Raw genomic sequence first — 47,074 nt, 5'->3', positions numbered from 1 at the left:
CCAGTGACGAATTCGGCTTCGATCCGGCGTCCATCCGTCAGCGTCAGGCATCCGAGTTCGATGCTTTCGACACCGGTATTCTCGATCACGTCGATACCCAGGTCCGCCATCGCCCGCCTGATCCGCGCGGCAGCTTTAGAGCGCGTGGCGGTCAGGGCCGTTGCCGCGTCGATCAGCGTCACCCGCGCCGCGCGGCTGCGACTGCGCAGGGCATGCGCCATCGCCATCACCAGTTCGACCCCGGCCACGCCGCCGCCGATCACCGCGACCGAAGCAGGGCCCGCCCCATTCAGATATCCGGCCCAACGCGCGGCGAACGGACCAAGCGGCTTGGCCGGTATCGCGTGCTCGGCGAAACCGGGCAGCGCCGGCATGTCCGAGGTGATGCCGACATTCACCGATGCCACGTCGAACCCGATGGGCGGCCGGCCGGGTACAAGCACCTCGCGCCGGGAAAGATCGATGCCCTCGACCATGCCCAGAACCACGCGCGCCCTGGCGAACCGGGCAAGTCGAACCAGATCGATATCCAGTTCCCACCGGTCATAGTGCCCCGCCACGAAACCGGGCAGCATGCCGGAATAAGGTGCGGTCGGACCGGGGTTGATGACGGTAAGCCGCGCACCTGGCAAAGGGTTCATGCCCCATTTGCGTAGAACGAGGGCATGGGTATGTCCGCCGCCAATCAGTACCAGATCGCGGGTCAGGGGCAGGTGCGGTGTTTGCATGGGCGTCAGTTGGTCGTCGGGTCCTGTGCGTCTTCGTCCTGCGGGGTGGCATGGGTGGCCCAGACGCCATCCTCGCCAACACTTGGCAGGTCTTCGGGGCGTACATGACGGTGAATGTGCCATTTGGCAATGAACAGGGCCGTGATCGGGGCAGTCAGAAACAGAAACAGGGTGATCAACAGCTCATGCAGCGACAAGTGATGCTCGATAAGGACGGAATGGCCTATCGAGGCAAGCAGAACGCCGCCAACCCCAAGCGTTGTTGCCTTGGTTGGGGCGTGCAGGCGCGACATCGGGTCCTTCAGCTTGATCATCCCGAACGAGCCGACAAAACCGAAAATACCCGAGACGATCAGAAAAAAGCTGATCAGGAGTTCGAACAGAATTTCCATGTCGCCCTCACTCGATGATGTTGCCGCGCAGCATGAAGCGCGCATAGGCCACGGTCGATACAAAGCCCAGCATGGCGATGATCATCGCGGCTTCGAAAAATATTTCGGTGCCGATGAACAGCCCGTAGAGTACCAGCAAGGCGATGGTGTTGATGACCATTGTGTCCAGCGCCAGAACCCGAGTTCCGACGCCGTCGGCGGTGATGATGCGCCATAGACACATGATGATGGCCGCTCCGAAACAGGCAAAGGTGAAATAGATCGCGTAGGTGATCATTCGAAAATCTCCTTCAGGCGGCGTTCGTACCGGTGCTTGATCTCGTCGCGCACAGCGTCCGGATCGGGCGCGTCAAGGCAGTGCACCAGCAAATAATGCCCCTGTGCCGACAGATCTGCGCTGACGGTGCCAGGGGTCATGGTAATGGTGCCGGCCAGAACAGTAATAGCTTCGGGCGTGCGCAGTTCCAGCGGAATGCTGATCCAGGCGGGCTGCCGGTCGGCATCGCGTTTGAACAGAACGATCCGGGCCACGGCGATATTGGCGACGATGATGTCGTATAGCGCGACCAGGATGTATTCCGCCACCATCGGCCAGTTCCGCAGCTTGGGACGGTCGGGCCAGTAGGGTTGGGTGACAAACGGGATGACAATCCCCAGGAACAAACCGAATACCAAAGAGTTCAGTGAAGGTGCGTTGGCCAGCAACAACCAGACGACAGTCAAAAGCACTGACATGTGAGGGTGCGGGAAAACCCGGCGTATCAGTTTCATCCCTGTCCTCCGCTCAGAACAGCATCAATATAGGTTTGCGGCGCAAAGAGTTGTGCCGCTGTGGCCGAAGCATACTCCAATGCCGGTCCCGAGAAGAGGGTCAGCAGGACCAGACCGGCCACAACCCCGAAGACGGCGGTGAAGGCCAGCCCGGATGGTGACGCGACCGGTGCAGGATCTTCCGGCTCAGCATCCGATGCAGGTTCCAAGGGGCTTTGCGCCTCGTAGCTTTTCCAGAAGATCAGCGACCCTGCCCGCGCCAGTCCCACGATGGTGACGAAAGAGCTGATCAGGATAACCGCCCAGATCAGCGCATAATCGGTGGCGTCGCGCACCGCATCCAGCACCAGAAGCTTACCCACGAAACCCGACAGCGGCGGCATCCCGGCAGCAGCAATTGCGCCGATAAAGAACAACGTGGCGATCAGGCCGTTTTGTGCCATCGGTGGTTTGCTCTCGATAGCGCCGCCGCGGCGCTCCATAACCAGATCGGCGATGAGGAAAAGCAGGGCGGTCGCAAAGGTCGAGTGCACGATATAATAAAGCGCCGAGGCCGCCGCCTCGACGTTGAACAGCGAAATCGCGATCAGCAACGTTCCCATGGACGCGATGGCCGCAAAAGCGACCAGACGGGCAATGTGCTGTGCGCCGAGAATGCCGATGGTGCCGACCGCCAGCGTCAGAACCGCCGCAGGCAACAGCCAATCCCCGACCAGCCCGTGCGATATCGCGACATCGGGACCAAAGACCAGCGTATACATCCGCAGGATCGAGTAGGCGCCCACCTTGGTCATGATCGCAAAAAGTGCTGCAACCGGCAACGGCGCGTTGGCATAACTGGCGGGCAGCCAGAAATGCAGCGGCAGGACTGCGGCCTTGATGCAGAAAACCAGCAGCAGCAACACCGCGCCGACGCGCAACAAAGCGGTGTCCTCGGTAGGCAGTTCCGCAACTTTCACCGCCAGATCAGCCATGTTGAGCGTTCCGGTGATGGAATACAGCGTGCCCAGAGCAAAAAGGAATAGGGTGGATCCCAGCAGGTTATAGGTGACGTACTGCACGCCCGCCTTCAGCCGCACCGACCCACCACCGTGGATCATCAAACCGTAGGAGGCGATCAGCAGAACCTCGAAAAACACAAACAGGTTGAAGGCATCCCCTGTCAGGAATGCGCCGCAGACCCCCATCAACTGGAATTGAAGCAATGGGTGGAAATGCCTGCCACGTTTGTCCCAGCCGGATCCGATGGCGTAAAGCAGGACCGGCAGCGCCAGAATCGCCGTCAGCAGCACCATCATGGCCGACATACGGTCGAGCACAAGAACAATGCCAAACGGTGCCGGCCAGTTTCCAAGTTCGTATATCTGTATGTCCCCGGTCGCGGCTTGCGCCGTCAGCGTCAGGGCGACGCCCAGCAAGCCGACCGCGCCTGCGACGGAAAAGATGCGCTGCAGGTCCAGATGATGGCGCAGGACCATGACGATGAACGGGGCCAGGATCGCGGGCAGAACGATCGGGGCGACGATCCAGTGGTTCATGCCTCTTCTCCTGCCTCATCCACGCTGTCGTGGGCGGTCATGTCTATGTGATCGTCCTTGGATGACAAATAGGCGCCGAGCGAGATGATCACGATCACCGCCGTCATCCCGAACGAGATCACGATAGCCGTCAACACCAGCGCCTGTGGTAGCGGATCGGTATAAGCGACCTCCTTGTACTTGTTCAGAACCGGAGGCGCGTTCGTGGCCAACCGCCCGGTGGCGAACAGAAACACGTTCACCGCATAACTCAGGAACGACAGCCCGAGGATCATGGGAAAGGTGCGGCGACGCAGGATCAGGAAAATCCCGGCGGCGGTCATGATGCCAACGGCGGATGCAACCAAAGCTTCCATATCAGGCCTCCTCCCTTTCGCCGGTTCCTTCGGCTTCATCCAGATTATCGCGCATCGGGTTGATATCCATCGGGTATTTCTGGGCAATGCCCGGCTGCCAGGCAAATCTCGACAGGCTTTCAAGCGCCAGCATGACCGCACCCAGAACGGCGAGGAACACACCGGTGTCGAACAGCATCGCGGTGGCCCACTCGAACTCTTCCAGAGGCGGCCAATGGAGGTAGCCGAAGTCGCTGGTCAGGAACGGCATGTCGTTGAACCAGGCGCCAAGGCCGGTGGCCGCCGCGATCAGCACGCCCCAGCCGATGGTGGCGTGGTAATAGAACCGCTGCCGCTCGGCGGCCCAGGTGAAACCGCTGGCCATGTATTGCATCAGGAAGGCTATGGCCACGATCAGGCCCGCGATGAACCCGCCGCCCGGCTGGTTGTGTCCGCGCACAAAGATATAGGCGCCGACCATAAGGGCAATGGGCATCATCACGCGGGTGACGACAACCATCATCAGCGGGTGCGAATCTCCCGACTGCGGCCAGTGCGGTTTGCGGTTCAGCAGATAGGCGCGAACCTTGGTCGCGAGAACAGCCTCGGTCAGGGCAAAGATCACCAGGGCCGCGATGCCAAGAACGATGATTTCGCCAAAGGTATCAAAGCCGCGGAAGTCCACGAGGATGACGTTTACCACGTTGGTGCCGCCACCGCCCTTGTAGGAGTTGGCGAGGTGGAAATCCGAGATGGTCGGAAAGGCGAAATCCCGCATCATCATCGCATAGATCAGGCCGCCGGTTCCCAATCCGGCCACGACAGAAATAGCTGCATCCCGCCATCGCCGCTGCGGAGAGCTGTCCCACGGTGTCACGGTCGGCATGAAGTTCAGTGACAGCAACAGCAGGATCATGGTCACCACTTCGACCGAGATCTGGGTCAGCGCCAGATCGGGGGCGGAAAGATAGTTGAAGGCCATCGACACGATCAGCCCGACAACGCCAATCAGGACCAGTGCCAGCAGGCGGTTTCGGTGGAAATACATGATCGCCATCGTCGCGCCGACCAGACAGATCCAGCCGATGATCGGGATGATCGGGGCGGGCAGGGGAACGCGCGTGGGGGCGCCGATGCTGCCGCTGGAATAGGCGTAATACCCAAGACCCACGGTGAACGCGACGAAAATGACGGCATAGCGGCTGAGTACACCGTTATGCAGGCTGTCGGTGATCCAGCGGCTCAGGGCAGTAAAGGCGCCGATAATCGCGTCGAAGATGGTCTTTGCTTCGGGGCGCGGCAGGCTGTTCCAGATCCGCTCCAGCGTTCCGTGCTGCCAAAGCAGGACAAGTCCGCCGACGGTTGCCACTGCCGACATGTACAGCGCAGGGGTGAAGCCGTGCCAGATCTTCAGCGAGTAATAGGGCAGGTGGTCGTCGCCAATGACGGCAGTCGAGGCAATTGCAACCAGCGGACCAACAATCGCTTTGGAAAAGAGACCGATGGCGAGCACCAGCATCACCAGAAACGCCGGCGACAACCACATGCCGACGCCGGGATCATGCGGTGTGGCCGGGTAATCGTCGCGTTTGGGACCCAGGAATACATGCGCGATGAAGCGGAACGAATAGGCCGCCGAAAACAGTGAACCCAGCAGTGCGAGGCCCGGAACCAGATAGTGTGAGTGGTTCCAGACGGTGTGCACAGTCTCTTCCAGCATCATCTCCTTGCTGAGAAAGCCGTTCAGCGGCGGCAGGCCCGCCATCGACAACGCGGCGATGGTGGCGATGGTAAACGTGATCGGCATCAGGTGCCGCAACCCGCCCAATCGTTTGATGTCGCGTGTATGCGCCTCGTGATCGACGATACCTGCGGTCATGAAGAGCGCGGCCTTGAACGTGGCGTGGTTGATGATGTGAAACACTGCCGCCACGGCGGCAATCTGGGTTCCAAAGCCCAAAAGCATGGTGATCAGGCCCAGATGGGAGACGGTGGAGAAAGCCAGAAGCGCCTTGAGGTCGTCCTTGAACAGCGCGATGACCGCGCCGATCACCATCGTCACCAACCCGGTGGTGGCGACGATGTAGAACCATTCGGAAGTGCCCGCCAGCGCAGGCCACATCCGCGCCATCAGAAACAGCCCCGCCTTGACCATCGTGGCCGAGTGCAGATAGGCGGAAACCGGTGTGGGTGCCGCCATCGCGTGCGGCAGCCAGAAATGAAACGGGAACTGCGCCGATTTGGTAAAGCAACCGAGCAGAATCAGAATCAGCGCAGGTAGGTATAGCGGCGAGGACTGGATGATGTCCTTGTTCTGCAGGATCGTACTCAGGTCATAGGACCCCACGATATTGCCCAGAATCAGCATGCCCGCGATCATCGCCAATCCACCCGACCCGGTCACCGCCAGGGCCATGCGCGCGCCTTGACGGCCTTCGGGCAGGTGCTTCCAGTACCCGATCAACAGGAAGGAGCTCAGCGAGGTAAGCTCCCAAAATACTATAAGTAACAATATGTTGTCGCTCAGAACGATGCCCACCATGGCGCCCTGAAACAGCAGAAGGTAGGAATAGAACTGGCCCATCGGGTCTTCGCGTGACAGGTAAAAACGTGCGTATAGGATGATCAGAAGCCCGATTCCGAGAATGAGCGAGGCAAACAGCAATCCCAGCCCGTCCAGCATGAAATTCGCGTTCAGACCCAAACCCGGTATCCAGTCGAACCGGGCTGTCACCAACTCGCCTCTCATCACCGAAGGCACGTGAATCAACAACCCTGCGAGGGCCAGAAAACTGGTCAGTCCGGCGCTCGATGCAGCGGCGTTTCGGCCGGCGCGGATCAGCAGGGCGGGAAAGACAGCTCCGATAAAGGGAAGGGCCGCGATGAGGAAGAGTGACAACGGTAGCCTCCGGGTGTTGCGCGCAAATTAAAGGAAATCAGTAAGGATTTTTGCCCGAGTGTCCAGTTTCGAAGGGAATTTCCGGTTTTTCTAGGGCCAAGGAGGCAGGAAAATGAGTCCAAGCGCGTCTTGACGCATTCTTGATCGTGGCCCGGCAAAGTACGGGCGCGGGCGGCGTCAGGTTGTGGTAAAAGTGTTTTTGGAAAAGTCGAGTTTCATATATGGGTTTTGAGTTGAGCAGATCCCCAAAGTTGTCACGCCGCCTTGTATTGATGGCGGCCGCTGCACTGGCAGTCGGCTGGGGCGTCCGTGAATACAGGCTGATTCCCGAAGACTATGGCGGTGGGCGTCTCAGCGTATCCGAAGCTCACCAAAAAGCGACGGACAACGAGATATTGCTGATCGATATCCGAACACCGCAGGAGTGGCGCGCATCCGGCGTCGGGGAAGGTGCCAAACCACTCGACATGCGGCGCGAGGATTTCATCGACGCTCTGACAAGTATTGTCGGGGGCGACACCAGCCGCCCCATCGCGTTGATTTGCGCGCGCGGTGTGCGCTCGGCCCGGCTGAGCAACAAGCTGACCCAGGCCGGGTTTTCCGCTATTATCGACGTACCCGAGGGCATGCTTGGCTCTCGTGCCGGACCCGGTTGGGTCAGAACCGGATTGCCGGTGTTCAAGTATGACGGAGAGACGGGATGATCCGAGCCCTTGGTCTGGCCATGTGCCTTGCGACATCAGCCTCAGCGGTATCCGCCATGTGCGGCCCTGATGCGGGTGTATGTGAAACCGCCATGGGCGAATATCACATCGAACTGCCCGAGCAGACCAATCCGCCCTTGGTGATCTTCCTGCACGGCTATGGCGGCAGCGGCGAAAGCACAATGAAGAACCGGACCATGGTCGAGCCGCTGTTGGCACGAGGATATGCGGTGATGGCGCCCATGGGCGAGGTGCGGCCCAACCGGCGGCGCAGCTGGAACTTTTATCCCGGCCGCGACCGCGAAGGGCGCGACGAGACCGCCTTTCTGACCTCGGTTGTCGAGGATGCCGCACAACGGTTCGGTGTCGATGGGGAACGTGTGGTGCTGGCCGGGTTTTCCGCAGGCGGCTTTTTGGTCAACTACCTGGCCTGCGACGCGCCAGACGCGTTTTCGGCCTATGCACCGGTGTCCGGCGGATTCTGGCGTCCGCACCCGCAAAGCTGCAAAGGGCCGGTAAAGCTGTTTCACACCCACGGTTGGGCGGATAACGTGGTCCCGCTTGAGGGCAGGTTTCTGGGCGGCGGACGCTTTCAGCAGGGGGATATCTTTGCCGGGCTGGAGATCTGGCGTGCGGCAAACGGATGTGTCGACAACATCCCCGACAGCATCGGCAACAACGATCAGTTCATGCGCCGGAAATGGACCCGCTGTTCAGATGGCAGCGCGTTGGAATTTGCGCTGCATTCCGGTGGGCACAATGTTCCCAGTGGGTGGGCCGACATGATGGTCGATTGGTACGAAGGGCTGCCCGGCGGCTGATCATTCCGCCGGGGTCATGTTACCCTTGCCCTCCAGCAGCGCCTTGAGTTCGCCACGGTGGCGGCGAGCGGTGCGGGTGATTGCGGGTTCGCGGAACTCTTCACGCATACCAAGCAAACGTCGCGCCGCGCCCGCCGAGACTCCGCTGAGCGCCGAAAGAGGCACGGCAAGCGCCAGGCTGATGGCGATGGGCGCCAGCCAAACCGAGACCAGACCAAAGAAAATTCCCGCGCCCAGTGCCAGACCACTGACGGTTTCCAGCGCATGGCAGACGACCAATGTCGTCAGGCTGTAACGTCCTCCGTCGCGAGCCTGGGGCGACCAGCCCTTTTGCAGGCCAAGCGCGGTACGAAACACGGCGATCATCTGTTGTACCATCAGGATCGGAGCATAGAGGATCGACAGGATCAATTCCGACACGAACGAAACGCCAAAACGCCAGCCGCCGCCAAAATCGGCATAGCGCGCTCCGCTCAGCGGCAGGGCGGCGATACCCAGCAGCTTGGGGGCAAGCAACATCGCATACATAACCAGAATGATCAGCACATGACGCGTCTCGGACATCTCGGGCCATTGCGGGAAAAGCGGATTGTCGGGACTGAAGTAGTGCAGGACAGACGCGTCCTTGCCCTCACCGATCAGCGCCCACATCAACAGCAGGGCAAACCACAGCGGCGACATCAGGTATCCGACCGCGCCGTGGAACATGTGAAAGCGTGAAATCGGGCGGAATCCGCGCGAGTTCAGCAGTTTCAGGTGTTGCAGGTTGCCCTGACACCAGCGGCGGTCACGCAGAATATGGTCGATCAGGGTCGGGGGCGTTTCTTCGTACGAGCCACGGATGCGCGGCAGAAAGCGTACGGTCCACCCGGCGCGGCGCAACAGGCCAGCCTCGACGAAATCGTGGCTCATGATCAGCTTTTCACCGCCGGTCAGCGAGCGCAGCTTTGGCAATCCGGCACTGCTGGCGAAGGCTTCGGTCCGGATAATCGCGTTGTGGCCCCAATAGTTGCCCTCTTGTCCGCACCAGCGCGACAGCCCCTCGGCAAAGGCCACGCCATAGACACCGTTGGCGAACTGCTGCATCCGGGCAAACATCGACTGTGCGCCGATCAGTTGCGGAAAGCTCTGGATGAGGCCTGCACCCGGATCGCGGGACAATGCATCGGTCAGCCGGGTGATTGCGCGGCCCGTCATCAGGCTGTCGGCATCCAGCACCAGCATCGCATCCCAGTCGCCACCCCAACGGCTGACCCAGTCGGCAATGTTGCCGACCTTGCGGTCGGTATTCTGTTCACGGCGGCGATAATAAAGCTCAAGATCGGGGGCGAGCGTAGTGCGCAGCGCTTCTACACTGGCCTGCTCTTCGGCGGCAATGGCGGGGTCGCGCGTGTCGGACAGGATGAACATCGCATAGCGATGTGCCCCGCCGCGTGCGTGCAATTCTTCCAGCATCGAGCGGGCATTGCCCAGCACATACCACGGAACCTCGTTGTAGACCGGCATCAGCAGCGCCACGCGAAGGGGCTGAGATTTGGCCTGACGCTCCGGTTTCCCCTGGCGCGACAGCGAAACCATGCCCAGGACGACGGTGCTGACGGTAAAGGCGATCCAGAAGAAATTGAACGAGATCAGGGCCAGCAGAACAGCCTCGATCACACTGAAACCGTCGCCTGAAAACCAGTCCTGCATCACCCACAACAACAACAGGGTTGCTGCCATCGCGGGCGAAAAAGCAAGCGCTCGCCAAAGGGTAATAGACTGCGCGGGCTGCGTGCCGGGTGCCTTGGCATCCCGGAACTCACACCCGAAATCCTGCGCCGGCATCGCCAGCGGTGCTTCGGGCGGCATGATGTGCAGATCGCGGTTCATGCAGTCCACCTGTACAGCCAGACTTCGGAAGCAGGCTCGCCATCGCTGCGCAATTGCGCGCGCAGCTCTACATGGTCGCGTTCGCCCGGTTCAAAGGAAAACGCCAGTCGTGCGCCGCCGGTATCTGGGTTGCGTTGCAGAACCGGGGGTGTGGTTTCGACATGGGGCGACTGAACGATGACGGTCAGCGCGTCCAGATCGTCGAACACTTCGTTGGCCTCGAAATCGATCACAACCAGCCGACCAGACCCGAATGTCTTGTCACCCATCGCGGTGTTGATGACGCGCGGCATCGGTGTGCGCTTGGGTTCCTCTCCCCAAAACAGACGATAGGCCAGGTCGATCTGGCTGCCCGGTGCATAGGCTTCCGCAGGGCGCCAATAGGCGACGATATTGTCATAGATTTCCTGATCCGCCGGAATTTCGACCAGCGTCACGGTTCCCTTGCCCCAATCCCCCTTGGGTTCGACCCAGACACCGGGGCGTCTGTGATAATGCGCCTCAAGATCTGCGAAATCCGAGAACTCCCGCGCTCGCTGCATCAGGCCGAATCCACGCGGGTTTTGGTCGACAAAGGACGAAACCTGCAGGGTTTTCGGGTTGGCGAGCGGGCGCCAGATCACCTCTCCGGCACCGTTGCGGATCATCAGCCCGTCGCTGTCGTGAACGGCGGGGCGGAAATCGTCGAACCGCGTGCGGTTGGTCTGATCATATAGGAACATCGAGGTCAGAGGACCGATGCCCACGTGGGGCAGTTCCTCGCGCGGGAACAACGTCGCCTGCATGTCCATTTCACAATCCTGCCCGGGCGTGATGTCGAACCTGTATGCCCCGGTCACGCTGGGGCTGTCCATCAGCGCATGCACGATCATGTTGCGCTGTCCCACGGCGGGGCGCTCCAGCCAGAACTGGATGAATTCAGGGAATTCCTCGCCATCCGGGTCACCAGTTTTCAGCGCAAGACCACGTGCGGACAGGCCGTACGCCTCGTGCAGGCCGATTGCGCGGAAATAGCTGGCGCCCTGAAACACGCAGAACTCATCGGTCTTGCCGGGCCGGTGCATTTCAGTGCGCAGGCGCAGGCCGGAAAAGCCGAGCGTATCGCCGACAGGCAGTTCAGGGACTTCGTCGGACTTGTCGAACATCGACAGATCGAACCCCACCGGCGTTGCCATTCCGCCTTGGACCGAAAACACCTGGACCGAGCGCGGGAAATAGAGCCCCGGCGCAAAGAAATCGATGGAATAGGGGGTTTCCGTGCCGTACCACAGGCCCTTTTCGATCCGGAACCGGATCGAGCGATATTGCTCATAGGTCAGGTTGCGCCACGCTTCGGGCACCGACTCGCGTTCGGCATAGGGGCGGCTCGCCAGGTCACGGGCCTCGGCGATGACCATGTCATGGCTGAACGGAACTGCCGACCCGGTCGCAAATGCGGCGGGCGTCAATGCCAGGGCCGAAGTTGATGCAAGAAATGCGCGACGTGTGAATTTCATTTCTGAGACTTCCAGGGATGCGACTTGAACCAGCCCGCCACATAGGCAACGCCGATCAGCATGGCAAAGCCGATCATGTTAATGACAAAGACGGTGACGACATCGCGTTCGACATGTTCCAAAACCACCCCGATCAGGCGTGCGGCGGCCATGGAAAACACGAACACTGCAAGGGATTGCTGTCCAACCTTGGTGATGACGGTCAGCAAAAAGCGCCAGACCTGGGCTCCAAACCCTTCGCCCTCGGCAACGAGGCGCGAGCCATGCTCGCCCGCGACTACCCAGCCGATGTAGGCCAGCGAAAGGAAATGCAGATAGCGCAACAAGCCGAATTCGGTCTTGCTACGCAGCTCCTCGGTCAGCGGCCAGGTCTTGCGGATCTGGTCTGCGACATCGCTGTTCCAGGCATCGACCCAAAGGAACACTTTCCACGACCCGAACGGAGCGGACAAGACCACAAACAGAACGCAGATCCACATGAGGGTTTTCGATACCGGGGGGGCTGGAATCCAGCCGCGCATGAAGGCAAAGCCGGTAAAGAACAGCAACTGCCAGGCGAAGGGATTGAAGAACCACTGACGGTCCGACCATGGCTCGGCTGGAAGCGCCAAGGCGCCGGTCTGAGCGATCATCCAGATGCCGACGGACGCGGTTGCGACTGCCCAGAACCCGATCTGTTTCAGTCCCATCATCAGCGGCATCATCGCCAGAACCACCAGATACATCGGCAGGATGTCAAAATAGTTTGGCACATAAGTCAGGGTGAACATCCCGACAATCTGGGGCATCGGATCGTTGAAGAAATGCTGCAGATTCAAAGATGCAACATAACTTTTGTCAAAATATCCGGACATGTCCAGCGCGGCCATGGACATGGCGACAAAGAAGAACAGACCGATATGCGCCCAGTAGACCTGCCAGGTGCGGAACGCGACGCGCGCGGTTCCCATCCACCAACCCTTGCGTACGAACGCGCCACCAAAGGCGATGGCCGAGGCCATGCCTGAACAGAACACAAAGATCTCGGTGGCGTCCGAGAACCCGAACCGCGCCGGAATCCATTTTGCCCAAGGATCATTCGGCGTATGGGCAATCAGGATAATAAACATCGCGATGCCGCGATAGAAATCCAGTCGCGGATCGCGTGTTCCCACGGCGGGCTTGGATCTGGCCACCGCCGGTGCAAAATCAGTTGCGGGCGAAATTGTCGCCATGCGTTTTCTGTCCTTCCAGGTTCTTTGGTTTATTCGGCGGGAACGCTTTGCGCGCCTTCTCCGCCACGTGCCGCGTCGATCAAGGCGCGGCGGGCAAGGGCGTAATTGTCCTCACCCCCTGATCTTTTGGCGCGGCGGTCGTCAAGAATACGCTCGACCGCATCCAGTCTGCCTGCTCGAATTCCAGCGTCGATGGTGATCCGTTCGAACACATCCCGCTGAGCATGCGACCCGCCCGCAAGTATCATCGAACCACGGGCGGCCGCCAGATGATCGAAGGCAACCCCGTATTGGGCGTTACCAAAAGCTTCCAACCCATGCGCTGCCGCGACTCCCGGGTCTGCCATACGGCGTGTTGTATCATCATTGGCCAGCTTTGCATCTCGGTGGATTCGCTGAAGCATTTTCGAGATTGCGCTATCACGATTATCACCTGTTAAAGCAAGCAAATAATGCAGGTCTGCGAAGATCAGGCAGCCATCTTCCGTTCTGGCGGCACTCAGGTCGGCCAATTCTTGCCAACGGTCGCCTACGTCGATGCCTTCCAGCTCCAGTCGGCTCAACAGCGAGGTCGCATTCGAGATATCGCGATAGTCGTCGGTCCGGTCCTTGCGAACCTCCTGATCATAAAGATCCAGGGCCTGGTCGATCTGGCCGAGATCCAGATGCATCAGCGCCTTGTGCCACCAGACGTGATAGCGGAAGTTGTTACAGTGCTTCCAGGCATCCTCGCGTCCGGATAACCATTCCAGACCCTGCGCTGCATTTCCTGTCATATCGTGGACATGGGCGACCGCATGCAGACCCCACGCATCGTCCGACACCATCCACAGCGCCTGACGGCCCGCGATTTCCGCCTTTTCGTAAGCGCCGGTTTCTTCCAGCGCAAAGGAGTGGCACCCCAGCAGATACCCTCGGCCCCGATGATCCGGTTCATAGGCGGGCATCACACGCTCGATCGACCGCCGCATGCCTTCGGGGTCGCCCAGAACGAACCTCACCGCGTGGCTGAGCTTCATCGCCAGCGTATCCTGCGGGTGATCGCGCAGGATGGCTTCGAACTCCTGAATCGATCGCGTCGGGCTGCCGGCCAGCCACAGACGCAGCGCCTCGACAAAATGGCGCTCGCGCTTCGAGATCGGTTGTTCTGCCATTGCCGCTTCGGCCGACGCCAGCGCATCGGAGGCGATGGAGAACAATTCGCGCCGCCCCAGGAGCAGCATGAACAGCCCTTTGACAGCATGCCCAAGGGCAAATCCGGGTTCCAGTTCCAGTACTTTGCCCAAATGTTGCGGCGTGACTGCGGAATGCGCCATGAACCCCAGCAGAACGCCATCCCACGCCTCGACACTGTCCGCGTGGTACAGGCTGTTCATTTGTCCGAATACGTCTTGTTTCATGCGTGGGTCCAATCCATTGGGTGTTAGGTCTGCGCTTGACTTAACAAACTCTATTGGACCCCCGTACCAGTATCGACGGTGCTCGCGAATTGGTGAAGGGAAGTGTGTCGATTTCGCGAAATAATCCGCCGATTCAACGGCATGTTTCAGCAAACCCCTGCTTATCGGGCGTGATGTGTTTCAGTTTTTGAATGGGTCATCGGCACTCAGAACGCGATCTGTGTCAGCTCCGAAAACCGGCGGGGCGTGGCGATAGCTCACCGGTGTACGCGAAAACTTCAGAGGATTGCCAATCAGATGCACCTCGCCGGGCACCGCCTGCATGTCGATCTGCATGTCCCGGGCCGCAACCTGATCCGAGCTGAAAACCTGATCCAGCGACCGGACCGGACCAACCGGAACCTTCAATCCCTCAAGGCCGGTGATGACATCCGCGGTCTGCCGTTGCACCAAGGCAGGTCGCAGAAACGCGTTTAGCGCATCGCGGTTTTCCAGCCGCGCCGGATTGGTGGCAAAACGTGGGTCGTCGGGCAGGGCGTCCAGCCCGACATAACCGCAGAACCGTCTGAACTGACTGTCGTTCCCCACGGCAAGGATTACATGCCCGTCCGAAGTTTCGTACACGTCATAGGGTACGATGTTCGGATGCCCGTTTCCGCGCCGTTGCGGAACCTGGCCCGATGTCAGATAGTTCACGCCCTCGTTGATCAGCCAAGCAACCTGCGCGTCGACCAGCGCCAGATCGATCTGTTGTCCTTCACCGGTGCGTTCCTTGTGCCGCAGAGCTGCCAGAATGCCGACGGTGGCGTACATCCCGCACATCACGTCGGCGATTCCGACGCCCACTTTCATCGGTGCGCCGTCCGGTTCGCCGGTTAATGACATGATCCCGCCATAGCCTTGCGCCATCAGATCATATCCCGGCTTGGCCGAGTTCGGCCCGGTTTGCCCATAGCCGGAAATGGAACAGTAAACGAGACCGGGCAGATCTTTGGACAGCGTGTCATAGTCCAGACCGTATTTCGCCAGCCCGCCGGGTTTGAAATTCTCGATCAGGATATCGGCATGCGCTGCCAGCCGCCGGATTTCCACCTGCCCCTCGGGCGTTGCTATGTCGATGGCCACGGATTTCTTGTTTCGGTTGGCGGACATGAAATAGGCGCTGAGGTCGCTGCGGTTTCCCTCGCCATCCTCGACATAGGGAGGCCCCCATTGACGGGTATCGTCGCCCCCGGTCGCGGGGTTTTCGATCTTGATGACGTTTGCGCCCAGATCCCCCAGCAACTGGGTGCAGGTAGGGCCGGCCAGAATGCGGCTGAGGTCCAGCACCTTGACGCCTGTCAGCGGTCCTTCAGATACGGTCATCGTAGCCCCCCCGTTCGATTTCCGCCGCAATGACCGTAAACCGGTCCGCTTGCACGGCTTCCTCAAGCGCGATCCGCAACTCGGCCCGGTTATGCACGGTGTGGCCGTACCCACCAAAGGCATGCGCCATCGCGGCATAGTCGTGGTGTTCGAAATCCACGCCCCGGTTCGCCATCTGACGGCCGCGCTGTTTCAACTCGATCAGTGCCAGCGACGCATCGACGAAGACCAGAAAGATCGGATTTCCACCCATTTCGCGGGCGGTCGCCAACTCTCCGGCCACCATCAGGAAACCGGCATCGCCGGAAAAGCTGATCACCGGTCGATCCGGTTCGGCCAGTTTCAGCCCGATCGCCATCGGCACGGCGCAGCCCATGGTGCACAGCGCCGAAGACTGGATCAGCCCGCGCGGCTCGAAGCATTCCCACATTTGGCTCAGCAGGATGCGATGCGCGCCGCTGTCGGCCGTGGCCAGCGTATTGCCGGGCATGACAGCGCGCGTCTCGGCGATGACGGCTGCAGGCCCCCATTCGTCGTCGGACGGGAAAGCCAGCGCAAGTGCCTTGCGCACCTGCTCCGGGTTGCCGTCCGGCCAAGTCTCTCGTGCCGGGACGCCCTTGGCCATTGCTTCCAGCGTCGCTGCGGTGTCGGCGACAAAACTCAGGCTCGCCTGATGCATATAGTGATCGTTCTGTACCGCCGAGATGTCGATGACGCGCTGTTCATTCGGGTCCCAAACTTCGCGCCAGCCGGGGCGCATTTCGATCGGGTCATAACCGATACAGAAAATCAGGTCGGATTTTTCCACCAGTGGCAGCAGGTGTTTGTCCGCTAGCGGCGACAACCCGGCACCGCCCAGACACAACGGGTGATCCTCGGGCAGAATGCCCTTGGCTTTATAGGTGGTGACAAAAGGAATTCCGAAATGCTCAAGAAATGCCCTGAGTACCCGGTGCGACCCGTCATAAAGCGTATCGAGGCCGATGATCGCAACGGGGCGCTCGGCCTCGGCCATCCAGTGGCGGGCCTTTTCCAGGCAGGTTCCCTGCGGCGTCACCGGCGCGGCAGCGGCCAGCCGCCGCAATCTCGGAACCGAAACGCGCGCATCGGCCACCGAGATCGGCACGTCGATATGCACCGGGCCGGGGCGGGCCTGGGTTGCCAAGGAAACCGCCTTGTCGGCAACGATGTCGGCCCCGTTGGGCGTTAGCATGAAGGTTCCCTTGGTGATCGAGCGATAGACCTGCGCGTGATCCATCACCTGATGCGTATAGGTCAGCGCCTCATCCGCATCGACGCAGCCAGTCAACACGATCATCGGCACCCGGTCCTGAAACGCATTTGCGACCACGTTGATGCCATTCATCGCGCCCGGACCCAATGTAGCAACCAGAATGGCGGGCGCGCCGTCGCGGTGGTGGACCCCCTCGGCCATGAACCCGGCAGCATTTTCATGCTTGGCCAGATGAAACTGAATCCCAGCCTGTTCCAGCGCGTCGACCAGGGTCAGAACCTCACCGCCCGGCATGCCAAAGGCGTGGCGGCAGCCGGCCTCGTATAGCCGTCTTGCCAAAAGATCCGCTGCGCGGGGCACGATTTCCTGCATCTCAAACGCTCCGTTCGTTTTCGACAGGCAGATTGCGGAGTGAGCAGGAAGGTGCAAGCGCCTTCACGCCGGTGTGACTATTTTACTGCCGATTCCGCCACGGATTGGAACTTTCCGTCCAATTCCTGTGCAATGGCGGCCAGTTCATCGCCGCCCTCGTCCAGATAGGGCGCAAAGACGAAACTTGGCGTCTTGTAGGACAGCGTTGCGGTACCGTCCGCGTTTTCTGTGACGTAGAAACGGATCGGCGCCTCGATCATGGCTGCCGTCGATGTCTCCAGCACGCGCACGGCATAGTCGTTATTGAACGCCCCCATGACACGGTTGCCGGGGATGGTGATGCCGCGCGCCGCCGCAGCCTTGGTCGGCCCCGCCTGCGTCACTACGATCAGGCCGTTGCCCTTGATCGCCGCCGCGGTGTCGGAGACAAGATCTTCATAGGTCTTGGTAGATTGATGAACTTCCCATCCTTCGCGGGGTTCCAGATCACCGGCCCAAGCGGGCAGGGCGGCAAGGCAAAGGATTGTCCACAGACGTTTCATCGTTCCAGCTCCGGTTGGTTTGACAAGACTGTGATGCCAGATTTTGCATATGTCCGGTGTCACAATCCCGTGTCCATCCGATCAAACCCGGCTTGCGCATGCAGGTCGAAACCCGCAATAACGGCCCGACGCAAGCATGGGCCATACATGACCACCCAACGTATTCGATTGCTGATCTGTTCCAGCTGCCTTGGAGCGCGGGATCGCGAGGCCGAGCGTGATGCCGTGACAGATGCGCTTGCAAAGGCCGGGCTTTCCGATCGGGTCGAACTTACGCAACACGCCTGTTTCAGCGCATGCGAGCAACCGGTTGCCCTGGGGTTGCAGGGGCAGGGACTGGCCTCGTATGTCTTTTCCGACCTTGATCCGGTCAAGGATGCTGACGACATCGCCGCCACTTGCCAGACTTATCTGGACAGCGCCTCGGGCTGGATCGAAGACGCCCGACCATGCGGGCGGCTTCGCCTGTGCCTGCGCGCGCGGATACCGGCGATTCAGTCGACCTGAACCGCGACCGAGGCGGCGACGGGCACGTCATCCACGGTCAGCTGGCTGTGATCGTTGGCGTTCAGAGAGACTTCGATCTCGACCTCGCCTTTGGGCAATTCGTCGATATGCATCCACTCGCCATAAAGGCGCGCCAGCTTGGCACCATTGACATAGACATGCGCATGGCCTTCGCCCGGCCTGTCCGCCAGCGAGGCATTTTCCGGGGAAAAGCGGAAATTCCGCGGAATGACATGCAGATTCCAACCGGCCATCGGATCCTTGGCAAGCATGACCTCAAGTCCCGGTGCGTCCGCGCCCGATGAAAAATTTATGGTTGTGGCATGATCATGTGAACCGGCTTCGCCGTGTTGGGCCGGGTCGCCGTGATCGTGGCCTTCAAATGTCACGCCATAACCCGCCGCCGTCACGAAACCTGCGCCAGCGCCAAAGATCAGGCCGATGCCGAAAAGTGCGAGAGATCGGAACATCTCGAATCCTTTTGATATAAATAATCCCGCCGGGCGTCTGGCCCGGCGGGATGCATCAGCAAACGATTACGCGTTGGCTTCGGCGCGTTTTCCTTCGGCCTGCCAGAAATATCCGGCAAACGTGCCCACCAGAACCCAGGCGGCCATACCGACACCAAAGGCGCGCGCCGCGAACAGGGCGCCCAGTTCGGTCGGAACCGGGCCGGTAAAGCTGTCGGGTTCGGGGGCTCCGATCAGGTGCGGCGCCAAAAGCAGCACGGTCGCGATCAGGTAGCTGATCAGATTGCCACCGAACGCGATCAGCCACATGGCGACACCTGCCGCTGCCACGGTTCCGGTCCACCAGATCTGGCGCGCGGTGATGTCGGAATAGGCCACACCGGGCACCTCAGGCGCCAAGGACAGTCCGGGCGCGAAGTGGAAAGTGATGAAGCCCGCCAACCCCCACAGGATGCCGGTGCGGGCATTGACCTCATGGCCCATCCGTTCTGCCATCGACATCAGGGCCACCAGCACCAGCGCATAGCCGGTATAGGTCAGCATGGTGAACACGATGCTCAGCCCATCGCGCATCAGGTCGAACCCCGGCAGATCCGGATGTGCCGAAACGGCGGCTGCTCCGAAATGCACCAATTCGCCGGACTCGTAGAGTTCAGCGTGAAGCAGGACGGGCTGCACAAATACGAGCTGCAGCAGGGCGGTGATCAGCCCTGCTGCAGCGCCAGCGAACAACGCGCTGGTCAGAATGCGACTGAACATGGGTCAGTGGCAGGGGAAGCCGGTTGAGTGGCGCACATCATGAGCGGCGTCGTGCAGGGCGGATGCCTGAACATGGCCGGTCAGGGTGATGATCCCCAGACCCAGAACAACAGCAAACAGAGCCGGAAGGATGGCCGAACCGGCAGCAGATGCCTTGAGCGTTTTGGTCGTCATTTTAGTCCTCCTGAGCCGCCGCACCCGACGGCCGGTGTTTCGTTTCTTGCCTGGCAGGTCTCCTGGCTTGCGGGTCGGTGCCTCTGTTCGCCTTCCCCCCGGGACAGTTCCGGGAGTGGCTGGTTGAACAGAAGCTCACCGCTTACAGTCGCGGGGGCGGCTTTGGATTTGACCACCGGGATGGCCGCACCAAATTCCCTCTTAGCACCGGAATTCTCCGGCAGGACCAGACCCTTTCATTTAGCCGCGATGCAGTCGTTCGCGCAATTCCCATTTGCGACCCATTCGGTCATTTTTCGCGCCTGCGCAGCAAATAGATGTCCATGATCCAGCCATGATCGGCGCGTGCCCGGGCACGGGTTTCAAGAATCTTGTCCGCAACGTCCGCCAGAGGGCCTTTGACCAGGATTTCTTCCTTCATGCCCACATACGCGCCCCACCAAATGTCGAACGCCATCATATCAAGGCTTTGAAACGAGCATTCGCCGTCCAGCATGACCGCAACCTTGTCGGCACCGTCAGGCCAGCCCTCGTCCCGGATGCGGCGGCCGGTCGTGACGACATAGGGCGCGCCGATGTCGTTGATCGGAATCGCATGGGCGGCCGTCAGTGCCTGCAGCGCCGTGATGCCGGGAATCACCCGTGTGACCGGCTGCGGGTCCAGCCGCGACGCAATTCGCAGCGAACTGTCATAAAGCGACGGATCACCCCAGATCAGCAGCGCCACCTGCCGGGCCTGCGGAAACCCGGCGATCGTCTCCTGCCAGCGCAGTGCGATGGCGTCGTGCCATTCGTCCACGCCGCGCAAATAGCCATTATCGGCGCGGCGCCTGGGGATATCGAAATAGGCGATCTGAGGTGCCGCGTCCGCCACCTGCGCGATGATCTCCTCCCGCAGTCCAGCCAGATCGGCCTTGTTCTCGCCCTTGCGGGGGATCAGGATCAGGTCCGCCGCCCGTATCGCGTTTGCCCCCTGGAACGTGACGTGATCGGGATTGCCGGTGCCGATGCCAATCAGGTTCAGCTCATACATCCCCGAACTCCGCCAACGGGCCGTAAAGGATCAGGGCGGGGGCGGTGCCGACCTCTGATTTCAGTTGCTCCGCCAATGCTCCGATCGTTGCGCGTTGCAGTTTCTGGTCCGGCGTCGACACGGATTCGGCCATCAGCGCCGGGGTGTCGAGCGGCAGCCCGTGGACATTCAGCGCCTCGACCAGCAATGGAAACGTGCGCTTGCCCATGAAAACGACGGTGGTCGCGCCAGCATCGGCCAAGGCAGGTAAATTCAGATCCTGAGGCAGCTTGCCGCTGACATCATGGCCGGTGACGAACTGCACCCGCCGCGCCGTCAGCCTGCGGGTCAGCGGAATGCCCGCCGCCGCCGCCGCCGCGATGGCCGACGGGATGCCGGGAATGATCTCATAGTCGATACCGGCCTCGCGCAGGGCGACGATTTCCTCCTCCAACCGACCGAACAGACCACCATCACCGGATTTCAGCCGTACGACACGCTGTCCGGTCTGGGCATAATCGACCAGCAGACGGCTGACATGGTCCTGCTTGGGCGAGGGGCGACCGGCGCGTTTGCCGACACCGACCAGATCGGCATCCTCGCGCGCGTGTGTCAGGATCGGACCGCTGCTCAGATCATCGAACAGCACCGCGTCGGCCTTGCCGAGCCGGTCCACCGCCTTGAGCGTCAAAAGTTCCGGATCGCCGGGACCGGAGCCGATGAAAGAGACAAAGCCGCTCATGTCGAAGCCTCCGCAATCAGGTGGAAAAAGGTGCCGGTAACGTTGCCGCGTACCGAGCCGGTTTGAGGGCCTTCGACCCCTTCAGCGTCAAAGACCTGCGCCAGCGGCGCGTCCGGTTGGTCGACAATCGACGAATAGTGAAACTCGTGCCCGCGCAACATTGCGCCCGCGCCATGTCCGGGTATCGGCGCAATCAGACGCGCCTTGCGGTATCCCAGATTGAACTTGCGTTTTTCATAAGACGTGACCAGACCCAACAGCCCGGCCATCTTGTGGCCTACCCCATCCTTGTCGATCAGTGCTTCGCCCAGGGCCATGTAACCGCCGCATTCACCGTGTACAGGCTTTGTCTCGGCATGTTTGCGCAGACCGGTCAGGAACGTGTCGGCTGTTGCCAGCTTGCCAGCATGCAATTCGGGATAACCACCCGGCAGCCAGACCAGATCGGCATCCGCCGCCGGCGCCTCATCCGCCAGCGGAGAAAACGGCAGGATTTCGGCCCCCGCCGCGCGCCAGCCTTCCAACAAATGCGGATAGGTAAAGGAAAAGGCCTCGTCCCGCGCCAATGCGATGCGCTGCGCCGGGGGAAATGGCAGCGCCGACGCCGAGGACCCTTGCGGACTTGATGAAGCCGCCGCCTTGATTGCCTCCAGATCCACATGTTCGCGCAAAAACGCCGCGTAACCGGCAATCGCGCTTTCCAGATCGGGGTGTTCAACCGCCTGTATCAGGCCCAGATGCCGTTCAGGCAAGGTCAGATCGCCCCGGCGCGGCAGTACGCCCAGCACCGGCAGACCCGCACGCTCCATCCCCAACCGGGTCAGGCGTTCATGTCGGGGGCTGGCGCAGCGGTTCAATATCACCCCGGCAAAGGGCAGGTCAGGGTTGTACATCCGGAACCCCAGCGCCGTGGCCGCCGCCGATTGCGCCTGACCGCCCACATCCAGAACCAGTACCACCGGCCAACCCATCCGCAGTGCGGTTTCGGCGCTCGACCCATGGCCCAGCTCGCCCGGTTTGGCAACGCCGTCGAACAGGCCCATCGACCCTTCGGCCACCACGATGTCCGCACCCTCGGCCTGGGCCGAGATCGCGCCCAGCAGCGGTTCGCCCATCGCCCAGCTGTCCAGGTTGAACGAGGAACGCCCCGCCGCCGCGCGGTGAAAGGCCGGGTCGATGTAATCCGGCCCGCTCTTGAACGGTTGAACGGTCAGCCCGTCCTCGGCCAGCGCTCTGAGCAGGCCCAGCATCACCGTCGTCTTGCCGGTACCCGACGAGGGCGCCGAAATCAGAACTCCCGGCGGGTTAGTCATCGCCATGACTCCAGCTCGACCACGGGCTGTCCGCGCTCTGCGGGCGATAGCGCCGGTCGTATTCCTTGGAATAGAGGCAGCTTTCGTCAAACCCTTCGCCGGCCAGCGCTGGCCCCACCAAGATCAGCGCGGTCCGCGAGATGCTCGCGTCCAGCGCTTCTTTCAGGGTGTCGAGCGTTGCGCGGATGATTCGCTGGTCCGGCCAGCTGGCGCGATAGACCACGGCCACCGGGCAATCCGCTCCGTAATGCGGGGCCAGATCGGCGATGACCTTGTCCAGATTGCCGATCGACAGGTGAATGGCCAGCGTCGCGCCGGTGCGGGCAAAGTTTTCCAGCGTCTCGCCAGCGGGCATCGACGAGGCGCGGCCCGGCGTGCGGGTCAGCACCACCGATTGCGCCAGACCGGGCAGGGTCAGCTCGGTGCCCAAGGCCGCCGCCGCGGCTGCAAACGAAGGAACGCCGGGCGTCACGCTGACCGGAATGCCCAACTGTTTCAGGCGGCGGATCTGTTCGCCCATCGCGGACCAGACCGACAGATCGCCAGAATGCAGCCGCGCCACATCGTGGCCCGCCTGATGGGCGATTTCGATCTCGGCCATGATCTGATTCAGATCCATCGGCGCGGTGTTGACGATTTTTGCACCTTCGGGGCAGTGGCCCAGGATTTCTTCGGGCACCAGCGACCCGGCATAAAGGCAGACCGGGCACGAGGCGATGATATCGCGCCCGCGCAGGGTCAGCAGATCGGCGGCGCCCGGTCCGGCGCCAATGAAGTGAACGGTCATTTAGGCTCTCCAGTTGCAACCGCACAGGTGGCCAGGCGGTCGGTCGAGATCTGTCGGGGTGAAACCAGTCGGGCACCTGTTCCGGCGGCGACGAGGGCAGAAGCTTCGGCCACGCTTCCGGTGCCATAAGTGGCGCGGCTGCGGGACGAGCAGGTCAACGTGCGCTGGCCGCTCAGATCGGCAGGCGCAACGAAATAGAGGGGCAGGGCAGAGGTTGCGGCAAATTCGATCAGGGCAGGATGGCCCTCCTTGTCCGCCACCGTTGCCAAGGCTGCGACGGTTTGCCCTTTGGTGGCCCGGTCATAGGCGTCGCGCAGGCTTTGAGCCGTTGCCGTCGATGAAAATCCAAGCCCCGCAACGATCATAGCGTCACGCTCCATTGAACTACCGGATAGGCCGATTTCCAGCCCCGTCGCGGCCCGAGCGGGGCGGATTGCGCCAGTTCGATCCGCAGCAGATCGCCGCCCAGCTTGTCATGCCACTGCGCCAGCAGCGCCTCGCTTTCCAGCGTCACCGCATTGGCGACCAGCCGAGTGCCCCTGGACAGGTTCGCGGCAAGCCAATCCAAAAGCGCGGTGCTCAGCCCTCCGCCGATGAAAACCACATCCGGTCTGGGCAATCCGCTCAACGCATCCGGCGCGGTGCCATGCACCACGTTCAGGCGGTCCTGTCCTAGCGCGTCGGCGTTACGGCGAATGCGGTCGGCCCGGTCGGCGCGCGGTTCGATCGTGGTGGCGGTCAGCGTCTGATCGCACATCAGCCATTCGATGCTGATCGAGCCTGTGCCACCGCCAATATCCCACAGGTGTTCGCCCCGCTGTGGCGCCAGCGCCGACAGCGTCAGCGCCCGAACGGGGCGTTTGGTGATCTGCCCGTCGGTCTCGAAAATATCGTCTGGTTTTCCGGATGCCATGGGCACGCCCAAACCCGCGCCCGCCACCTCCAGCGCGACACATATCGGATGTGCGAATGTGCCAAGCAAGGCTTCGGTCAGCGTGGCTTTCTGCATGCGCTCGCGCGGGCCACCCAACGCTTCGAGGATGTGCAGCGTGGTGTCGGCAAAGCCGGTTTCGGTCAGGTAAGTCGCCAGTTCCGCCACCGCAGCGCCGTTGCGCAACAGGACAATCGCCCGCAACCCCCGCGCCAGATGCGGGCGCAGACGTGTCAGGGGCGCGGCATGCAGCCCGAATGTCAGGGTGTCTTCCAGGGGCCAGGCCAGACGCGCCGCTGCCAGGGAAAAGGTCGACTGGCCTGGAATGGCGGTCCATTCACCGGCATCGAAATGTCGGGCGATCACCGAACCGGCTCCAAACCAGAACGGATCGCCCGAGGCAAGCACCACGACGCGGCGCCCGCGCAAGCCTTGCAGCAGCGGCAGGCCGGCGGAAAACGGCACCGGCCATTCAATTCGGTCGGCCCCGGATTCCGGGATCAGCGACAAATGGCGGGGCGGCCCCATGACGACCTGCGCCGCATCCAGCACTTGACGGGTTGCCGGTGTCAGTCCATCCAGTCCATCTTCGCCCAAACCCAGAACGGTCAGCCACGGAGCGTCACTCATGTCCCATCTCCTGATCCTTGGCGGCACGACCGAGGCCAATGCGCTGGCCAAAGCCGTCGCAGAACTCGGGTTGACCGCAACGTATTCTTACGCGGGCCGCGTGGAGACCCCCCGTCCGCAACCCCTGCCAACACGCGTCGGCGGTTTTGGCGGCTCTCAGGGGCTGGTTCGTTTTATCCACGATCATGGCATCACGCACGTGATCGACGCCACCCACCCATTTGCTGCGCAAATGAGCCGCAACGCAATTGCTGCCTGTGCCGAAACCGGTGCCGCCCTGGCGGCGTTGACCCGCCCTGAATGGCAATCTCAAGACGGCGATCATTGGCGCCACGTTCCCGATATCGCGGCGGCGGTTGGCGCTCTTTCGGGCGCCTCTCGACGGGTTTTTCTTGCCGTGGGCCGCATGCATCTGGAAGATTTCGCCGCCCAGCCCCAGCATCGCTATCTGCTGCGGCTGGTGGACCAACCCGGCGCTTTGCCATTGCCCGATTGCGACGTGGTGGTCTCGCGCGGCCCGTTCACGTTTGCGGATGACCTGGCCCTGATGCGGCGCCACGGCACCGAACTTGTTGTGTCCAAGAACGCCGGCGGCTCTGGCGCACGCGCCAAGCTCGACGCCGCGCGCGAACTGGGCCTGCCGGTGCTGATGATCGATCGTCCCGCTCTGCCGCAGCGGACCGAGTTTTCGAATGTGGCGCAGGTTGTGGACTGGTTGGCTCATTCCGGGGTGAACCTCGGCGTGTAAACGATTGGCGTGCCTTGCCTTTCGATGATCCGCGTGCGCGAAGATCCCACTATGACAACTGTCTGCATATCCGCCATCTCCGGTGTCGCCTCGGCCAAGGTCGAGATGCGCAGAGCTTCGTCTTTGCGTGATACGGCGCGGGCAAACAGGATCAGGCGTTTTGGCTCGCATTCCTTGCGCAGGATTTCCAGCGTTTTTGCAAAACCTTCAGGCCGGGACTTCGAGCGTGGATTGTAGAATGCCATGGCAAAATCGGCCTGCGCCGCAAGACGCAGGCGCTTTTCGATCAATTCCCACGGCTTGAGGTTGTCACTGAGGTTGATGGCGCAGAAATCGTGGCCCAAGGGCGCACCGGCGCGGGCCGAGGCCGCTAGCATCGCGGTGATGCCGGGCATTACCGAGACATCGAGATCGCGCCATTCCACAGGGCCATTTTCCATCGCCTCGAATACGGCCGCGGCCATTGCGAACACGCCGGGATCGCCCGAGGACACCACCACCACCCGCTTGCCTTCCGCCGCCATCTGCAACGCATGTTGCGAACGGTCGATTTCGACCCGGTTGTCGCTGGCGTGTAACGTCAGCCCTGCGCGCTCGGCCAGCCGTGCGACATAAGGGATATAGCCCACCACATCGGTCGCTTCGGCCAGCGCCTCGGTCACTTCGGGCGTGATCAGCGCCTCGTTGCCCGGCCCAAGGCCTGCGATCTTGACCCAGCCGCTCATGGCCGCCGCCCGTGACCGTGGACGATGATGATCGAGAAATATGGCGTGATCCTGTCGCAGGCCTCGCTCAGCTTGGTCACCGTCTGGTTCGGCATCTGCGCGTATTCCACGATCCAGGCCCGGTCATAGAGCCCGGAGGTCTTGAGCGCCCGTGTCACCTTGTCGATATTGCGCCCGATCTTCATCACCACCAGCGCATCGGTCTGTGCCATGCGCTCGGCCAGCATCTCTTCGGGCAGGGTGCCGACCAGAACCGTCAGCACATCATCGCCCCAGGTGATCGGATCGCCCGTTGCGGTCCAGGCCCCTGACATGCCGGTGATCGCGGGCACAACCTCGACCGGGGCCTGATCACGCAAGCGATTGTAAAGATGCATGAAAGAGCCATAGAAGAACGGATCGCCCTCGCACAGAACAACCACATCCTCGCCCTGAGCAGACAGCTCCTTCAGCCGCTTGGTGCAATCCTCGTAGAACGCCGCCAAAAGCTCGTTGTAACGTGGATCGGTCACCGGGATTTCGGTGGTCACCGGGTATTCCATCGGAAATTCCACCGCATCGCCCGAAATCATGCCGTTGACGATCTTGCGCGCCTGCCCGGTACGGCCCGGCTTGCGGAAATAGGCGACGTGCCGTGCCCCGCGCAACAGGCGGTCGGCCTTGACGCTCATCAGGTCCGGGTCGCCGGGGCCCAGACCCACGCCATATATGGTTCCCATTTTCATTCTGCCCTGCTTGCGATGGCGTTTATGGCCGCAACCGTGATGGCGCTGCCGCCCAGACGGCCCTTGACGATACAGGACGGCACCGGCTGCGCCTCCCAAAGGGCATCTTTGGATTCGACCGCACCGACAAAACCCACTGGACAGCCGATGATGGCGGCAGGGCGGGGGCAGTCGGGATCTTCGAGCATGTTGAGCAGGTGGAAAAGCGCCGTGGGCGCGTTCCCGATTGCGACCAGCGCGCCTTCCAGCACGGGCCGCCACAGCTCCAGCGCCGCCGCCGAGCGGGTGTTCTGCATTTCCTCTGCCAGCGGGCGGACGCGCTCGTCGTGCAGCGTGCAGATCACCTCGTTTTCGGCGGGCAGGCGAAAGCGGGTGACACCTTCCGACACCATGCGCGCGTCGCACAGGATCGGCGCACCGTTTTCCAGTGCGGCGCGCGCAGCCTGCACGAAGCCGGGCGAGAAATGTACAAATTCCTCAAGCCCGACCATACCGGCGGCGTGGATCATCCGCACCGCGACCTGTTCCTCGTCGGCGTCAAACCGGGCCAGGTCGGCCTCGGACCGGATCGTGGCGAAGGATTGCTTATAGATCGCCGCACCGTTGGTTTCGTATTCATAGGGCATCAGGTCAGGTCCATGCTCTTCAGTGTTTCGGGGCTGAGGCCACGCTGACAGGGCTCATCTCCCGCGCGGCCATGTTTTACGATATCGAATGTTCCGTCATTTCCGACCAGTGTCACATCCGCCGCGCTCATCCGGGCACAGCCCTTTGCGCAGCCCGAAACGTGCAGGCTGCCAGTGACGCGCGGGGCCAGCGTGCGGGCTATGGCGCGGGTCTCAGCCTGCGCTTGCGGGCAGAACGGCGCGCCGGGGCAGGCATCGGTTGTCAGTAACGGGTCATCGGCCCGGGTGACAAAGTCCGGAGCGCGGATCGCCTCCCCGCCTTCCAGCAGGATCAGTCGCCAAGGGGTGACGCGCAGGGCCGGGGCTTTGCTGTCCACGATCAGGCGGGCCAGTTCGGCTGCAGGCAGCTGACCAAAGACCGCGCCGCAAACCGGGCCAAGCGGGGTATTCCCCGGTTGCATCCGTTTGCCAACCGGACCCGGCCGCGCACCCTGCCATTTCTGTGGCAAAGGGATAGCTGCGACCAGCCGCGCCATGCGGCGGGTCTCCTGGCCGTGGTTGTCCGCGAACCAGCGGGCCAGTTCGATCAGCCTGTCGATGGCCTCACTTTCCGGCACCACACGCCCCGTATCGGCACCATCAGCGCGCAGGATCAGGCCATCTGGTCCGGTCTCCAACCGAATATCCGCCGAGTCACCAGAAAGCAGGCGGTCCGGGCCGGTGTCCACGGCAAACCCGAACTTCGCAGGCAATCTGGGCAGGTCCGCCAACCGGTCGATCAATTTTCGGGTCAACCGTGCCGTCAGGTCTCTCTCACGGTAGAGCGGGGTGACAAGGATATTGCGCCGAACCTCAATGCCCGGTTCCGCATCCAGCAGGCCCAACGCCGCCAAGTCATCCAGCAAGGCCGAATGATCGGCCTCGGCCACGCCGCGCAGTTGCAGGTTGGCACGATTGGTCAGGTCGATCGTGCCGTTGCCATATCGGTCCGCCGCCTTGCACAGGCCCAGAACCTGCCCGGCCTCAAGACGCGCAAGTCGGGGCCGCACGCGCACCACCAACCCGTCCCCGGACATCATCGGCCGGTGCGCGCCGGGGCACCATCCCTGGACGATGGGCGCGCTCATCTCAGCCCCTCCAGATCCGCACGGATCGAGTTGCGCCGGGTGTTCCACAACCCGGCGTCGAAAAGCGCCCGGAACCGGTCATGCATCGCCTTGTGGGCCTGCGGATTGGCATCCTGCAGAAAGGCATCGACTTCGGGGTCGCCCAGTGTCGCGTCGTGATACAGGTCGAACAGATGCGGCGCGACGGTGCCCGACAGATGCGCGAACGAGGCCATGTGATCCAATGTCGCCGCAATCTCGGCCGCGCCTCGGAACCCGTGTCGCTGCATCCCTGCGATCCAGCCGGGATTGGCGGCGCGGGCATGAACAACGCGGCTGATTTCCTCGGGCAGGGTTCGAGCCCGCGGGGTTTCGGGGTTGGTGTTGTCCAGATGATACAGCCGGGCGCTGCCACCGGTGACCTTCTTGGCCGCCGCGAACCCGGCCTCGTGCGTGGCATAGTCGTTGGCCAGCAGCAGATCGGTTTCGGTCAGGTCCTGCAAGTGAACGAAACTGTCGGCCTTTGCGACGCGATCCGTGATGCCATCCCGATCGTGCGCGATATGCTCGCCCTCCAGCGCGAAGGAGCTTGCGTCAAGCCAGGCCTGCCCGGCCTCTGCGCGGGCCTCGTCCGTATAGGTCTCGGACAGATGCGTCATGTTCAGCCCGTAGCTGCCCGGCGCGGGGCCAAAGACACGGGCCGCAGGTTCCTGACCGGCATAGGGGTTCCAGTCCGGCGCCTCGTCCCTTGCGCACAGCGCACGCACCGCCTGACCGAACAGCGCCGAGAGCGTCGGGAAAACGTCGCGAAACAGCCCCGAAACACGCAGGGTCACATCCAGTCGCGGGCGGTCCAGATCGGTGATCGGCAGCACCTCGATGCCTGATACCCGTTCGGATCCCTGATCCCAGACCGGTTTGACGCCCAACAGGTGCAAGGCCATGGCAAACTCTTCGCCGGCGGTGCGCATGGTGGCCGACCCCCACAGATCGACGATCAACCCTTTGGGGTAATCGCCTTCTTCCTGCAGATGCCGCCGCACCAGTTCTTCGGCCAGTTTCACCCCCTGCGCATAGGCCGCCCGCGTGGGCACCGAGCGTGGATCGGTAGTGTAGAGGTTGCGCCCGGTAGGCAGCACGTCCGAACGCCCGCGATAGGGTGATCCCGACGGGCCGGCCTCGATGCGTTTGCCCGCCAGCGCGGCCAGCAAGGCGGCGCGCTCGGCATGGGCAGACGCTGTGATATCGAAATTGCCTGCCACCTCGGGCACCCGGCCAAAGACGTGCAGCCCGTCACCGAACTGGCTTTCCTTGATGTCACAGACAAAGCGGTCGATCCGGGTGATTGCTTCGGCGGTACTGGTGGCGCGATCAAGGCCCAGATCGTTCTCAAGCCCGATGACCCGTGCCTCGTCGCGGATGTCCGATTGCAGACGGTCGCGGCGCTTTGGATCCAGCCCGTCGGCGTTGGAAAACTCGTCCAACAGCGACTCCAGCCGCACCATCCTATCCGGCGTGCCGCTTTCGCGCAGCGGCGGGGGTACGTGGCCCAGCGTGACGGCGCCGATGCGTCGCTTGGCCTGTGCCGCTTCGCCGGGGTCATTGACAATGAAGGGATAGATCACAGGCAAACCGCCGATCAGCGCCTCGGGCCAGCAGGCCTTGCACAGCGCGACCGACTTTCCTGGCAACCATTCCAGCGTTCCATGCGCGCCGATATGGATGAGCGCATCGGCCCCCGCCGCATGGCGCAGCCAAAGGTAGAAGGCAACATAGGAATGGCGCGGCGTCCGGCTGAGATCGTGATATTCATCGTCGCGCGTCTCGGGCGTGCCGCGCTCGGGTTGCAGGGCGACAATCGCCTTGCCGCGCCGCAGGGCAGTAAAATGAAAGGCGCCGTTGGCAAAAGCCGGGTCGTCTTCGGCCTTGCCCCACACGGTCTCCAGATCTTGCCGCAGCGAAGCGGGCAAGGTGGACAGGGCCGCGCGGTAATCTGTCAAAGACCAGCTTGTCCGCGCGTCAAGCAGGGTATCGGCGATGGGCTCTGCCGGCGCGGTGTCATACCCCTCGCCGCGCAGGTCCTCCAGCATCGCCTCGGCCGAAGCCAGAGCATCCAGTCCCACCGCGTGGGCCATCTGCCAGTCCTTGCCGGGATAGGTCGATAGCACCAGCACCGGCACTTGTTTTGCCTTGGGTTTCGACGTCAGGCAAAGCCAACCCGACACCCGATCCACCAGCGCCCCGATCCGGTCGGGTTCGGGTGCGTGCATTGCACGTGCGAATTGCAGATGCGCGTCGCGCTGCCCCGGCTCCTTGAACGAGATCACGCTGCCGGTGATGCGGCCATCCACTTCGGGCAGCACCACGTGCATGGCCAGGTCCGCAGGCGACAGACCCCGTTCCGCCTCGTCCCACGCCTTGCGGTTCGAGGTGGCGAGCATGGCCTGAAAAACCGGTACCCCCGCGGCATCCAGAGGCGATGTGCCTCCGCCGCCCTTGCCGGAAAAGGCGGTGGCGTTGACGAGGGCCGCAGGTGTCAGCGAAGCAACCTGCTCTGCCAGCCATTTGGCCGATGCGGGCGCTTTCAGCGACGGTGCAAACAGACCGACGGCATCATATCCGCGGGCTCGGAACGCGCGGATCACGGCGGCGATCGGCGCCGTGTCAGCCGCGCTGAGATAGGCGCGGTAAAACGTGACAAGGATGCGGGGCTTGCCATCTTCGAAGGCGGTCTCTGCCGCGATTACCCCCTGGTCCGGGCACCACGCGCCGCATTCGGGCAGCGCTTTGGACCCCATCACCGGTCCGGCATACAATCCCGTCGCCAGCGCCATCTGTGCCAGCGCGGCCTGGGCCGCCACCTCGCCGCCGGTATCGCACAGATGCGCAAGGCGGCGCAGGGTCGAGACCGGCAGGGTGGAATAGTCGTCCAGCCGGGTATCCTCACGCCCGTCCGCTGGCAGAACAGCCAGCGCCAGCCCTTTCGATTGCGCCAGCGCATGAACCTGCTGCAGCCCGTAAGACCAGTACGGCACGCCGCCTATAAGCCGGATCAGGATGCCCTTGGCCCCCTCCAGCGTCTGTTCGACATAGGTATCGACCGACAGCGGATGCTTAAGCGCCGACAGATTTGCCAGCCGCAATGACGGCATCCGCCCCTCGGCTCCGCCGCCGCGATGCCAGCCCGCCGCGAACGCGCCAAGGTCGCTGTCGGAAAAGGACAGCACCACCAGATCGCCCGGGCTCTGGCCCAGATCGGTCGGTGTTTCGGTCTCTTCCAGACCGTGGCTTTCGCGAAAGACGACATGCATTGGCGTCTCGGTCCCTTATTCGGCGGCCTCGGCCACACCTTCGAGAATACCGCGAATTGCGGCTTCGTTGATGTCGTCATGCTCGGCAATCACTACCAGGCGCGAGCGGCGCTCTTCGCCCGGTTTCCAAGCCCGGTCGTATTGGTGGCGAACACGCGCGCCCACAGCCTGCACCAGCAGACGCATCGGTTTGTCGGATACGGCGGCGTACCCTTTGACGCGCAGGATGTTCAATTCGTTTGCCAGACGTTCGATCCGGGCCATCAGGTCGGCGGGATCGGATTGCTCGGGCAACTCGATCACGACGCTTTCGAAATCATCGTGTTCATGATCGTCCGCCCCGTCGTGGTGCGATGGGCGGGCATCCATGTCATCCTCGGCAGCGGCCTCCAGCCCCAGGATAACGCGCACGTCCACGGCCCCTTCGGCGACCTCGACCACCGGCAGCGGGCGCGGGGCCTCGGCAGCGATGATTTCCCTGGCCTTCGCAACGCCGTCGGGTCCGGCCAGGTCGGGCTTGGTCAGCAGGATGATATCGGCGCAGGAAATCTGGTCTTCGAACACCTCTGACAGCGGCGTTTCGTGGTCGATGGACTCGTCCGCCATGCGCTGGGCGTCCACCGCTTCGACGTTCGGCGCGAAGCGACCAGCGGCCACCGCCTCGGCATCGGCCAGCGCAATCACACCGTCCACGGTGATCTTCGACCGGATGTCGGGCCAGTCGAACGCCTTGAGCAACGGTTTCGGCAGCGCCAGACCCGAGGTTTCGATCAGGATGTGATCGGGGCGCGGCTCCAGCGCCATCAGCGCCTCGATGGTGGGGATGAAATCGTCGGCCACGGTGCAGCAGATACAGCCATTGGCAAGCTCCATGATGTTTTCCGCCGGGCAATCCGGAATGGCGCAACTTTTCAGGATCTCACCATCGACGCCCACATCGCCGAATTCGTTGACCACCACGGCCAACCGCTTGCCCTGTGGGTTCTGCATCAGGTGGCGGATCAGCGTGGTCTTGCCCGAGCCCAGAAAGCCGGTAATCACGGTGACGGGAAGTTTTTCAAGGGTGCTCATGGCTCAGGCTCCAATCGGGGGAATGCGGGCGGCGCAGTTCTTGCGGAAATGTTCGGGGCGGTCGCGCCACTTTACCAGCCCGTCCTCGGTGGCCAGGTATTTGGTCGCGCCTTCGACGATGATCGCGACATCGTCTGTTTCGCTCAGGTTCTCATAGACGAAGGTCCAGCGCGACGGCCCGCCACGCAGCACGATCGAACAGCCCTGATCGCAGTTCGACAGACACTCGACCGGTTTCAGCAGAACGCCATCGGGCAGTTCGACCTCGGTCAGCGCCTTGTGCAACAGCGCGCCCGGGCGCTGGGCGTCATCCTCGATGGGCAGACCCCGGCGGCAGGTGGTGCAGACCAGCAGTTCGACTGGTGCAGGCTCGGTCACGTCTCTCATCCCCCCATTCAGGTTTCGGGGAACGGGGTTTCATGCGGGCCACGGCCCGACACCGGAACACCCCGTCCGGTCTGGTCTTCGGGCGCTGGCAGGTCTCCCGGCTTACGGATGTCAGGGCTTGTCCCTGTCGGGTGTCCCGCCTTCCCGGCCTGTCGGCCAGTGGCATTTGGGCACCCTCTCCGGTCACGGTCGCGGGGGCGGCTGCGTTTGACGGTGAACCGCTGACGCATTCCCTTTTCATCTGCTCGCGCAGACACCAACAGCGCGGACATGCGGCAAGGGCAGGGGACTTGTCAAGCGCGGCGTCAGGCTTGTGAACCGTCAGGGTGAAAAAGCGACCCGCCATCGTTAACCAGCGGCATCGCCAGCCAACCTGTCCCGCAGCCATGCCTCGAAAAGGCGTGCTGAACCGGAAACCGATGTCGCCGCGTCGGATCGGATCAGGTAATGCGACTGCCCAAAGGGAATCGGTGGCCCGGCAATTTGCAGCGGTGCGCCCTGGGATATGGCATTGCGCGCAAAACGGCCGAGGATGGTGGCGTAACCCGCCCCTCCCATCACCAGTTGCAACGCCGCGACCGTGGTATCGACGGCGTGCCGGGTTGCCGATGGGTCGTGGTCAAGCCCGTGCGCCTCAAGGTAGCGCGCCCAGTTGTCCTCGTAGCCGAGAATGTGGATCAACGGCCCGCTGTGCATCTGCCGGATGGTGGGAACGGGGTCACCGGCACGGCAGACCGGAACGATGGTTTCCTCGCTCAACTTCTCGGCCATGACGCCCGGCCAATCGCCATATCCCAACCGGATCTCGATATCGACATCTGCAGGGGCGGCGCTGTCATTCCAGATATGCGACACCAGCCGCACAGGGATTTCCGGATATTGCGCGCTGAAATCAGGCAATTCCGCCGCGATCCAATAGGTGGCGGTCGAAATTGCTGCCCGTATTGTCAGGCTTTGGCGGGTGGCCGGACCAAACAGGCTGTTGGTGCTGAGCGCGATATCCGACAGCGCCCGCCGCACGGTCAGCGCATAGGATTGGCCAAGTTCGGTCAATTCGATCCGACGCGCGGCGCGCAGAAACAGTTTTTCGCCCAAATCCTCTTCCAGCGAGCGGATATGCAGCGACACTGCCGTCTGGGTCAGCCCAAGTTCTTTCGCCGCCGTGGTAAAGTTCAGATGGCGTGCCGCCGCCTCAAACGTTCGCAACCAGGCCGGATTTGGAAGGCGGTCCATTTATCACCAAAATTTTTTGACCATTGCGATCATTATTATTCGTTTCTCTTGCCGATTTCAAAGCTTCATAGTCACCGCATGAATCGTATACGCGGGCATACGCCCGCCGGGGAGGACAAATCCATGAAAGTTGGTTTCATCGGTCTGGGTAATGTGGGCCACAAACTGTCAGGCTCGCTCTTGCGGAACGGAATTGATCTGGCGGTGCATGACCTGAATGAAAATCTGGTCGACATGTTCGTCGAGCGTGGCGCCAAACGCGCGGACGGTCCGGCACAGCTGATGCGCGAATGTGACGCCGTCATCACCTGCCTGCCATCGCCTGCGGCCTCGGACGCGGTGATGCAACAGATGCTGCCCGAAGTGAAGCCGGGCAAGATCTGGATGGAGATGTCGACCACCGACGAGGCCGAGGTCAAAAGGCTCGGCGCCATGGTGATCGAGCGCGGCGGCGCCGCGGTGGACTGCCCGGTTTCGGGCGGCTGCCATCGGGCGGATACCGGCAACATCTCGATTTTCGCGGGCTGCGACCGCGCGACGTTCGAACGTATCCTGCCCTTCCTCACCACGATGGGCCGCCGCATCCTGCACACTGGCGACCTCGGGTCGGCTTCGGTTCTGAAGGTTCTCACCAATTATCTGGCGACAGCAAACCTTGTGACCTGTTGCGAAGCATTGGTTGTTGCCAAGGCTGCGGGCATGGATCTGAACACCGCCTATGAGGCGATGAAAATCTCGTCCGGCACCTCGTTCGTGCATGAAACCGAAAGCCAGGTGATCCTGAACGGTTCGCGCGATATTTCCTTCACAATGGATCTGGTGAAAAAGGACATCGGCCTGTTCCAGGAAGTTGCGGATCGCGCCAACGTGCCGTTGGAGATCAACCCGGTTCTGATCGACATCTTCAACGACGGGATCGCGCGTTTTGGCCCCCGCGAGTTGTCTCCCAACATCATCAAGCGCCTCGAAGAAGCAACGGGCCTCGATATCCGCGCCCCGGGCTTCCCGCCCGAGATGGTCGATGATGAACCCGAAGAGCCCGGTTACGAGGTCATTCCGCAAGGCAAGGAACTGAAGGCCGCCGAATAATTTCAGTCACTCCGAAACAAAACGCCCCCGGAACCGCGTTTCGGGGGCGTTTCCTTTGGATGACGGTCAGGTCAGCCTATAGGTGAGTTGTCGTCGCGCTTGATCGCGACCACCGACGAACGCGGCGTGCCGCCATCGGGCCAGTTGCCGCCGGGATGCTGGATGCCCACGAACATCGTTCGCCGGTCGCTTGACCAGGCAAGGCCCGTGACCTCGCATCCATTCGGACCGGTCATGAACCGCGCGATCTCTCCGGTTACCGGATCACCCACCAGCATCTGGTTGTTGCCCATTCCGGCAAAATCGCCCTCGTTTTTGTCGTCGCCATCGGTTTGAATCCACACCAGCCCGGTCGTATCAAAGGCCATGCCGTCGGGCGAGTTGAACAGGTTGCCGGCGTTCACGTTGGGCGACCCGGCATAGGCATCACTGTGCACCGTCGGGTTGCCCGCCATCACATACAGATCCCATTCGAACGTATCGGCCGCGTGGTCGTCCTGTGCGGGCCGCCAGCGCACGATCTGTCCATAGAGGTTGGTGTCGCGCGGATTGGGGCCATTGGCCGAAGTATCATCGCCACCGGCATTTGGTTTGACGCCCCGATTCTTGTTGTTGGTCAGACAGCAATAGGCCTCGACCGCCACGGGGTTCGCCGCCACCCACTCAGGACGGTCCATCGTGGTGCCGCCCACGATGGACGCGGCCATTCGGGTAAAGACCGCGATCTCGGCGGCATTCATCCCGGTTGTATCCGGCGTCAGGGCCAGCCATTCGCCGGTCTGGTCGTCGTTGAACCTGGCAACAAAAAGCGTTCCGTCATCCAGCAGCCCTTCGGTGGTTCCGCCAGGCCGGTAGGTGCCGTTGGAGACAAAACGATACAGGTACTCGCCCCGCTCGTCATCGCCCATATAGACGACGACGCGACCGTCCGGCGCCACCACGACCTCGGCGTTTTCGTGCTTGAACCGGCCAAGGCCGGTATGCTTGACCGGCGTGCTTTGGGGATTGGCAGGGTCAATCTCGACAATCCATCCCGCGCGGTGCGGCTCGTTGGGGGTTTTCGACGTGTCAAACCGCGGATCGAAAAGCTCGTAGCCGTTCCGGCTTTCCGCCTTGATGCCATAGCGTTCATAGCCGCTTGCGACCTGCGGAGCATACCCGGCCTGCTCGTCAGACGATCCGAAGTATCCGTTGAAGTTTTCTTCACAGGTCAGGTACGTGCCCCACGGCGTCTTGCCTGCGCCACAGTTGTTCATCGTTCCCAGAGACCTGGTTCCGGTCGGGTCGGCCTTGGTCTTCAACAGGTCATGCCCGGCAGCGGGGCCAACGATCTTCATCGGCGTGTTGTGATGGATACGGCGGTTGAACGGGCTGTCCCTGACCACGATCCAACCGTCAGGGCCTTCGGCAATCTCCATCACGGTCACGCCCTGAATGTTCTGCAGCTTCAGAACATCCTGTGCACTGATCGGCTTGCCATCCTGCGCCGCGGGCAGATTGATATCCTCATTCGGGTATTCGTGATTGATGGCGATCAGGTCCCGCCCCTGAAACGAAAAGGTTTCCATCCCGTCGGTGTTCTCACCGAAAATCTTGTCCGAGTTCTCAAGCGGGCCGCCGTCGGTGATGTCATACCCGTCCGCTTCGGAAAACAGCGGGTCGCCCCAGCGCATCAGAACCTTCCAGGAATATCCCTCGGGCACGTGAACGGTTCCGTCGGTCTGTGCCGCAATCGGAGCAAAGGCAAAACGCGACCCTTGAACCGCATGGGCTGCCGTTGGCTTCAACAGCCCGGCGCCCATGGCCGCGGCACCAGACCCAAAGGCCAGTACGCCGCCCAGAAAGCCCCGGCGCGAAATCGCGCTTTCGACGACGCGGTCAAAGTCGTTCTTTTCGGGGCGAGAAAAATTTATCTCGTCCCAGTCGTCAGCAGACAGGTTTTTTGAAACGACTTCTTTCATGGATGCCTCCCAATTAGCGTAATATGTCGGTGAGCCAAGGATGTAGAGAGCGAATATGACAACTCGTTGAACGGGTGTAACAGGCAAGTGACAATTGCTTTGCCGGGCTCCACAGTTTTTTCAGTCGCCCGAAAAAGATACCGCCCCGAACACGGGGCGGCATTTCGGTCATTTCATATCGGAAGGCAGGAAGGCTCCTAGGCCGCTTTGGCTCGACTGCGGCAATAACACGAGGCATGCACCGGCACGGTCGCCCGTGCCGCGGCCTGATCAAGCTGCAGTTTGATATGCTTGGCCTCGGTCAGTTCGCCGCGCCGCACAAGGCATTCGTGCAAGCCGTGCAGGCTCCAGATGTTGCGCGGATGCTGGCAGGCGCGCGCAAGCGTGTCGTCCAGCCCCAGATCGGCACGGTAAACCGCCTCGGCTTCTTCGAACTTCTGGTCTTCCATCAACAGCGCGCCCAACGCATGCCGGGTCGGCTGCATCCAGCCCCACGGCTCGTCATAGACCAGGCTGTCGTCCAGCTTGACCGAGCGGCGCAGGTGCGCCAGCCCGCCTTCGCGGTCCCCGGCCTTGAACGCGATTTCGCCATCCATCATCGCTTCGCCGATCATCAGCACGTCCTCGGCGGTGTTGTTGAACACCAGACGTCCCTCGGGCACCGCCTTGCGTGCCTCTACCGCGCGTTCGCGCTCTGCCTTGGCTTCGTCCGCGCGGCCAAGATTGGCCAGCGCAATGGCCCGCGCCTGATGCATGGCGGCGGTGGTGTAACTGTAAAGCTCACGATCCTCGGGGAAGGGTTCGTCAAGGATGTCCTGCCATTGCCCGAACCGCACCATCACGTGAATCTTCTTGCCATAAAACGATTCGAACAGGTCCGGGAAAAACCGCACCACATTGTCCGGCAACATTCGCATCAACTCTTCGGACGCGGCCAACGCCTTATCCGGCTGTCCAAGAAACATCGCGCCATAAGCTTCGAAATGGACATTGTGGATGCGGTAGACGGTATAGAAATTCTCACCCCCCGCCATCGCTTCGTATTTTCGATCCACTTGTGCCGCGCGGTGATTGCGCCAGACCACGTTCTGATAGTCACCGCACAGCACGTCGATATGGGTCGCCATATGCACCAGATGCCCGCTGTCGGGCACCAGATCGACCAGCCGGTCGCCATGACGCAGCGCCTTTTCGGGCGTGGGCGACATTTCCATCAGGTGAATGTACATGTGCAGCAGACCGGGATGGTCCCAGGCACCGGGCAGGGTGTCAAACGCGGTTTCCAGCGCCGCCAGCGCCTCGACGGTCGAGGCGCCTTCGGCGGGTTCGCCCTTGGCCAGATCCCAAAGCTGCCAGGGGGTCCGGTTCATCAGCGCCTCGGCAAAGATGCAGGCCACGTCGAGATCCTTGTTGTGCGCCGCGTAAACCTTACGCATCGAATCCGAAAAGGCGTCGTTCCACGGGCCGTAATCCTCGATCTCCGGATCGGTCGGAAACCGGTCTGCCAGCGCTTCGATCAAGGCCGTCTCGACCGGGGAAACCTTGTCACGCGCCGCCATCGCGGCGGCAATCGCCTCATGTGCCCGCTTCAGCGTTGCAACACGCTCGTCCGGCTCGAAGAACTCCCACGGCTTGTTGTAGTTCGGGCCAATCGCATGAGCGACGCCCCAAAAGGCGATGCCGCAGCCGGGGTCAATATCGGCGGCCTTCTGAAAACACTCCGCCGCCGCTTCGTGATTGTACCCATACAGCCAGATCAGCCCCTGATCGAACAATCGCTGTGCTTCGGGTGATGAGGTGGTGATCTTGCGTGAATAGGTTCCCAAGTCAAAATCTGTCATGATATGCGCCCCCACAAAAGGCCAGTCTGCAAACGCGGCCTGTTGGCTGCGCGACCGGCGGATGGGCAAGGATACCACAAAACCGTGATCATTGCCGAAACGCCTGACCAGCCGTCAGAGGAACCCCTCACCGCCGCAGGTCACGCAACGTGTCATTTTCAGTCCAAAACATCCGGTGCAGCGGTCGTAGTGGGATTTGCCCTGAATATCCTTTCTTTTGAAAACCTGACCGGAACCGCTGCAGATCTGACAGGGTGACCGGCCCGAGCCGTGACATCGGTGGCACCGCCGTTTTGCCGGTTTCGGTTCAGGGGTCTTGCGCGGTAACGGCTTGCTCATGGAATTGCCCGCAGATCGACTTGGTGAGAAATCGTAGCTCCTTGGAAACCCATCTGAACACACGAGACCCGTTCTGTCATCTTAAGAGTGCCGCGCAAACCGGATCGAAAGAAGGCACGCGCGCGATGGATTTCCCGCTTGACGATCCCATGGCGGTGACATAATCAGCCAAGACGCTGAGCGGGTATAGCTTAATGGTAAAGCCCCTGCCTTCCAAGCAGGCTATGTCGGTTCGATTCCGTCTACCCGCTCCAACTCAGCCCATCTTTCCAGTTCGCTGCGGCAAAAACGGTCTTTGCATCGAGGATTCGCCCCCTTTGCCTTGACCCCATGCGGCGCTGCGGCCATGAAGCATGCGATTATGACGGACAAGACGACAAGGGCCTGACATGGCAAGGAACCGCGCGGCAAAATCGGCAGCAACCCCGGCACCCGGCGCCAGCGAAGAGCGGGCCGTCTCGAAAAAACTGGGCGTTCTGGCATCGCTCTGGCCGTTCATGAAGCCCTACAAGTTGCTGATGTTCGGTGCGACCGTGGCGCTTGTCGTCACCGCAAGCATGACATTGACGCTGCCATTGGCCGTACGGCGGGTCGTCGATCATTTCCGGATCGAAGACGGCGAATTGCTGGACCAGTATTTTCTGGCCGCGCTGGGAATCGCCGCGATTCTCGCGGTGGGCACCGGGGTCAGATACATGCTTGTCACCCGGCTGGGTGAGCGCGTCGTCGCCGACATCCGCAAGGCCGTTTTCGACCGGGTGATCGGGATGAGCCCCGAATTCTTCGAACGGATCATGACGGGCGAGGTGCTCAGCCGGATCACCACCGACACGACATTGATCCAGTCGGTTCTGGGGTCTTCCGTCTCCATCGCCCTGCGCAACATGCTGATGTTCCTGGGCGGTCTGGTGCTGATGCTGCTGACCTCGGCCAAGCTGACGGCGATGGTTCTGCTGCTGATCCCGGTCGTGGTGGTGCCGATCCTCGTTCTGGGCCGCCGCCTGCGCGGCATAAGCCGCGAAAACCAGGACTGGATCGCCGCCTCGTCGGGCAATGCCGGCGAGGCGCTGGGCGCAGTCCAGACGGTACAGGCCTTCACGCATGAAACCGCCAGCCGCAAACAGTTCTCGGACCTGACCGAAACCTCTTACTCGGTGTCGCTGCGCCGAATTCATACCCGAGCCGTGTTGACGGTCATCGTGATCTTTCTGGTCTTCACCGGCATCGTCGGCGTCCTTTGGATGGGTGCGAACGACGTGCGCGCCGGGATCATGACCGAAGGCACGCTGATCCAGTTCGTGATCTATTCGGTGATCATGGCCGGATCGGTCGGCGCGCTGTCCGAAATCTGGAGCGAGCTGCAACGCGCCGCCGGCGCGACGGAACGCCTTGTCGAACTGTTGAACGCGCAGGATGCCGTCACCGACCCTGCAAACCCGGTTTCGCTGACGCAACCTGTCAAAGGCGCCATCGGTTTTGACAATGTCAGCTTCCGCTATCCGTCACGACCCGAGGTGGCGGCGCTCGACGAGATGACCCTTGCCGTCAATCCCGGGGAAACCGTGGCCTTCGTCGGCCCATCCGGGGCTGGCAAGACCACCGTGATCCAGTTGATCCAGCGCTTCTATGATCCCGATCAGGGGGCGGTGACGCTGGATGGGGTTGACCTGCGCACGCTTGCACGATCGGATTTCCGCCGTCACATCGCCCTGGTGCCGCAAGACCCCGTCATATTTGCAACGTCGGCGCGCGAAAACATCCGCTTTGGCCGCCCCGAGGCAACCGATACCGAGGTCGAAGATGCCGCACGCGCAGCAGCAGTGCATGATTTCATCGCCGCCCTGCCGGAAGGTTATGACAGTTTCGTCGGCGAACGCGGGGTGATGCTGTCGGGCGGGCAAAAACAGCGCATCGCCATCGCGCGCGCCATCCTGCGCGACGCCCCGGTGCTGCTGCTGGACGAGGCGACCTCAGCCCTTGATGCCGAAAGCGAACGCGCGGTTCAGGGTGCGGTCGATGAACTCAGCGCGGGCCGGACCACGCTGATCGTCGCGCACCGTCTGGCCACCGTGAAAAAGGCGGACCGCATCGTTGTGATGGAGGAAGGCCGCATCGTGGCGCAGGGCACCCATGCCGATCTGGTGGCGCAGGACGGCCTCTATGCGCGGCTGGCGCGGCTGCAATTCACCGATGGTGTCGCGGCTGAATAAGGTGACGCCCCGGCACTTTGCCAATCGCCGCAGCGTCATTCTATCCATCCCGAATCCCTCCCGTTAACCCTCGCTTGCACTGGCGGGAATTTGCTCTCATCTTGGGGTGGAAAACCCGCGCCAGGCTGGGACAATAAGGGGAGGAGCCGCATGGCATTCGTTGGGAAGGAAGACAAGGCACGTATTGAAAACGAGATGCCGTGGCAGGACCGTGATCTGCCGGTGACATTTCACCAGTTGCTGTCGCGGACAGCGGCCAAATTTCCCAATCACAAGGCGATCAGTTTCCAGATTCTGTCCGGCGCAAAGGACAAGGCCGAAACGCTGACCTGGTTCGATCTGCTGGGTAAGGTCAATCAGGCCGCCAACCTGTTCCGCACGCTCGGAGTGGGCGAAAAGGACGTGGTCGCCTATGTCCTGCCAAATTGCAACGAAACGCTGATCACCATGATGGGCGGCGCAGTGGCCGGGATCGTGAACCCGATCAATCCGCTGCTGGAACCCGAACAGATCGCCGCCATCCTGCGCGAAACCAATGCCAAGGTCGTGGTCACGCTGAAACCCTTTCCGAAAACGGATGTGGCGCAAAAAGTGGCCGAGGCGGTGCGCCACGCCCCGCACGTCAATACGGTGCTGGAGATCGACCTGAACCGGTACCTGACGCCGCCGAAATCCTGGATCGTGCCTTTCATCCGCCCGAAACTGGAAGACAAGGAACATCTGGCCCACGCCGACTATCTGGATTTCAACAAGGAACTGGCGAAACAACCCACGACGCTCGGTTTTGCGGACAGCGCCCAGGATCGGGTGGCCTGCTATTTCCATACCGGCGGCACAACCGGCATGCCGAAAGTGGCGCAGCACACTTATTCGGGCATGATCTACAACGGCTGGCTTGGTCATACGCTTTTGTTCTCCGAAGAGGACATCATCATGTGCCCGCTGCCGATGTTCCACGTTTTTGCCTGCCACGTCATCGTCATGGCCGCCGTCGCCTCGGGTGCACATGTGGTATTCCCGACGCCCGCCGGGTATCGCGGCGATGGTGTGTTCGACAATTTCTGGAAGCTGATCGAACGCTGGAAGGTCAGTTTCATCATCACCGTCCCGACGGCGATCTCGGCCAAGATGCAACGCCCGGTCGATGCCGATATCTCCAGCGTGAAAACCGCTTTCTCCGGCTCGGCGCCGCTGCCGGTGGAACTTTTCCGCCGATTCGAACAGGCCACCGGCGTGACCATCGTCGAAGGCTATGGCCTGACCGAGGCAACATGCCTGGTCTCGTGCAACCCGGTGGATGGTGAAAAGAAAATCGGCTCGATCGGTATCCCGTTCCCCTACACGGATGTGAAGATCCTCAGGGACGGACCGGACGGGCCGGGCGAATGCGCTACGGACGAGGTGGGCGAGATCTGTGTGTCAAACCCCGGTGTCTATGCCGGAAATACCTATACCGAGGTCGACAAGAACAAGAACCTTTATCACTTCGACAAATACCTGCGCACCGGCGATCTGGGCCGGTTCGACGGGGACGGCTACCTGTGGATCACCGGCCGCGCCAAGGATCTGATCATTCGCGGCGGCCACAACATCGATCCCGCCGATATCGAAGAGGCGCTGCTGGGTCACGAAGCGGTGGCCTTTGCCGGCGCCATCGGACAGCCCGATGCGCATTCCGGCGAAGTGCCCTGCGCCTTTGTCGAGCTTGTCGAGGGCAAGACCGTGACCGAAGCGGAATTGCTGGAATACTGCAAGATCCACGTCCACGAACGCGCGGCGCATCCCAAGCACATGACCATCCTGCCTGAATTGCCCAAGACCGCCGTGGGCAAGGTGTTCAAGCCGGAACTGCGCAAACAGGCGATCACCCGCGTCTACAACGGTGCTCTCGAAAAGGCCGGTGTAGCCGCACGCGTCGTCTCCGTCGATGACGACAAGAAACGCGGCCTTGTCGCGCTGCTTGACGCGAACGGCTCCTCCGAGGACGATGTCAACAGGGTTCTGGGTACCTTTACCCGGCCTTGGGAATGGGCAGCCTGAGCGGAGGGGCAATGGACTATGAGCGTCTGATCGACGAAGAAACCTGGGCCTTCATCGCTCGAACGGCCGAGAGTTACCCGGAAGACGCGGCAACTCTGTCGATTGCCGAACAGCGGCGCGTCTATGACGAGATGTGCCGCCAGTTCCGGCAGGAACGCCCCTATGGCGTCGAATCCGAGGACCGGGAGGCAAATGGCGTTCCGGTTCGCGTCTATTCGGCAGGCGATCCGACGAGGACAGTTGTCTATTTCCATGGCGGCGGGTTCGTTTTGGGCGGGCTGGACAGCCACGACGATACCTGCGCCGATATCTGCGCCCAGACCGGTTACCGGGTGGTCGCCGTGGACTATCGCCTGTGCCCGGAACACCGCCACCCGGCCCAGTTTCAGGACAGCTGGACCGCGGTGAAATGGGCCGCCTCCGAATTCGCAGAGCCGCTGATATTGGCCGGTGACAGCGCCGGGGGCACTCTGGCGGCTTGTGTCGCCCACTATGCGCGCGGGCGTCTGGACAGCATCCTGGGGCAGGTCCTGATCTATCCGCTTTTGGGCGGAGATGTTGAAAGCGGCTCCTACATCGAACATGCGCAAGCACCGATGCTGACGCGCGACGACGTGCTTTTCTACAAAAGAATCCGCCACGAAGACGCGGAACCGTCCGGTGATCCGACCTATGAACCGTTGCAGGATCAGGACTATTCCGGCCTGCCGTCCACGGTGATCTTCACCGCCGATTGCGACCCGCTCCGCGACGATGGAAAAGCCTATCGGGACCGGATCGAGGAAACGGACGGTTTGGTTCAGTGGATCAACGAAGCCGGGCTGGTTCACGGATATCTGCGGGCGCGAACCTCCGTCGGGCGCGCCCGTGACAGTTTCGAACGGATCACTGTCGCCATCGAAGCGCTGGGGCAGGGGATCTGGTCCTACGATTGATCCCGTAAGGCAGGAGAAAGCCAGATGACTTTGACCTTCAGGTCATCTGACAAAAAAGAGCTGCGCATGAAAAAAACGTCTGGAAAATGAAGGATTTTCGACGCGGGCCCTTGCGTGCGGGATTGGCTGGAACTGACCGCGGCTCGCGTTGACAAACCTCTCAGGGAGGAAGCCGCAGTGTCTTGGTTCTGCCAATGGGGAAAGAGTGCTGTCGGCTGGGGCTGTGAATGCGAAGGCGGCGATGGTGTTGGATCTTGAGGCAGCCGACTGCGAGTTCCGCCTGTGGGTCTGGTCTGAATTTATGCGCGATAGAGGCGGGATGGCGCCTTCTGCGCGGCATTCCTCATCACCGCGGACAAGGGGGGTCGGCCGAGTTGACCGAAGCAACCGGTGAGCGGTGGATGGGATCGCCGGGCGTTTCATCATGCGGCCTGTTTCCTGCGCGGTCGCTTCCTCGCCCAGCAACGTGCGGATCTTCGCGATGTTGGCCTTGCGGGCGGCGCTTGCCAGCAGGCCGTAGCGGCGGATGCGGTGGTACCGATCGGGCAGGGCTGCATGTGGAACCGGTGGATGAACTCGCCCGTGTCGAGCCGCATGACCTTCATGCAATCACCCGATTTGATCCGGTAGCCTTTCCAGCGGAAGGCCACGGTATCATCGCCGGCGCAGACCAAGCGCTGAATTGAGATCGCCACCCGATGGGTGTATCGGCACAGACAGGCCAGCACCGCCTCGGGACCGGCGAAGAGCGGCTTGGCGCAAGGGGTAGACGGAGACGTGCACCCCGTTGCCCTAGAACCTGCGCCACACCTCATTGTAGATACATTGGAACTTTCGCTCTATGAGCGTCACGCATTTTCTAAGTTATTGTTTTCAGGGAATAACTGGTGCCGCTGAAGGGACTCGAACCCCCGACCCCATCATTACGAATGACGTGCTCTACCAGCTGAGCTACAGCGGCAACCTTTTGTACGGCCTTCCCATCTTCACTGGCTGCTGAGCAGTGGCCCTGTCTCTCGGACAAAATCTGTCCTTGGCGAGTCGGGCGTTGATCATGTGCAGTTTCTTGTTCCAAGTCGGATGCGATCGCGCCGGGCCTCTCTATAGTACTGGCCCGTAACAGAGACAAGCGGTTTCATGTTGGTCTCCCGCATATTCGCGACGCTAGCTGATATTTGGGTCGTGTGGCGCTGCATGCCCTTGAGGCTGCAAGCGTGGGCGCGGGTGAATTTGAGCCAGGCCCGATTAACGAAAGAACGAATGGGTCGGGCGCCAGAGAGAATATCCTCGATGTTGTTGAACGGCTTTGATCTGCGGATTCATGCCTTTTGAATTGCCATGCTCGCTACAGGTATATTGACAATCAGCACCGGTGAGCGTGCTGCGGCAACGCAAAAAGCCGATATGCGCGAGGCACCGTATTCCGCCTTTGCGTGGCCGAGTCGGCGCTGGCTTTCCTTTTTTCATCAAGTTTCGCGCTTTATTGCCGGCGTCAGGTTTCTGAAGTTCTTTTACCTGATTGAAAAATAATGATTTTAACTGAGGTTGCGATGTTTTGTGTTTTTTTTGAAAAGAGGGGTTGCAAGGTTCGATGGGAGTACGTAAATAGCCCCTCACCGGCGGCGCTGAGGTGCTGTTGGGGGGCTGGATGGAGCGGCTGGGACGGATTGAGTTCTGGATTGGCTGCGAAGCGAGGCGACAAACTGAGGCGATGATGGG

The 47,074-nt window shown here is 61.6% G+C and carries 42 protein-coding genes, 2 tRNA genes, 1 pseudogene and 2 riboswitches; of the genes and pseudogenes, 9 read left to right on the top strand and 36 right to left on the bottom strand.

What is annotated here, in order from left to right; translation table 11 throughout:
- The 7 genes from AC2FNB_RS08640 to AC2FNB_RS08610 all read right to left on the bottom strand — a co-directional run.
- Positions 1–728 (bottom strand): FAD-dependent oxidoreductase (locus AC2FNB_RS08640; RefSeq protein WP_496745704.1); only part of this gene is annotated, 728 nt, incomplete at its 3' end.
- A 5-nt stretch (positions 729–733) separates the two neighbouring features.
- Positions 734–1,120 carry a Na+/H+ antiporter subunit G gene (locus AC2FNB_RS08635; protein WP_480751259.1) on the bottom strand — a complete coding sequence of 129 codons (387 nt, stop codon included), beginning with the start codon at positions 1,118–1,120 and terminating at the stop codon, positions 734–736.
- Between the two features lie 7 nt (positions 1,121–1,127).
- Complete coding sequence (locus AC2FNB_RS08630) at positions 1,128–1,397, bottom strand: K+/H+ antiporter subunit F (protein WP_480751261.1); 270 nt, start codon at positions 1,395–1,397, stop codon at positions 1,128–1,130.
- Positions 1,394–1,891 carry a Na+/H+ antiporter subunit E gene (locus AC2FNB_RS08625; RefSeq protein WP_480751263.1) on the bottom strand — a complete coding sequence of 166 codons (498 nt, stop codon included), beginning with the start codon at positions 1,889–1,891 and terminating at the stop codon, positions 1,394–1,396. The genes AC2FNB_RS08630 and AC2FNB_RS08625 overlap by 4 nt, the downstream gene beginning before the upstream one ends.
- Positions 1,888–3,429 carry a monovalent cation/H+ antiporter subunit D gene (locus AC2FNB_RS08620; RefSeq protein WP_496745701.1) on the bottom strand — a complete coding sequence of 514 codons (1,542 nt, stop codon included), beginning with the start codon at positions 3,427–3,429 and terminating at the stop codon, positions 1,888–1,890. Before AC2FNB_RS08620 ends, AC2FNB_RS08625 begins: the two co-directional genes overlap by 4 nt.
- Positions 3,426–3,785 (bottom strand): Na+/H+ antiporter subunit C, encoded by a 360-nt coding sequence (locus AC2FNB_RS08615; protein WP_480751267.1) that lies wholly within the window; start codon positions 3,783–3,785, stop codon positions 3,426–3,428. Before AC2FNB_RS08615 ends, AC2FNB_RS08620 begins: the two co-directional genes overlap by 4 nt.
- 1 nt (position 3,786) lies before the next feature.
- On the bottom strand, positions 3,787–6,663 hold the full coding sequence (locus AC2FNB_RS08610) for a monovalent cation/H+ antiporter subunit A (RefSeq protein ID WP_496745699.1): 2,877 nt from the start codon (positions 6,661–6,663) through the stop codon (positions 3,787–3,789).
- A gap of 251 nt (positions 6,664–6,914) precedes the next feature.
- Here AC2FNB_RS08610 and AC2FNB_RS08605 point away from each other — a divergent pair, with 251 nt between their 5' ends.
- Both AC2FNB_RS08605 and AC2FNB_RS08600 read left to right on the top strand, forming a co-directional pair.
- Positions 6,915–7,367: a rhodanese-like domain-containing protein gene (locus AC2FNB_RS08605; RefSeq protein WP_480751270.1), complete on the top strand. Its 453-nt coding sequence runs from the start codon at positions 6,915–6,917 to the stop codon at positions 7,365–7,367.
- Entirely contained in the window at positions 7,364–8,188 is an 825-nt protein-coding gene (locus tag AC2FNB_RS08600) for a CE1 family esterase (RefSeq protein WP_480751271.1), read from the top strand. Before AC2FNB_RS08605 ends, AC2FNB_RS08600 begins: the two co-directional genes overlap by 4 nt.
- Here AC2FNB_RS08600 and mdoH read toward each other — a convergent pair whose 3' ends face one another.
- From mdoH to AC2FNB_RS08565, 7 genes are all read right to left on the bottom strand, one after another.
- Positions 8,189–10,060, bottom strand: a complete 1,872-nt coding sequence (gene mdoH / locus AC2FNB_RS08595) for a glucans biosynthesis glucosyltransferase MdoH (protein WP_496745697.1) — start codon at positions 10,058–10,060, stop codon at positions 8,189–8,191.
- Positions 10,057–11,556, bottom strand: coding sequence for an OpgD/OpgG family glucan biosynthesis protein (locus tag AC2FNB_RS08590; protein ID WP_496745695.1), 1,500 nt, complete (start codon positions 11,554–11,556; stop codon positions 10,057–10,059). Before AC2FNB_RS08590 ends, mdoH begins: the two co-directional genes overlap by 4 nt.
- Entirely contained in the window at positions 11,553–12,770 is a 1,218-nt protein-coding gene (locus AC2FNB_RS08585) for an OpgC family protein (RefSeq protein ID WP_496745693.1), read from the bottom strand. The genes AC2FNB_RS08590 and AC2FNB_RS08585 overlap by 4 nt, the downstream gene beginning before the upstream one ends.
- A 29-nt stretch (positions 12,771–12,799) precedes the next feature.
- The gene (locus AC2FNB_RS08580) at positions 12,800–14,170 is read right to left on the bottom strand and encodes a tetratricopeptide repeat protein (RefSeq protein WP_480751278.1); all 1,371 of its coding nucleotides are present in this window, start codon (positions 14,168–14,170) and stop codon (positions 12,800–12,802) included.
- 180 nt (positions 14,171–14,350) lie between these two features.
- The gene (locus AC2FNB_RS08575) at positions 14,351–15,535 is read right to left on the bottom strand and encodes a CaiB/BaiF CoA transferase family protein (protein ID WP_496745691.1); all 1,185 of its coding nucleotides are present in this window, start codon (positions 15,533–15,535) and stop codon (positions 14,351–14,353) included.
- Positions 15,522–17,141, bottom strand: a complete 1,620-nt coding sequence (locus AC2FNB_RS08570; protein WP_496745689.1) for a thiamine pyrophosphate-binding protein — start codon at positions 17,139–17,141, stop codon at positions 15,522–15,524. The genes AC2FNB_RS08575 and AC2FNB_RS08570 overlap by 14 nt, the downstream gene beginning before the upstream one ends.
- Positions 17,142–17,218: 77 nt before the next feature.
- Entirely contained in the window at positions 17,219–17,683 is a 465-nt protein-coding gene (locus AC2FNB_RS08565) for a DUF302 domain-containing protein (protein ID WP_480751282.1), read from the bottom strand.
- A 147-nt stretch (positions 17,684–17,830) separates the two neighbouring features.
- On the opposite strand from AC2FNB_RS08565, the gene AC2FNB_RS08560 reads away from it, so the two are divergent.
- The gene (locus AC2FNB_RS08560; RefSeq protein ID WP_496745687.1) at positions 17,831–18,190 is read left to right on the top strand and encodes a DUF1636 family protein; all 360 of its coding nucleotides are present in this window, start codon (positions 17,831–17,833) and stop codon (positions 18,188–18,190) included.
- Here the strand turns inward: AC2FNB_RS08560 and AC2FNB_RS08555 are convergent.
- From AC2FNB_RS08555 to cbiE, 9 genes are all read right to left on the bottom strand, one after another.
- Positions 18,178–18,660: a hypothetical protein gene (locus AC2FNB_RS08555; RefSeq protein ID WP_496745685.1), complete on the bottom strand. Its 483-nt coding sequence runs from the start codon at positions 18,658–18,660 to the stop codon at positions 18,178–18,180. The two genes, AC2FNB_RS08560 and AC2FNB_RS08555, sit on opposite strands and share 13 nt — an antisense overlap.
- Positions 18,661–18,726: 66 nt before the next feature.
- Positions 18,727–19,419 (bottom strand): CbtA family protein, encoded by a 693-nt coding sequence (locus tag AC2FNB_RS08550; RefSeq protein ID WP_496745683.1) that lies wholly within the window; start codon positions 19,417–19,419, stop codon positions 18,727–18,729.
- Positions 19,420–19,422: 3 nt separating this feature from the next.
- Positions 19,423–19,593 (bottom strand): CbtB domain-containing protein, encoded by a 171-nt coding sequence (locus AC2FNB_RS08545; RefSeq protein WP_480751289.1) that lies wholly within the window; start codon positions 19,591–19,593, stop codon positions 19,423–19,425.
- A 35-nt stretch (positions 19,594–19,628) separates the two neighbouring features.
- Positions 19,629–19,839, bottom strand: a riboswitch (cobalamin riboswitch).
- A 43-nt stretch (positions 19,840–19,882) separates the two neighbouring features.
- Positions 19,883–20,626: a precorrin-6A synthase (deacetylating) gene (gene cobF, locus AC2FNB_RS08540; RefSeq protein WP_480751290.1), complete on the bottom strand. Its 744-nt coding sequence runs from the start codon at positions 20,624–20,626 to the stop codon at positions 19,883–19,885.
- Positions 20,619–21,347, bottom strand: coding sequence for a uroporphyrinogen-III C-methyltransferase (cobA, locus tag AC2FNB_RS08535; RefSeq protein WP_496745681.1), 729 nt, complete (start codon positions 21,345–21,347; stop codon positions 20,619–20,621). Before cobA ends, cobF begins: the two co-directional genes overlap by 8 nt.
- Positions 21,344–22,666, bottom strand: coding sequence for a cobyrinic acid a,c-diamide synthase CobB (locus AC2FNB_RS08530; RefSeq protein WP_496745679.1), 1,323 nt, complete (start codon positions 22,664–22,666; stop codon positions 21,344–21,346). The genes cobA and AC2FNB_RS08530 overlap by 4 nt, the downstream gene beginning before the upstream one ends.
- Positions 22,653–23,447: a precorrin-4 C(11)-methyltransferase gene (cobM, locus tag AC2FNB_RS08525; RefSeq protein ID WP_496745677.1), complete on the bottom strand. Its 795-nt coding sequence runs from the start codon at positions 23,445–23,447 to the stop codon at positions 22,653–22,655. Before cobM ends, AC2FNB_RS08530 begins: the two co-directional genes overlap by 14 nt.
- Positions 23,444–23,827, bottom strand: a complete 384-nt coding sequence (locus tag AC2FNB_RS08520) for a cobalamin biosynthesis protein (protein ID WP_496745675.1) — start codon at positions 23,825–23,827, stop codon at positions 23,444–23,446. Before AC2FNB_RS08520 ends, cobM begins: the two co-directional genes overlap by 4 nt.
- Positions 23,809–25,008 carry a precorrin-6y C5,15-methyltransferase (decarboxylating) subunit CbiE gene (gene cbiE / locus AC2FNB_RS08515; protein ID WP_480751298.1) on the bottom strand — a complete coding sequence of 400 codons (1,200 nt, stop codon included), beginning with the start codon at positions 25,006–25,008 and terminating at the stop codon, positions 23,809–23,811. The genes AC2FNB_RS08520 and cbiE overlap by 19 nt, the downstream gene beginning before the upstream one ends.
- Here cbiE and AC2FNB_RS08510 point away from each other — a divergent pair.
- Complete coding sequence (locus AC2FNB_RS08510; RefSeq protein WP_496745673.1) at positions 25,007–25,756, top strand: cobalt-precorrin-6A reductase; 750 nt, start codon at positions 25,007–25,009, stop codon at positions 25,754–25,756. The genes cbiE and AC2FNB_RS08510 overlap by 2 nt on opposite strands.
- Here the strand turns inward: AC2FNB_RS08510 and cobJ are convergent.
- The 8 genes from cobJ to AC2FNB_RS08470 all read right to left on the bottom strand — a co-directional run bounded on the left by cobJ (position 25,729) and on the right by AC2FNB_RS08470 (position 34,940).
- The gene (cobJ, locus tag AC2FNB_RS08505) at positions 25,729–26,481 is read right to left on the bottom strand and encodes a precorrin-3B C(17)-methyltransferase (protein WP_496745671.1); all 753 of its coding nucleotides are present in this window, start codon (positions 26,479–26,481) and stop codon (positions 25,729–25,731) included. The genes AC2FNB_RS08510 and cobJ overlap by 28 nt on opposite strands.
- Positions 26,478–27,206: a precorrin-2 C(20)-methyltransferase gene (locus AC2FNB_RS08500; protein ID WP_480751302.1), complete on the bottom strand. Its 729-nt coding sequence runs from the start codon at positions 27,204–27,206 to the stop codon at positions 26,478–26,480. The genes cobJ and AC2FNB_RS08500 overlap by 4 nt, the downstream gene beginning before the upstream one ends.
- On the bottom strand, positions 27,203–27,832 hold the full coding sequence (locus AC2FNB_RS08495; protein WP_480751303.1) for a precorrin-8X methylmutase: 630 nt from the start codon (positions 27,830–27,832) through the stop codon (positions 27,203–27,205). The genes AC2FNB_RS08500 and AC2FNB_RS08495 overlap by 4 nt, the downstream gene beginning before the upstream one ends.
- Positions 27,832–28,959: a precorrin-3B synthase gene (cobG, locus tag AC2FNB_RS08490; protein ID WP_496745669.1), complete on the bottom strand. Its 1,128-nt coding sequence runs from the start codon at positions 28,957–28,959 to the stop codon at positions 27,832–27,834. The genes AC2FNB_RS08495 and cobG overlap by 1 nt, the downstream gene beginning before the upstream one ends.
- On the bottom strand, positions 28,956–32,249 hold the full coding sequence (cobN, locus tag AC2FNB_RS08485; protein ID WP_496745667.1) for a cobaltochelatase subunit CobN: 3,294 nt from the start codon (positions 32,247–32,249) through the stop codon (positions 28,956–28,958). The genes cobG and cobN overlap by 4 nt, the downstream gene beginning before the upstream one ends.
- Before the next feature lie 15 nt (positions 32,250–32,264).
- Entirely contained in the window at positions 32,265–33,320 is a 1,056-nt protein-coding gene (gene cobW / locus AC2FNB_RS08480) for a cobalamin biosynthesis protein CobW (RefSeq protein ID WP_480751308.1), read from the bottom strand.
- Positions 33,321–33,323: 3 nt separating this feature from the next.
- On the bottom strand, positions 33,324–33,707 hold the full coding sequence (locus tag AC2FNB_RS08475) for a DUF1636 family protein (RefSeq protein ID WP_496745665.1): 384 nt from the start codon (positions 33,705–33,707) through the stop codon (positions 33,324–33,326).
- Positions 33,708–33,777: 70 nt separating this feature from the next.
- Positions 33,778–33,984, bottom strand: a riboswitch (cobalamin riboswitch).
- Between the two features lie 71 nt (positions 33,985–34,055).
- Positions 34,056–34,940, bottom strand: coding sequence for a LysR family transcriptional regulator (locus AC2FNB_RS08470; RefSeq protein WP_496745663.1), 885 nt, complete (start codon positions 34,938–34,940; stop codon positions 34,056–34,058).
- A 78-nt stretch (positions 34,941–35,018) separates the two neighbouring features.
- Here AC2FNB_RS08470 and AC2FNB_RS08465 point away from each other — a divergent pair, with 78 nt between their 5' ends.
- A complete protein-coding gene (locus AC2FNB_RS08465) occupies positions 35,019–36,029 on the top strand; it encodes an NAD(P)-dependent oxidoreductase (protein ID WP_496745661.1) in 1,011 nt (336 codons plus the stop codon).
- A 71-nt stretch (positions 36,030–36,100) separates the two neighbouring features.
- Here AC2FNB_RS08465 and AC2FNB_RS08460 read toward each other — a convergent pair whose 3' ends face one another.
- Both AC2FNB_RS08460 and AC2FNB_RS08455 read right to left on the bottom strand, forming a co-directional pair.
- Entirely contained in the window at positions 36,101–37,990 is a 1,890-nt protein-coding gene (locus AC2FNB_RS08460; RefSeq protein ID WP_480751314.1) for a PhoX family protein, read from the bottom strand.
- Positions 37,991–38,187: 197 nt separating this feature from the next.
- Entirely contained in the window at positions 38,188–39,831 is a 1,644-nt protein-coding gene (locus AC2FNB_RS08455; protein WP_480751316.1) for a tetratricopeptide repeat protein, read from the bottom strand.
- 519 nt (positions 39,832–40,350) lie between these two features.
- Between AC2FNB_RS08455 and AC2FNB_RS08450 the strand changes: the two genes are divergently transcribed.
- From AC2FNB_RS08450 to AC2FNB_RS08435, 4 genes are all read left to right on the top strand, one after another.
- A tRNA-Gly gene (locus AC2FNB_RS08450) sits at positions 40,351–40,424 on the top strand.
- 135 nt (positions 40,425–40,559) lie between these two features.
- Entirely contained in the window at positions 40,560–42,380 is a 1,821-nt protein-coding gene (locus AC2FNB_RS08445) for an ABC transporter transmembrane domain-containing protein (RefSeq protein WP_496745659.1), read from the top strand.
- Between the two features lie 150 nt (positions 42,381–42,530).
- The gene (locus AC2FNB_RS08440; RefSeq protein ID WP_496745657.1) at positions 42,531–44,420 is read left to right on the top strand and encodes an acyl-CoA synthetase; all 1,890 of its coding nucleotides are present in this window, start codon (positions 42,531–42,533) and stop codon (positions 44,418–44,420) included.
- 11 nt (positions 44,421–44,431) lie between these two features.
- Positions 44,432–45,355 (top strand): alpha/beta hydrolase, encoded by a 924-nt coding sequence (locus AC2FNB_RS08435; protein WP_496745655.1) that lies wholly within the window; start codon positions 44,432–44,434, stop codon positions 45,353–45,355.
- A 435-nt stretch (positions 45,356–45,790) separates the two neighbouring features.
- On the opposite strand, the pseudogene AC2FNB_RS08430 reads toward AC2FNB_RS08435, so the two are convergent.
- The 3 genes and pseudogenes from AC2FNB_RS08430 to AC2FNB_RS08420 form a co-directional block, all read right to left on the bottom strand.
- Positions 45,791–46,113: pseudogene (locus AC2FNB_RS08430) on the bottom strand (transposase); the annotation flags it as partial.
- Positions 46,114–46,240: 127 nt separating this feature from the next.
- Positions 46,241–46,316, bottom strand: a tRNA-Thr gene (locus AC2FNB_RS08425).
- A 284-nt stretch (positions 46,317–46,600) separates the two neighbouring features.
- The coding region (locus AC2FNB_RS08420; protein WP_480751323.1) for a hypothetical protein at positions 46,601–47,074 on the bottom strand (474 nt) is incomplete at its 5' end.

This window comes from Ruegeria sp. BHSB058 (genome assembly GCF_059613285.1).
The sequence above is the reverse complement of the archived record's forward strand: the minus strand, read 5'-3'. Positions and strand labels throughout refer to the sequence as shown.

Coding starts and splice junctions, on each gene's coding strand:
- AC2FNB_RS08635 (WP_480751259.1), bottom strand. CDS start 1,120: ATGGAAATTCTGTTCGAACTCCTGATCAGCTTTTTTCTGATCGTCTCG.
- AC2FNB_RS08630 (WP_480751261.1), bottom strand. CDS start 1,397: ATGATCACCTACGCGATCTATTTCACCTTTGCCTGTTTCGGAGCGGCC.
- AC2FNB_RS08625 (WP_480751263.1), bottom strand. CDS start 1,891: ATGAAACTGATACGCCGGGTTTTCCCGCACCCTCACATGTCAGTGCTT.
- AC2FNB_RS08620 (WP_496745701.1), bottom strand. CDS start 3,429: ATGAACCACTGGATCGTCGCCCCGATCGTTCTGCCCGCGATCCTGGCC.
- AC2FNB_RS08615 (WP_480751267.1), bottom strand. CDS start 3,785: ATGGAAGCTTTGGTTGCATCCGCCGTTGGCATCATGACCGCCGCCGGG.
- AC2FNB_RS08600 (WP_480751271.1), top strand. CDS start 7,364: ATGATCCGAGCCCTTGGTCTGGCCATGTGCCTTGCGACATCAGCCTCA.
- mdoH (WP_496745697.1), bottom strand. CDS start 10,060: ATGAACCGCGATCTGCACATCATGCCGCCCGAAGCACCGCTGGCGATG.
- AC2FNB_RS08590 (WP_496745695.1), bottom strand. CDS start 11,556: ATGAAATTCACACGTCGCGCATTTCTTGCATCAACTTCGGCCCTGGCA.
- AC2FNB_RS08585 (WP_496745693.1), bottom strand. CDS start 12,770: ATGGCGACAATTTCGCCCGCAACTGATTTTGCACCGGCGGTGGCCAGA.
- AC2FNB_RS08580 (WP_480751278.1), bottom strand. CDS start 14,170: ATGAAACAAGACGTATTCGGACAAATGAACAGCCTGTACCACGCGGAC.
- AC2FNB_RS08575 (WP_496745691.1), bottom strand. CDS start 15,535: ATGACCGTATCTGAAGGACCGCTGACAGGCGTCAAGGTGCTGGACCTC.
- AC2FNB_RS08570 (WP_496745689.1), bottom strand. CDS start 17,141: ATGCAGGAAATCGTGCCCCGCGCAGCGGATCTTTTGGCAAGACGGCTA.
- AC2FNB_RS08565 (WP_480751282.1), bottom strand. CDS start 17,683: ATGAAACGTCTGTGGACAATCCTTTGCCTTGCCGCCCTGCCCGCTTGG.
- AC2FNB_RS08560 (WP_496745687.1), top strand. CDS start 17,831: ATGACCACCCAACGTATTCGATTGCTGATCTGTTCCAGCTGCCTTGGA.
- AC2FNB_RS08555 (WP_496745685.1), bottom strand. CDS start 18,660: ATGTTCCGATCTCTCGCACTTTTCGGCATCGGCCTGATCTTTGGCGCT.
- AC2FNB_RS08550 (WP_496745683.1), bottom strand. CDS start 19,419: ATGTTCAGTCGCATTCTGACCAGCGCGTTGTTCGCTGGCGCTGCAGCA.
- AC2FNB_RS08545 (WP_480751289.1), bottom strand. CDS start 19,593: ATGACGACCAAAACGCTCAAGGCATCTGCTGCCGGTTCGGCCATCCTT.
- cobF (WP_480751290.1), bottom strand. CDS start 20,626: ATGTATGAGCTGAACCTGATTGGCATCGGCACCGGCAATCCCGATCAC.
- cobA (WP_496745681.1), bottom strand. CDS start 21,347: ATGAGCGGCTTTGTCTCTTTCATCGGCTCCGGTCCCGGCGATCCGGAA.
- AC2FNB_RS08530 (WP_496745679.1), bottom strand. CDS start 22,666: ATGGCGATGACTAACCCGCCGGGAGTTCTGATTTCGGCGCCCTCGTCG.
- cobM (WP_496745677.1), bottom strand. CDS start 23,447: ATGACCGTTCACTTCATTGGCGCCGGACCGGGCGCCGCCGATCTGCTG.
- AC2FNB_RS08520 (WP_496745675.1), bottom strand. CDS start 23,827: ATGGAGCGTGACGCTATGATCGTTGCGGGGCTTGGATTTTCATCGACG.
- AC2FNB_RS08510 (WP_496745673.1), top strand. CDS start 25,007: ATGTCCCATCTCCTGATCCTTGGCGGCACGACCGAGGCCAATGCGCTG.
- cbiE (WP_480751298.1), bottom strand. CDS start 25,008: ATGAGTGACGCTCCGTGGCTGACCGTTCTGGGTTTGGGCGAAGATGGA.
- cobJ (WP_496745671.1), bottom strand. CDS start 26,481: ATGAGCGGCTGGGTCAAGATCGCAGGCCTTGGGCCGGGCAACGAGGCG.
- AC2FNB_RS08500 (WP_480751302.1), bottom strand. CDS start 27,206: ATGAAAATGGGAACCATATATGGCGTGGGTCTGGGCCCCGGCGACCCG.
- AC2FNB_RS08495 (WP_480751303.1), bottom strand. CDS start 27,832: ATGCCCTATGAATACGAAACCAACGGTGCGGCGATCTATAAGCAATCC.
- cobG (WP_496745669.1), bottom strand. CDS start 28,959: ATGAGCGCGCCCATCGTCCAGGGATGGTGCCCCGGCGCGCACCGGCCG.
- cobN (WP_496745667.1), bottom strand. CDS start 32,249: ATGCATGTCGTCTTTCGCGAAAGCCACGGTCTGGAAGAGACCGAAACA.
- cobW (WP_480751308.1), bottom strand. CDS start 33,320: ATGAGCACCCTTGAAAAACTTCCCGTCACCGTGATTACCGGCTTTCTG.
- AC2FNB_RS08475 (WP_496745665.1), bottom strand. CDS start 33,707: ATGAGAGACGTGACCGAGCCTGCACCAGTCGAACTGCTGGTCTGCACC.
- AC2FNB_RS08470 (WP_496745663.1), bottom strand. CDS start 34,940: ATGGACCGCCTTCCAAATCCGGCCTGGTTGCGAACGTTTGAGGCGGCG.
- AC2FNB_RS08465 (WP_496745661.1), top strand. CDS start 35,019: ATGAATCGTATACGCGGGCATACGCCCGCCGGGGAGGACAAATCCATG.
- AC2FNB_RS08460 (WP_480751314.1), bottom strand. CDS start 37,990: ATGAAAGAAGTCGTTTCAAAAAACCTGTCTGCTGACGACTGGGACGAG.
- AC2FNB_RS08455 (WP_480751316.1), bottom strand. CDS start 39,831: ATGACAGATTTTGACTTGGGAACCTATTCACGCAAGATCACCACCTCA.
- AC2FNB_RS08445 (WP_496745659.1), top strand. CDS start 40,560: ATGGCAAGGAACCGCGCGGCAAAATCGGCAGCAACCCCGGCACCCGGC.
- AC2FNB_RS08440 (WP_496745657.1), top strand. CDS start 42,531: ATGGCATTCGTTGGGAAGGAAGACAAGGCACGTATTGAAAACGAGATG.
- AC2FNB_RS08435 (WP_496745655.1), top strand. CDS start 44,432: ATGGACTATGAGCGTCTGATCGACGAAGAAACCTGGGCCTTCATCGCT.